Source organism: Sphingomonas sp. PP-CE-1A-559 (assembly GCF_004340965.1).
Classification (GTDB): domain Bacteria; phylum Pseudomonadota; class Alphaproteobacteria; order Sphingomonadales; family Sphingomonadaceae; genus Sphingomonas.
Map to the genome: position 1 here is coordinate 56010 of NZ_SLYA01000007.1, position 50086 is coordinate 106095.

General features: G+C 66.1%; 43 protein-coding genes and 1 other RNA gene (1 of these 44 running past the window's edge). 31 read left to right on the plus strand and 13 right to left on the minus strand.

Annotated features, from left to right (window positions below; genetic code table 11):
• The 8 genes from C8J42_RS16580 to C8J42_RS16615 form a co-directional block, all read left to right on the plus strand.
• Positions 1 to 232: the 3' portion of an AbrB/MazE/SpoVT family DNA-binding domain-containing protein gene (locus C8J42_RS16580; protein WP_133020950.1), read on the plus strand. Its footprint begins 38 nt before the window's first position; the window shows 232 of its 270 coding nt (coding positions 39-270); its start codon lies beyond the left edge, outside the window; the stop codon is at positions 230 to 232.
• Complete coding sequence (locus C8J42_RS16585) at positions 229 to 618, plus strand: type II toxin-antitoxin system VapC family toxin (RefSeq protein ID WP_165895523.1); 390 nt, start codon at positions 229 to 231, stop codon at positions 616 to 618. The genes C8J42_RS16580 and C8J42_RS16585 overlap by 4 nt, the downstream gene beginning before the upstream one ends.
• Positions 618 to 1193, plus strand: coding sequence for a thymidine kinase (locus C8J42_RS16590; protein WP_133020952.1), 576 nt, complete (start codon positions 618 to 620; stop codon positions 1191 to 1193). The genes C8J42_RS16585 and C8J42_RS16590 overlap by 1 nt, the downstream gene beginning before the upstream one ends.
• Positions 1194 to 1256: 63 nt before the next feature.
• The gene (gene truB / locus C8J42_RS16595; RefSeq protein ID WP_133020953.1) at positions 1257 to 2282 is read left to right on the plus strand and encodes a tRNA pseudouridine(55) synthase TruB; all 1026 of its coding nucleotides are present in this window, start codon (positions 1257 to 1259) and stop codon (positions 2280 to 2282) included.
• Between the two features lie 18 nt (positions 2283 to 2300).
• The gene (gene rpsO, locus C8J42_RS16600; protein ID WP_055881152.1) at positions 2301 to 2570 is read left to right on the plus strand and encodes a 30S ribosomal protein S15; all 270 of its coding nucleotides are present in this window, start codon (positions 2301 to 2303) and stop codon (positions 2568 to 2570) included.
• Between the two features lie 260 nt (positions 2571 to 2830).
• A complete protein-coding gene (gene pnp, locus C8J42_RS16605; RefSeq protein ID WP_133020954.1) occupies positions 2831 to 5248 on the plus strand; it encodes a polyribonucleotide nucleotidyltransferase in 2418 nt (805 codons plus the stop codon).
• 118 nt (positions 5249 to 5366) lie between these two features.
• The gene (locus C8J42_RS16610; protein ID WP_207897157.1) at positions 5367 to 5747 is read left to right on the plus strand and encodes a response regulator; all 381 of its coding nucleotides are present in this window, start codon (positions 5367 to 5369) and stop codon (positions 5745 to 5747) included.
• A gap of 137 nt (positions 5748 to 5884) precedes the next feature.
• Positions 5885 to 6616 (plus strand): hypothetical protein, encoded by a 732-nt coding sequence (locus tag C8J42_RS16615; protein WP_133020955.1) that lies wholly within the window; start codon positions 5885 to 5887, stop codon positions 6614 to 6616.
• Between the two features lie 60 nt (positions 6617 to 6676).
• Here the strand turns inward: C8J42_RS16615 and ssrA are convergent.
• Positions 6677 to 7032, minus strand: a transfer-messenger RNA (tmRNA) gene (ssrA, locus tag C8J42_RS16620).
• A gap of 121 nt (positions 7033 to 7153) precedes the next feature.
• Between ssrA and C8J42_RS16625 the strand changes: the two genes are divergently transcribed.
• The gene (locus C8J42_RS16625; RefSeq protein WP_133020956.1) at positions 7154 to 7585 is read left to right on the plus strand and encodes an Rrf2 family transcriptional regulator; all 432 of its coding nucleotides are present in this window, start codon (positions 7154 to 7156) and stop codon (positions 7583 to 7585) included.
• Positions 7586 to 7734: 149 nt separating this feature from the next.
• On the opposite strand, the gene mscL is transcribed toward C8J42_RS16625, so the two are convergent.
• On the minus strand, positions 7735 to 8205 hold the full coding sequence (gene mscL, locus C8J42_RS16630; protein ID WP_056065888.1) for a large conductance mechanosensitive channel protein MscL: 471 nt from the start codon (positions 8203 to 8205) through the stop codon (positions 7735 to 7737).
• A 103-nt stretch (positions 8206 to 8308) separates the two neighbouring features.
• On the opposite strand from mscL, the gene C8J42_RS16635 reads away from it, so the two are divergent.
• From C8J42_RS16635 to C8J42_RS16650, 4 genes are read left to right on the plus strand one after another with little or no spacing between them, the layout of a single operon-like run.
• Positions 8309 to 8905: a LemA family protein gene (locus C8J42_RS16635; protein WP_056065884.1), complete on the plus strand. Its 597-nt coding sequence runs from the start codon at positions 8309 to 8311 to the stop codon at positions 8903 to 8905.
• Between the two features lie 10 nt (positions 8906 to 8915).
• Complete coding sequence (locus C8J42_RS16640) at positions 8916 to 9770, plus strand: TPM domain-containing protein (RefSeq protein WP_133020957.1); 855 nt, start codon at positions 8916 to 8918, stop codon at positions 9768 to 9770.
• 1 nt (position 9771) lies between these two features.
• Positions 9772 to 10431: a hypothetical protein gene (locus tag C8J42_RS16645; protein WP_133020958.1), complete on the plus strand. Its 660-nt coding sequence runs from the start codon at positions 9772 to 9774 to the stop codon at positions 10429 to 10431.
• Positions 10425 to 10931 (plus strand): NUDIX hydrolase, encoded by a 507-nt coding sequence (locus tag C8J42_RS16650; protein WP_133020986.1) that lies wholly within the window; start codon positions 10425 to 10427, stop codon positions 10929 to 10931. The genes C8J42_RS16645 and C8J42_RS16650 overlap by 7 nt, the downstream gene beginning before the upstream one ends.
• Before the next feature lie 100 nt (positions 10932 to 11031).
• Here C8J42_RS16650 and C8J42_RS16655 read toward each other — a convergent pair whose 3' ends face one another.
• Together C8J42_RS16655 and hrpB are read right to left on the minus strand one after the other, a co-directional pair.
• Complete coding sequence (locus C8J42_RS16655; RefSeq protein ID WP_055881180.1) at positions 11032 to 11313, minus strand: ETC complex I subunit; 282 nt, start codon at positions 11311 to 11313, stop codon at positions 11032 to 11034.
• Between the two features lie 10 nt (positions 11314 to 11323).
• Positions 11324 to 13852 carry an ATP-dependent helicase HrpB gene (gene hrpB / locus C8J42_RS16660; protein WP_133020959.1) on the minus strand — a complete coding sequence of 843 codons (2529 nt, stop codon included), beginning with the start codon at positions 13850 to 13852 and terminating at the stop codon, positions 11324 to 11326.
• Between the two features lie 496 nt (positions 13853 to 14348).
• Here hrpB and C8J42_RS16665 point away from each other — a divergent pair, with 496 nt between their 5' ends.
• From C8J42_RS16665 to C8J42_RS16675, 3 genes are all read left to right on the plus strand, one after another.
• Positions 14349 to 16868 carry a transglycosylase domain-containing protein gene (locus tag C8J42_RS16665; RefSeq protein ID WP_133020960.1) on the plus strand — a complete coding sequence of 840 codons (2520 nt, stop codon included), beginning with the start codon at positions 14349 to 14351 and terminating at the stop codon, positions 16866 to 16868.
• A gap of 105 nt (positions 16869 to 16973) precedes the next feature.
• Complete coding sequence (gene prfB / locus C8J42_RS16670; protein ID WP_056051599.1) at positions 16974 to 18101, plus strand: peptide chain release factor 2; 1128 nt, start codon at positions 16974 to 16976, stop codon at positions 18099 to 18101.
• A 23-nt stretch (positions 18102 to 18124) separates the two neighbouring features.
• Entirely contained in the window at positions 18125 to 18820 is a 696-nt protein-coding gene (locus C8J42_RS16675) for a class I SAM-dependent methyltransferase (RefSeq protein ID WP_133020987.1), read from the plus strand.
• Positions 18821 to 19183: 363 nt separating this feature from the next.
• Here the strand turns inward: C8J42_RS16675 and C8J42_RS16680 are convergent, their stop codons facing one another.
• A complete protein-coding gene (locus C8J42_RS16680; RefSeq protein WP_243644537.1) occupies positions 19184 to 19561 on the minus strand; it encodes a JAB domain-containing protein in 378 nt (125 codons plus the stop codon).
• Between the two features lie 100 nt (positions 19562 to 19661).
• Between C8J42_RS16680 and C8J42_RS16685 the strand changes: the two genes are divergently transcribed.
• From C8J42_RS16685 to C8J42_RS16715, 7 genes are all read left to right on the plus strand, one after another.
• The gene (locus C8J42_RS16685; protein WP_133020962.1) at positions 19662 to 20456 is read left to right on the plus strand and encodes a thymidylate synthase; all 795 of its coding nucleotides are present in this window, start codon (positions 19662 to 19664) and stop codon (positions 20454 to 20456) included.
• A 54-nt stretch (positions 20457 to 20510) separates the two neighbouring features.
• Positions 20511 to 21029, plus strand: a complete 519-nt coding sequence (locus C8J42_RS16690; protein ID WP_133020963.1) for a hemerythrin domain-containing protein — start codon at positions 20511 to 20513, stop codon at positions 21027 to 21029.
• 194 nt (positions 21030 to 21223) lie between these two features.
• Positions 21224 to 21688 (plus strand): dihydrofolate reductase, encoded by a 465-nt coding sequence (locus C8J42_RS16695; RefSeq protein ID WP_120301352.1) that lies wholly within the window; start codon positions 21224 to 21226, stop codon positions 21686 to 21688.
• Positions 21689 to 21810: 122 nt separating this feature from the next.
• Positions 21811 to 22746, plus strand: coding sequence for a bifunctional riboflavin kinase/FAD synthetase (locus C8J42_RS16700; protein ID WP_133020964.1), 936 nt, complete (start codon positions 21811 to 21813; stop codon positions 22744 to 22746).
• A 150-nt stretch (positions 22747 to 22896) separates the two neighbouring features.
• Positions 22897 to 25869: an isoleucine--tRNA ligase gene (locus tag C8J42_RS16705; protein WP_133020965.1), complete on the plus strand. Its 2973-nt coding sequence runs from the start codon at positions 22897 to 22899 to the stop codon at positions 25867 to 25869.
• Entirely contained in the window at positions 25862 to 26365 is a 504-nt protein-coding gene (gene lspA, locus C8J42_RS16710) for a signal peptidase II (protein WP_133020966.1), read from the plus strand. Before C8J42_RS16705 ends, lspA begins: the two co-directional genes overlap by 8 nt.
• On the plus strand, positions 26358 to 26771 hold the full coding sequence (locus tag C8J42_RS16715) for a DUF3035 domain-containing protein (RefSeq protein ID WP_133020967.1): 414 nt from the start codon (positions 26358 to 26360) through the stop codon (positions 26769 to 26771). The genes lspA and C8J42_RS16715 overlap by 8 nt, the downstream gene beginning before the upstream one ends.
• Before the next feature lie 222 nt (positions 26772 to 26993).
• Here the strand turns inward: C8J42_RS16715 and C8J42_RS16720 are convergent, their stop codons facing one another.
• The 5 genes from C8J42_RS16720 to C8J42_RS16740 all read right to left on the minus strand — a co-directional run bounded on the left by C8J42_RS16720 (position 26994) and on the right by C8J42_RS16740 (position 32337).
• Complete coding sequence (locus tag C8J42_RS16720; protein WP_133020968.1) at positions 26994 to 27854, minus strand: TorF family putative porin; 861 nt, start codon at positions 27852 to 27854, stop codon at positions 26994 to 26996.
• A 209-nt stretch (positions 27855 to 28063) separates the two neighbouring features.
• Entirely contained in the window at positions 28064 to 28708 is a 645-nt protein-coding gene (bluB, locus tag C8J42_RS16725) for a 5,6-dimethylbenzimidazole synthase (RefSeq protein WP_133020969.1), read from the minus strand.
• 24 nt (positions 28709 to 28732) lie between these two features.
• Positions 28733 to 29929 carry a cystathionine beta-lyase gene (gene metC, locus C8J42_RS16730; protein ID WP_133020970.1) on the minus strand — a complete coding sequence of 399 codons (1197 nt, stop codon included), beginning with the start codon at positions 29927 to 29929 and terminating at the stop codon, positions 28733 to 28735.
• Positions 29926 to 30756 carry a sulfurtransferase gene (locus tag C8J42_RS16735; protein ID WP_133020971.1) on the minus strand — a complete coding sequence of 277 codons (831 nt, stop codon included), beginning with the start codon at positions 30754 to 30756 and terminating at the stop codon, positions 29926 to 29928. The genes metC and C8J42_RS16735 overlap by 4 nt, the downstream gene beginning before the upstream one ends.
• Positions 30757 to 30780: 24 nt before the next feature.
• Positions 30781 to 32337, minus strand: a complete 1557-nt coding sequence (locus C8J42_RS16740) for a cryptochrome/photolyase family protein (RefSeq protein WP_133020972.1) — start codon at positions 32335 to 32337, stop codon at positions 30781 to 30783.
• A 20-nt stretch (positions 32338 to 32357) separates the two neighbouring features.
• On the opposite strand from C8J42_RS16740, the gene queF reads away from it, so the two are divergent.
• From queF to C8J42_RS16755, 3 genes are all read left to right on the plus strand, one after another.
• The gene (queF, locus tag C8J42_RS16745; RefSeq protein ID WP_056411723.1) at positions 32358 to 32816 is read left to right on the plus strand and encodes a preQ(1) synthase; all 459 of its coding nucleotides are present in this window, start codon (positions 32358 to 32360) and stop codon (positions 32814 to 32816) included.
• Between the two features lie 158 nt (positions 32817 to 32974).
• Positions 32975 to 35245 (plus strand): glycosyltransferase family 4 protein, encoded by a 2271-nt coding sequence (locus C8J42_RS16750; protein ID WP_133020973.1) that lies wholly within the window; start codon positions 32975 to 32977, stop codon positions 35243 to 35245.
• A 64-nt stretch (positions 35246 to 35309) separates the two neighbouring features.
• On the plus strand, positions 35310 to 36593 hold the full coding sequence (locus C8J42_RS16755) for a glycoside hydrolase family 130 protein (RefSeq protein ID WP_056065833.1): 1284 nt from the start codon (positions 35310 to 35312) through the stop codon (positions 36591 to 36593).
• Between the two features lie 335 nt (positions 36594 to 36928).
• Here C8J42_RS16755 and C8J42_RS16760 read toward each other — a convergent pair whose 3' ends face one another.
• Complete coding sequence (locus C8J42_RS16760; protein ID WP_243644538.1) at positions 36929 to 38902, minus strand: oligopeptide transporter, OPT family; 1974 nt, start codon at positions 38900 to 38902, stop codon at positions 36929 to 36931.
• Between the two features lie 225 nt (positions 38903 to 39127).
• Entirely contained in the window at positions 39128 to 40369 is a 1242-nt protein-coding gene (locus C8J42_RS16765) for an N-acetylmuramoyl-L-alanine amidase (RefSeq protein WP_133020974.1), read from the minus strand.
• A 539-nt stretch (positions 40370 to 40908) separates the two neighbouring features.
• Here C8J42_RS16765 and C8J42_RS16770 point away from each other — a divergent pair.
• The 5 genes from C8J42_RS16770 to C8J42_RS16790 all read left to right on the plus strand — a co-directional run bounded on the left by C8J42_RS16770 (position 40909) and on the right by C8J42_RS16790 (position 48368).
• Positions 40909 to 43890: a ribonuclease E/G gene (locus C8J42_RS16770; RefSeq protein ID WP_243644541.1), complete on the plus strand. Its 2982-nt coding sequence runs from the start codon at positions 40909 to 40911 to the stop codon at positions 43888 to 43890.
• Positions 43891 to 44483: 593 nt separating this feature from the next.
• Positions 44484 to 45839, plus strand: a complete 1356-nt coding sequence (locus C8J42_RS16775) for a M48 family metalloprotease (protein ID WP_133020975.1) — start codon at positions 44484 to 44486, stop codon at positions 45837 to 45839.
• Entirely contained in the window at positions 45836 to 46546 is a 711-nt protein-coding gene (locus C8J42_RS16780; protein ID WP_133020976.1) for a DsbA family protein, read from the plus strand. The genes C8J42_RS16775 and C8J42_RS16780 overlap by 4 nt, the downstream gene beginning before the upstream one ends.
• Before the next feature lie 134 nt (positions 46547 to 46680).
• Positions 46681 to 47610 (plus strand): ABC transporter ATP-binding protein, encoded by a 930-nt coding sequence (locus C8J42_RS16785; protein ID WP_133020977.1) that lies wholly within the window; start codon positions 46681 to 46683, stop codon positions 47608 to 47610.
• Positions 47607 to 48368 (plus strand): ABC transporter permease, encoded by a 762-nt coding sequence (locus C8J42_RS16790; RefSeq protein WP_133020978.1) that lies wholly within the window; start codon positions 47607 to 47609, stop codon positions 48366 to 48368. The genes C8J42_RS16785 and C8J42_RS16790 overlap by 4 nt, the downstream gene beginning before the upstream one ends.
• A 139-nt stretch (positions 48369 to 48507) precedes the next feature.
• Here the strand turns inward: C8J42_RS16790 and C8J42_RS16795 are convergent.
• On the minus strand, positions 48508 to 50086 hold a 1579-nt coding region (locus tag C8J42_RS16795), incomplete at its 5' end, for a CocE/NonD family hydrolase (protein ID WP_133020979.1).

Consider the following 50086-nt stretch of genomic DNA (forward strand, 5'->3'; position numbering starts at 1 on the left):
CGTCATCCCAAAGGATGTGCGTGACTCGCTCGGCTTGAACCCAGGCCAGCAATTTAACGTCCTGCAAGCGGGTGGGGACATCGTGTTGCGACCAACGGGTAGGACGACCGGAAAGAGTGTCGCCGAGGTAATGGCCGATCTGCGTGCCCGCGTTCGGTACGAGGGGCCAGCCATTCCTATCGAGCAACTGAGTTGGTCGCCCGATTTCGACGAGGACGGTCTTTCCGCGTGAAGGCCGTCGATACCAACATTCTCGCGCGTTTCATCTTGGCAGATGACGAGCATCAGTCGGCAATGGCATCTGAAATACTTGGCGCACCGGTCTGGGTGAGCCTGACCGTCTGGCTCGAACTCGGATGGGTGCTATCGAAGCGCGCCGCACTTGGTCGCGCGATGGTGGCCGATGCGATTGAAACGCTGCTTGAGTTGGGGACTATCCATACCGCGGATCGCGATGGTTTGGCCTGGGCAGTCGCGCGATACCGATCAGGGGCGGATTGGGCCGATATGATCCACCTTGTTTCAGCACGCTCTGTTGCTGATGGCTTCGTGACGTTCGATCGGGGAATCGCGACCTATGCAGGGCAATCGCTGGTACCTGTCGAGACACTGATCTGATGGCCAAGCTGTATTTCTACTACGCCTCCATGAACGCGGGGAAGTCGACGAACCTGTTGCAGGCGGACTTCAACTACCGCGAGCGGGGGATGCGGACGATGCTGTTTACCGCGGGCGTAGACGATCGGTTCGCGGCGGGGACGATCACGTCGCGGATCGGGCTGGAGGCGCCGGCGATCGCGTTCGATGCGGGGACGGATATCGGGGCCTGCGTGGCTCGGCAGCACGGCGAGGACGCGATCTCGTGCGTGCTGGTGGATGAGGCGCAGTTTCTAACTTCGGCACAGGTGGATCAGCTCGCGCATATCTGCGACGTGGTTGGGATACCGGTGCTGGCCTACGGGTTGCGGACCGATTTCCAGGGCGCGCTGTTTCCCGGGTCGGCGCGGTTGCTCGCGCTGGCGGACTCGCTGGTGGAGATCAAATCGGTTTGCATGTGCGGACGCAAGGCGACGATGAACCTGCGGGTCGATGGGAGCGGGCGGGCGATTGCCGAAGGGCAGCAGACGGAGATCGGCGGGAACGACCGGTATGTTGCGCTGTGTCGGCGACATTTCTGTGAGGCTTTGGGGTAGGCTTTATCCCTCCCCGTAGATGGGCGGCCGCTCCCGCCTGAATTGAATTCTAGGACTCAACGCATGCATGGCTGGATCATTCTCGACAAGCCGCTGGGGCTTGGCTCGACGCAGGGGGTATCGGCGGTGAAGCGTGCCTTGCGTAGCGGCGGATATGGGAAGTTCAAGGTGGGGCATGGGGGGACGCTCGATCCGCTCGCCACCGGGGTTCTGCCGATTGCCGTTGGGGAGGCGACCAAGCTTGCCGGGCGGATGCTCGATAGCGACAAGACCTATGATTTTACGGTGATGTTCGGGGTTCAGACGGATACGCTTGATGCGGAGGGCGTGAGCATTGCGACTTCCGATGTGCGGCCAACTCTGGCGGCGGTCGAGGCGGTGTTGGCGCAGTTTACCGGGCCGATTTCTCAGGTGCCGCCGGCGTACTCCGCGCTGAAGGTGGATGGGGAGCGGGCTTATGACTTGGCTCGGGCCGGGCATGAGGTTGTGCTGGCCAGCCGGGACGTGACGATTTATTCGCTATCCTCGCCGTTACGGGGAGGGGGACCAGCGCAGCTGGTGGAGGGGGGCTTCCGCGAGCGTTCCCTTGGTAGCGAGCCCCCCTCCACCCCCGTCCAAGCGGACGGGGGTCCCCCTCCCCGTGCCGGGGAGGAATTGCAGGATGCACCCCTGCCCCACATGCCGCTCGATGAGATCACGCTTACCGCGCATGTGTCCAAGGGCACCTACATCCGCTCCCTCGCGCGCGACATCGCGCTCGCACTCGGCACCGTCGGCCACGTCACCATGCTGCGCCGCACCAAGGCTGGTCCGTTCGACCTCACGTCCGCGATATCGCTGGACAAACTGGACGAACTCGCTAAGGCCTCCGCGCTTGAAGATGTACTTCTGCCCTTGAGGGTGGCGCTGGACGACATCCCGGCTCTCTCCCTCACCCCCGACCAGGCAGGGGCGCTCCGACAGGGGCGTATCTTGGCCGGGATCGCCGCAGACGATGGCCAATACTTCGCCGAACTGGACGCTGTCCCGGTCGCGCTGGTCGAGGTCGAGGACGGAGACGTCCGGGTCGTTCGCGGTTTCAATCTGTGATGTCGAGGACATGAATTCATGACGATTACCGCTGAACGCAAGACCGAGCTCGTCAAGGAGCATTCGCGCGCCGAGGGTGACACCGGTTCGCCGGAAGTCCAGGTCGCGATCCTGACCGAGCGCATCAAGAACCTGACCGAGCATTTCAAGGGCCACAAGAAGGACAACCACTCGCGTCGTGGTCTTCTCATGATGGTCAACAAGCGCCGGACGCTGCTGGATTATCTCCGTCACAAGGACGGCCAGCGCTATCTGGATCTGATCGCGAAGCTCGGTCTCCGCAAGTAACTTAGACGGCTCCCCTCGGGGGGCCGTTTTCGTATATAGGGTTGTTCTCCCGCGAAGGCGGGAGTCCAAACTGGACCCCCGCCTTCGGACACCCATCAAAGTAATACTTTGATGGGGCCCTGCCGCGGGGGAACAGCAAATGGAGGGACGGCAATTCGGCCACCCCTTCTGGGATGACAATTCATCCCACACCGCCGCGGGCCGGCTAAGCCCGCACATAGGCCCCAAACGCATCTGGCGTTTGGAGTGAAGGAAAAAGAATGTTCGATACCAAGACCGTAAGCGCCCAGTGGGGCGGCAAGACGCTGACGCTCGAGACCGGCCGCGTTGCGCGCCAGGCCAACGGCGCAGTCCTCGCCACCCTCGGCGAGACCGTCGTTCTGTGCGCCGTGACGGCGGCTCGGACCGTCAAGGAAGGGCAGGATTTCTTCCCGCTCACCGTCCATTACCAGGAGAAGTTCTCCGCGAGCGGCCGCATTCCCGGCGGCTTCTTCAAGCGTGAGCGCGGCGCGACCGAAAAGGAGACGCTGACCAGCCGTCTCATCGATCGCCCGATCCGTCCCCTCTTCCCAGAGGGTTTCTACAACGAGATCAACGTGATCTGCCAGGTTCTGTCGTATGACGGCGAGAACGAGCCGGACGTCCTCGCGATGGTCGCGGCCTCCGCTGCGCTGACGATCTCGGGCGTGCCGTTCATGGGCCCGATCGGCGCAGCGCGCGTCGGTTACGTCGATGGCGCGTACATCCTCAACCCGACGCTGGAAGAAGCCAAGGCTGGCGATCTCGACCTCGTCGTCGCCGCCACCGGCCAGGCCGTGATGATGGTCGAATCGGAAGCCAAGGAGCTTTCGGAAGAGATCATGCTCGGCGCCGTGCAGTTCGCCCACAAGGCCTGCCGTGAAGCCGCGAACCTGATCATCGATCTGGCCGAAATGGCTGCCAAGGATCCTTGGGAAATGGCCGAGCAGGCCGACCTGTCGACCGCCAAGGACAAGCTGAAGAAGCTGATCGGCAAGGACATCGCGGCCGCCTACAAGGTGACCGACAAGTCCAAGCGTTCGGACCTGCTGAATGCCGCTCGTGCGAAGGGCAAGACCGCCTTTGCGGACGCGTCGCCGCAGGACCAGATGGCAGCCGGCAAGCTGATGAAGAAGCTGGAGGCGGAGATCGTCCGCGGCGCCATCCTCAAGGACGGCACGCGCATCGACGGCCGCACCACCACGCAGATCCGTCCGATCGAGGCGATGGTCCACTTCCTCCCGCGCACGCACGGCTCGGCGCTGTTCACGCGCGGCGAGACGCAGTCGATCTGCACCACCACGCTCGGTACGCGCGATGCAGAGCAGATGATCGACGGCCTCAACGGGCTGTCGTACGAAAACTTCATGCTGCACTACAACTTCCCTCCCTATTCGGTTGGTGAAGTCGGTCGCTTCGGTGCGCCGGGTCGTCGCGAAGTCGGTCACGGCAAGCTCGCATGGCGCGCGCTGCACCCGGTGCTGCCGACCAAGGAAGAGTTCCCGTATACGATCCGCGTCCTGTCGGACATCACGGAGAGCAACGGTTCGTCGTCGATGGCGACGGTCTGCGGCGGTTCGCTGAGCATGATGGATGCCGGCGTTCCGCTGAAGCGTCCGGTGTCGGGCATCGCGATGGGCCTGATCCTCGAGGGCAAGAACTTCGCGGTTCTCTCGGACATCCTCGGCGACGAGGATCACCTCGGCGACATGGACTTCAAGGTCGCGGGCACGTCCGAGGGCATCACCACGATGCAGATGGACATCAAGATCGCCGGCATCACCGAGGAGATCATGGGCAAGGCGCTGGCGCAGGCCAAGGAAGGCCGCGCGCACATCCTGGGCGAGATGGCCAAGGCGCTCGACCACACCCGTGAGGAACTGTCGGCGCACGCACCGCGCATCGAGAGCTTCCAGATCGACAAGTCGAAGATCCGTGAAGTCATCGGCACCGGCGGCAAGGTGATCCGCGAGATCGTCGCGCAGACCGGCGCCAAGGTCGACATCGACGACGAGGGCGTGATCAAGGTGTCGTCGTCCGACCCCGCGCAGATCGAAGCCGCGATCAAGTGGATCAAGGGCCTCGTCGAGGAAGCCGAAGTCGGCAAGGTCTATGACGGCAAGGTCGTCAACCTGGTCGATTTCGGGGCGTTCGTGAACTTCATGGGTGGCAAGGACGGTCTCGTCCACGTGTCCGAAATCAAGAACGAGCGCGTCGAGAAGGTCTCGGACGCCCTGACCGAAGGCCAGGAGGTCAAGGTCAAGGTTCTCGAGATCGATCCGCGCGGCAAGGTTCGCCTGTCGATGCGCGTCGTCGACCAGACGACCGGCGAAGAGCTGGAGGACACGCGTCCTGCACGTGAGCCCCGTGAGGGTGGTGATCGTGGTCCGCGCGGTCCGCGTCGTGACGGCGATGGCGGCCGTGATGCCGGCAACGGCGGCGGCGGTCGTGGTCCGCGCGGCGAAGGCGGCGGCGGCGATCGCGGCTCGCGTGGTCCGCGTCGTGACGGCGATGGTGGCCGTGACGCTGGCGGCAACGGCGGTGGCCGTGGTCCGCGTCGTGACGGCGGCGGCAACGGTGGCGGCGAGCGTGCTGCACGCACCGACGGCGACAAGGCTCCCGAGTTCGCGCCGGCGTTCCTGACCGGCGATCGCGACTAAGCCTTTACGGCCTGACGGCAGTGATGGAGGGGCTCGGGAAACCGGGCCCCTTTCTCATGTCAGGCTCGCTTTGCCCCGTTATGCCTTGAGAACATGACTTATATTGGAACGGAGCGGCATGCCGGATGTTCGAACCGGTATGAATGCCATTGCGAAGTCCGTTATTCTCGTCGTCGATGACGATGCCCTCGTCCGGGTCCATTCCAACCTCGCGCTGGAGGATGCCGGCTATGAAGTCGTCGAAGCCAGCAACGCGGCCGACGCCTTGGCGAAGCTCGAAGAGCGGCCCGATATCGCCGCGCTGTTCACCGACGTCCGCATGCCGGGAGACCTGAACGGCATCGACCTCGCCAATGCCGTGCACGCTCAACGCCCCGATATCGCGATCCTGGTCACGTCGGGTGCCGACAACGGCACCACCGAGGCGCTGCCCAAGGCCGCGCGGTTCGTGCAGAAGCCCTATACCGGCGCACAACTCAGCAAGCTCCTGCAACTCTGAGCAGTTAACGGACTGGAAGAGTATTCAGGATCTTACATCTACTAGTCGAGGCAGTCCTCATTCGTCATGAGTATTGCCCGTTATCAGTATTAGGGCCATCGTCCATCGCTTGAGCATCGACTCGCGGGGGCGGTCCAATGGCATCGTTAAATAGTGTACGGCCTGCGCAACGGAATGTCGTCGCGAGCGAGCGTCGCTTCTTCCTCGGCATGGCGATAGCGATCGCCGTCACGGTGATCTTCGGCTTCACGCTGAATGCCGCGCGAATGAATTGGACGTTTCTCGAACTGCCCTTGCAAGTTCATCTGCACGCCGCCGCATTTCTGGCGTGGATCATTCTCTACGTCGTGCAGAACTGGCTGGTCGTTCGGGGATCGATCACTTGGCATCGACAACTCGGCGTACTCGGCGCCGTTATCGCAGCGTCGATGGTCGTACTGGGCATCGTCACCACAGTCGCAGCGATCCAGCAGCACCGCGTACCGCCGTTCTTTCCACCGGGCATTTTCCTCGTGCTCGACGTCCTGGGGGTGATCGGGTTCGGCATCCTGACCGCTTGGGCTATCGCGCTGCGGAAACAGGCTGCTTGGCACAAGCGACTGATGCTATGCGGCACGATCCTGGTCATGTCGCCGGCGCTCGGGCGGATCCTGCCGATGCCGCTGCTTGGCCAGTTCGCGCCGCTCGCGGTGTTCGCGTCGATGGCGGTGTTCGTCATCGCAGGGATGATCTCCGACTTGCGCCTGCGCGGGAAGATACATCCGGCCTATTACTGGGGCGGCGGCGTGCTGGTGGTGACCAACGTGCTGGTCGGCCCGCTCGGCTTCAGCCCGCCGGTACTGCGACTGGTCGAGCGCCTTGCTGCCTGATCGGGGCCAAAATGTAAGGTTAGTGGGGAGCTTCTGTTGCTCGGTGCCCCCCGTACCGCCGGTGTCCACTTCTGTTGCCCGGTGTGGCCCGAACCGCGCTTTCGTCCGTATAACCTAGGTCGTTAGACCGTCAGTTATGCGGCAATTGCGAGTGCTTCGTTATCGTTGGCACTTGTGTATGGGCCGTTGCGGTGGTCCCATTCCGAGCGAAACATAGCGTCGTTGAACACACGTCGATCCTAGTTCGACCCCGTCATCGCCCCCCTCTTGCGAAGAGGGCGGTGGTGGAGTCGCCGGGTACTGCCCCCGGGTCCGCTGTGTCTATGACACGCCACGGTTTATCGCCATAGCCGCCAAGAGAAGATTCCCCCGATGGCATGACCGATATAGGGGGGCCGCATCGATCTGAAAAGCCCGGCCAAATGAAAAGACTGGCGCGGTGGGCGCCCTCCCCTGGATAAATCGCCGATGGGTTAGCACACAGCGTGCCAAACCGCCTTTCGCTCGCCACAAAGCGCGTGCATAGCAACCTGCATTATGTTGACGCAGCGCTCCCGCTACGCGCTCCGCGCGATGATCTTCCTTGGCGGCGCCCCCGTCGGTGGCCCTCCCATCCCGATGACCCGCATCGCCGCCGAGGCGAACGTGCCGCGCAAATTCCTCGAGCTGATTCTCGCCGACCTGCGCGAGTCCGGCTTGCTCCACAGCCATCGCGGCAAGATGGGCGGCTACCGCCTGTCGCGGCCGAGCCATCTGATTTCGCTCGGCGAGATTATCCGGATCATCGAGGGCCCGCTGGCGCTGGTGCCGTGCGTGAGCCGGACCGCGTACCGGCCGTGCCTCGACTGCAAGAGCGAAGCCGACTGCGCGATCCGCTTTGCGATGATGCGCGTGCGCGACGAGACTGCGCGGATCCTCGATGGTACCAGCCTGGCGGATGCCAACGCCGAGGATCTGGTCGCGGCGTAACTCTGTCCTTCTCCCCTCGGGGAGAAGGTGGCGCGGCAGCGCCGGATGAGGGGGAGTTAAGATGTAACGTCCCAAGCCTCACGCCCCTCACCCTTCCGTCGCCCAAGGCTCCTCCTTCCCTCTCCCCGCAGGGGCGAGGGACAGGTACGTCACCCCCGCGCCTTCAACTCGTCGCGGATCTCGCGGAGCAGCGCGATCTCGACCGGCTCCGGCGCAGGCGCGACGACCACCGCCTCTTCCTCACGCTTCAACCGCGCCGTCTCGCGCTCGATCAGCGCCGCCGTCCGGTTCACCACGCGCAGGATCATGAAGATGATCCCCGCGACGATCACGAAATTGACCAGCTGCGTCGCGAACGCGCCATAGCCGAGCAGCGGCACACCGGCCTTCTTGAGCGCCGCGTAATCGCTCAGCGAGCCCGCATAGTTTGCCGGCACCGGCCCCATCCGCCAGAAATAGCTCGAGAAATCGAGCCCGCCGAAGATCTTGCCGATCACCGGCATCAGCACGTCGTCGGTCAGCGACGTGACGATCTTGCCGAACGCCGCCCCGATGATCACCGCGATGGCGAGATCGAGCACGTTGCCGCGCATGATGAACGCCTTGAATTCCTTGAGCATCTACGCCCCCTCTGTTGCCCCACCGACGCTAACCATCGATTTCGGTTTCGCCAACCCTGCGGACTGTCCTATGAGGGTGACACAGGTATTCAGGAGAGCCCCGATGTCACGTGCCCCAATCGCCCGCGGTACCGCCGCGATCCTCCTCGCATCGGCGCTGGCCGGGTGCGGGATCAACAGCATCCCGACCGCGGAAGAGACCGCCAAGGCACGCTGGGCCGACGTCCAGAACAATTATCAACGCCGCGCCGACCTGATCCCCAACCTCGTCGCGACCGTGAAGGCGGCAGGCGCGCAGGAAAAGGACATCCTCGTCCAGGTGACTCAGGCGCGCTCGGCTGCGAACTCGGTCCAGGTTTCGGCAGCCGATCTCTCCGATCCGGCGAAAATGGAGCAGTATCAGCGCGTCCAGGGTGCCGTCGGCGTGTCGCTCCAGCGCTTGCAGGAGGCGTATCCCGAGCTGAAGAGCCAGGGCAACTACACCACGCTGATGAGCCAGCTCGAGGGCACCGAGAACCGCATCACGATCGCGCGGCGCGATTACAACGGCGCGGTGCAGGCGTATAATACCAAGATCCGCACCTTCCCCGACGCGGTCGGCGCGAAGATCTTCTATGGCGCCAAGCCGATGGTGCCGTTCGCGGCGACCACGCCGGGTGCCGAGACCGCACCGACGGTGAACTTCGGCAACGCGAGCTGATCGGGGCATCATGCTCCGCCATCTCCTGACGCTCGCGTTCGCGGTGTTGCTGGGAAGCAATGCTGCGACCGCGCAGACCTTTCCCAAGTTCACCGGCTTCGTCGTCGATAGCGCGAACGTCATCCCGCCCGATCAGGAAGCGGCGCTGACCAAGCGGCTCGACGACCTGCAAAAGACGACCGGCAACCAGCTGGTGGTCGCGACGGTGCCGGATCTCGAAGGCTATCCGATCGAGGATTACGGCAATCGGTTGATCCGAAGCTGGGGCGTCGGGTTGAAGGACGCGAACAACGGCGCGATCCTGCTGGTCGCGCCGAACGACCGGAAGGTGCGGATCGAGGTCGGCTACGGGCTTGAGCCGGTGCTGACCGACGCGTTCTCCAGCGTCGTCATCAACCAGGACATCCTGCCGCGTTTCAAGGCGGGGGACATCCCGGGCGGGATCGTCGCGGGGACCAACGCGGTGGCAGACCAGCTTGCGCTGCCCGATGCGGAGGCGCGCGCGAAGGTTACGGCGGCGGCGGCGGAGTATGACAAGACGCATCGTCGCTCCAATTCGGGTGGCGGCGGCGTGCCGATCGGGCTGATCTTTTTCGGAATCGTGCTGGCGGCGATCGTCATTCCGATGATTTCGCGGCGCGCGGGCGGACAACGCTACACCGATGGAGGGCGCGGCGGTGGCAGCGGTGCCTTGCCAATCGTGTTGTGGAGCATCGCCGACGCGATGACTCGTGGCGGCGGTAATGGCGGCGGCGGAAGCTGGGGTGGCGGTGGCGACAGCGGCGGCGGCGGCTGGGGCGGCGGTGGTTTTGGCGGCGGCGGCGGTGGATCCGGCGGCGGCGGCGGCGCATCGGGGGGATGGTGACATGCGGTTGAGCGACACCGACCACGACCGCGTCACGGCGGCGGTCACCCAGGCGGAGACCGCGACGACCGGCGAGATCGTCACGATCGTCGCGCGGCAGTCCGATGCCTATCACGACGTATCGATGCACTGGGGCGTGCTGGCGATGCTGCTGACGCTGGCGCTGGTCGCGTACCACCCGGTCGCAGCGGACCATATCTACGCGCGGGTCGATCCCTGGCAGGCGGCTCCGCAGGGTGCACTGTACGTACTGGTGCTGGTGACCCTGGTGTTCCTGGCGGTGCGGCTGGTGCTAGCGTGGACGCCGGCGCGGCTCGCGCTGACGCCGGGCGCGACCAAGGCGCGGCGCGTGCGGCGGCGGGCTCTACTCCTGTTCCGTGCGGGGGCCGAGAAGCGCACCAAGGGCTCGACCGGCGTACTGCTATACCTGTCGCTGGCCGAGCACCGCGCGGAGATCATCGCCGACGATGCGATCCATTCGCGCGTGCCGAACGAAACCTGGGGCGCGGCGATGGCGGCGGTGCTGGCCGGCGTCCGCGACGATCGCCCCGCCGACGGGATGGCGGATGCGGTCGCGCAGATCGGGGCGGTGCTCGCCGAACATTTCCCCCGCACCGGTGCGCCGGTGAACGAACTTCCGGACAGGCTGATCGAATTATGAGCAAGACCGTATGGGCTGGGAAATTCCTGACCGTGCAGACCGAAGGCACGTGGGAATTCGCGGCGCGCCAGGGCGAGATCGCGGCGGCGGTGATCGTCGCGATCGACGACGGCGACGTGATCCTGGTGGAGCAGTTCCGCGTGCCGCTGGGCCGCGCGTGTCTCGAACTGCCGGCCGGGCTGGTCGGTGACGAAACCGCGGGCGAGAGCGTCGCGGTGGCCGCTGGCCGCGAACTGGAGGAAGAGACCGGCTACCGCGCGGACGCGATCGAGGACCTTGGTGTGTTCTATTCGTCGCCTGGGATGACGTCGGAATGCTTCACGCTGGTCCGCGCCACCGGGCTCACGAAGGTCGCTGACGGCGGCGGGGATGGCGACGAGAACATCACCGTGCACCGGGTGCCGCTGGCGGACGTGCCGGCATTCGTGGCCGAGAAGCGGGTCGCTGGCGTGGCGATCGATACCAAGATGCTGCTGATCCTGGCGGGATCGATTTTCTAACCGAGACCTGTTTCCCCGCGAAGGCGGGGACCCAGACTGGGCTCCCGCCTTCGCGGGAGAACAAGGAGGTGCGGGAGGGCCTAGCGCCGCTCCCGCGGGCTTACTTGAAATTATCCGCGTAGCTCTGCAGCTTCAACGTCTTCTGCGGCGCCGGCACGACCGTATACCCGAAGCCCTCGCGCTCGCAGTGCGCGATCGCCGCTTCGGCGGTCGGGAACAGCAGACGGAGCTGGTCGCGGGTGTCGCCGCTGCCGGCCCAGCCGGTGAGCGGGTCGGGGCGCTTGGCCTCCGAGGGTTCGAATTCGAGCTGCCAGGCGTCGGTCCGGTGCTTGCCGGACTGCATGGCGTTCTTGGGGCGCTGGAAGATACGGGCGGTTGGCATGGATGCTCCCTTATCGCGAACCGGCGGCCCTTGCATCCGCCTTTTTCGTGCGCAGCGTCGCCGACGCCGCGGCGGGGTCGTCGGGCCAGGGATGCTTGGGGTAGTGCCCGCGCATTTCCTTCGCCACCGCGGTCCAGCTGCCCGCCCAGAATCCGGGCAGGTCGCGCGTCGTCTGGATCGGGCGGCCGGCGGGGGATGTGAGGCTCAGCACTAGCGGTACGCGGCGCTCGCCGATCACCGGGTGGACCGCGAGCCCGAACAGGGCCTGGACGCGGAGTTCGACGCGCGGGCCGCCTTCTGCTGCGTAGTCGATCGCGTGCGTGCTGCCGGCGGGGCTGGTGAAATCGGGCGGGGCGAGCCGGTTGATCGTCTGCATTGCGTCCCAGCCGAGCAGGTTGCGTAGCGCCTCGGCGAGCGCGCCGGGGGCGATCGCGTCGAGTCGGCGTTTGCCGGCCAGGAGCGGAGCGAGCCATTCGTCGGCGCGGTCGAGCAGGATCGCGTCGTCGAGTTGAACGCCTGCATAGGCAGCGCGGTCGCGCAGCGCTTGGGCGCCGTCGCTCCAGGGTAGCAGCGCGAGGCCGTGCTCGCGGACGCCATCGATGAGCGCGGAAAGGATCGCGTCTGGGTCGGCGCCGCTGTCGGGGCCGCTCGACATGCGGATCGCGCCGAGGCGGCGTTCGCGGAGCGCCTGGATGCCGCCGGTCGTGGGGTCGAACGTCACGGTGCGGCGGGATTCGATGCGGTCGGCGAAGAGAGTTTCGACGGTGGCCTGGTCGATCGCTACCGCGGAGAGAATGCGCGCGCCGGCGGCCGAGCCTTGCGTGTCGGCGACGGCGAGCCATTCGGAGCGGGCGAGCGGCGAGGTCGGGTCGAGCTTGAACCCGCGTCCGCCGACCGAGGCCCAGGTTTCGCCGGACGCGTCTCGGCGGCGCGCGACGCGGTCGGGGAAGCCCAGTGCGACGCAAACCTCTGCCCCCCCTCCCGCAAGCGGGAGGGGGTTGGGGGGTGGGCTCGCGCCATCCGCGTTATTTGACGTTGAGGCCGGGCGCCCACCCCCAAGCCCCCTCCCGCTTGCGGGAGGGGGGGCAAGTTTCGCCCACCTATCGGCCATGGCGCGTGCCGCATTAGCCTTCGGACCGCGTTCGGTTTTCCAGCGGCGGAGGCGGGTTTCCAGATCGACGTCCTGTCCGCCAATGCCGCGTTCGCCTAGCAGCACCGCGATTTGCGCCGCTACATTTGCCAACCCCCGCTCCCCCGCTCGAAGGAGCATGTGCGCTAGTCTCGGCGGCATCGGGAGTTTCGCGATCGCGCGGCCGTGCGACGTCGGGCGGCCCTCTTCGATCGCCTCCAGCGTCGTCAGCCGCGCCATTGCCTCGTCAATAGCGGCGGCGGGGGGTGGGTCGATCCAGCGCAGGTCTCGGGGATCGCCAACGCCCCATAGTGCGCAGGCCAACACGAGCGCCGACAGGTCTGCCTCCAGGATTTCGGGCGGGTCGTAGCGCGGAAGACCGGCGGTCGCAGCTTCCTCCCACAAGCGATACGCTATCCCCGGCCCGAGACGGGCGGCGCGGCCGGCGCGTTGGGTTACCGCGGCCTGGCTCGCACGTTCGGTGACCAGCCGCGTCATGCCGGCGGCCCGGTCGTAGCGGGGGCGTCTCGCGAGCCCGGAGTCGACGACGATGCGTATGCCGTCGAGCGTCAGGCTTGTCTCGGCGATGCTGGTGGCGAGGACTACTTTCCGTCGCCCGTCAGGTTCGGGGAGGATCGCAGCGCGCTGAACTGCGGGGTCGAGGCTGCCGTGGAGTTCGTGGAGGACGATGTCGTCGGGGAGGTTGGCGAGGCGGTCGGCGGTCCGTTCGATCTCCGCGACGCCGGGTAGGAACGCGAGCACGCCGCCCTCCGCTTCGCCGAGCGCGCGGCGGATCGCGGCGGCGACCGAGTCCTCGATGCGGAGTTCGGCTTGGCGACCGACGTGGCGGAGGGTGAGTGGGTAGCTGCGACCTTCGCTTTCGATCACGGGCGCGCCGTCCATTAATGCCGCGAACCGCGCACCGTCGAGCGTCGCAGACATCGCGACGATGCGCAGGTCTGGGCGGAAGCCGGCTTGCACGTCGAGCGCTAGCGCGAGGCCGAAATCGCCGTCGAGGCTGCGCTCGTGGACTTCGTCGAACAGGACCGCGGAGACGCCGACGAGTTCGGGATCGGCCTGGATGCGCGCGACGAAGATGCCTTCGGTGATGACCGTGACGCGGGTCGCGGCGGAGCGCTTGCTGTCCATCCGGGTGGCGTAGCCGAAGGTCTGGCCGACGGGCTCGCCGGCTGTCGAGGCCATGCGTTCGGCGGCGGCGCGGGCGGCGAGGCGACGGGGGGAGAGGAGCAGGATCTCGCCGGTGCACCAGGGTTCGGTGAGGAGGGCCGGCGCTACTGCGGTGGTTTTGCCGGCGCCTGGGGGGGCGACGAGGACCGCGGAGGTCCGGTCGCGGAGGGTGGCGAGGAGCTCGGGGAGTACGGCTAGGATCGGGAGCGGCGGCGGGGTCATGCGCGCCTGCTGCCACAGTAGCGGGGTTGGTGACAGGTTTTGCTTGGGGGGGCCTGGGAAGGTGCGGGTTCAAACCGATGATCGTAAGTTTTAATCCTCCCCGCCAGGGGGAGGTGTCAGACACTTGACTGACGGAGGGGGAGGTAAGGGAGAACCTCTGCTCCGTGTCCTCCCCCTCCGTCACCTTCGGTGCCCCCCCCCCTGGCGGGGGAGGATCGTTCGAGCTCACGGACGTCGATGGCTTACCTACCCGCCAACAGCACCGCCCCGGCGAAGGCCGGGGTCCAATTGGGAAACGGTGGTGAAGGCCGTTGCGCTCCGTTACTGCCACCTCTCCAATTGGGCCCCGGCCTCCGCCGGGGTGGTGCGCATATCCGGACGGGCCGGGCATCAGACGAGTTGATCGCTGCCGAACGCGTTGCGACAGCCCACCCCGCCCTATCCCACCGAAGGCTGGCAAGCGCCCGCGAACCTGCTAGACGCTGCGGCAGTAATCATGGCGTCCGATCCCTCCCCCACCTCGACGACGGCGACAGGCCGCACTTCCGACCGGCTGCGCGGCAGGGTCGCGCGTGCGTTGGCGAGTCGGTGGACCAAGGCGGCGTTGGTGCTGGTGGTGCTCGGCGTCGTCGCGGTCTTTGCGTTCTGGTTCGCGGTCATGCGCGACCTGCCCTCGGTCGACACGTTGCGCACGTACGAGCCGCCGCTGCCGACCAACGTCCGCGGCATCGATGGCGCGCCGATCCATTCCTACGCGCGCGAGCGCCGCGTCGAGCTGAGCTACGCCGAATATCCGCCGCTGCTCGTGAAGGCGTTCCTCGCCGCCGAGGACAAGTCGTTCTTCGAGCATCACGGCGTCGATTATCCCGGCCTCGCCGGCGCGGTGTACGATTATGCGACCAAGCTCGGCACCGGCAAGCGCGCCAAGGGCGGCTCGACGATCACGCAGCAGGTTGCGAAGAACCTGTTGATCGGCAACGCCTATTCGCCATCGCGCAAACTGCGCGAGGCGGTACTGGCGTACAAGATCGAGGATACGCTGACCAAGGAGCAGATCCTCGAGCTGTACCTCAACCAGATCGCGCTCGGGCGTAACGCGTTCGGCGTCGAGGCGGCGTCACACGCGTATTTCGACAAGGAACTCGACCAGCTCGATCTCGCGCAGATGGCGTACCTCGCGATCCTGCCCAAGGGTCCGTCGAACTACGATCCGGTGCGCAACACCGAGCGCGCGATGATTCGGCGCAACTATGTGCTGAACCGGATGCTCGACAACGGCTTTATCACGCGTGCGCAGCATGACCAGGCCAATGCCGAACCGCTCGGTGCGGTGATGCGCCGCACGCCGAAATTCGAGAGCGTCGGCGGGTATTTCGTCGAGGAAGTCCGTCGCCAGCTGATGGCGAAGTTCGGCGAGAATGCGAAGGATGGCCCCTACAGCGTCTATTCGGGCGGCCTGTGGGTGCGCACCTCGTTCGACGCGAAGTTGCAGGATTTGGCGCAGCAAGCCTTGCGCGATGGTCTGGTGCGGTTCGACAGCGGACGCGGCTGGAACGGGCCGATCCGTCATGTCGAGATCGAGGACGACAACTGGCTCCAGCCTCTGCTCAACAGCAACATCGCGCTCGATTACCGCGATTGGGTCGCGGCGATCGTGACGGGCAAGGACGGCAACGCCTGGAGCCTAGGCTTCCGCACCGGCAAGACCGGCACGCTGCCGCGCTATGCGGCGCAGATGCCGGTGCGCGGCAAGGGCGGCAACGCGTTCGGCGCGATCGAGGTCGGCGACATCATCGCGGTGGCGCCGGACGGTGGTTCGTTCGCGCTGCGGGCGATCCCCAAGGTGTCAGGCGCGTTCGTCGTCGAGGAGCCGGCGTCGGGCCGCGTGCTGGCGATGCAGGGCGGCTTCGACGACCGGTTGCAGGCGTTCAACCGCGCCACGCAGGCGATGCGGCAGCCGGGCTCGACGATCAAGCCGATCGTCTATTCCGCCGCGCTCGACAACGGCATGACGCCAGCCTCGATCATCGTCGACGGGCCGTTCTGCGTCTATCAGGGCGCGCGGCTCGGGCAGAAATGCTTCCGCAACTTCGGCAATTCGCGCGGGTCCGGCCCGCACACGATGCGCTGGGGTATCGAGCAGTCGCGCAACCTGATGACGGTGCGCGCCGCCGCGCAGACCGGCATGCCCAAGGTCGTCGCGACGATCAAGAAGATGGGCGTCGGCGATTATGCGCCGTATCTCTCCTACGCGCTCGGCGCCGGCGAAACGACCGTCGGACGGATGGTCAATGCGTATTCGATCCTCGCCAACAACGGCAAGGGCGGCCCGCCGTCGCTGATCGACTTCGTCCAGGATCGTCACGGCAAGGTTATCTGGCCCGAGAACTGGCGGCCCTGCGATCGCTGCAACGCGCCCGACTGGGACGGCAAGCCGATGCCACGGCCGATCACGCGCCAGCGCCAGGTGCTCGACGCGATGACCGCCTACCAGATGGTCCACATCACCGAAGGCGTCGTCCAGCGCGGTACCGCGGTGACCCTGCGTGATCTCGACCGGCCGATGTTCGGCAAGACCGGCACCAACAACGGCCCGACCGACGTGTGGTTCGTCGGGGGGACGCCGCAGTTCGTCGGCGGACTGTATATCGGGTTCGACACGCCAAAGAATCTCGGTGGCGCGGCGCAGGGCGGCACGCTCGCCGCGCCGATCTTCAAGCAGTTTGCGGTCAAGGCGTATGAGGACCTGCCCAAGCTGCCGTTCCGTGCGCCCGCAGGCATCCGCATGGTCCGGATCGATCGCGGTAGCGGCCGGCCGGTCTATGGCACGTGGCCCGATACGAGCGATCCGAAGCCTGCGGTCATCTGGGAAGCGTTCAAGCCCGAGAGCGAACCGCGGCGTGCGGCGCGACGCTCGGATGCCGCTCCCACTGCTGCCACGACGACGACCGCGGTGAAGAAGGCCGAAGCCCCGCGCGACAGCGATTTCTTGCAAAGACAAGGCGGAATCTACTAGCGCGCTTATATAGACGTCATCCCGGCGCCCGCCGGAGACCCGCCCCGCTCGCTTGGGACGGCGATCCCGGCCTCCGCTGGGAAGACGGAATTTTTGGAGAATATCATGCGCGCCGAAGCGCAGGCTCACGTAGACACCATCAACGACGCGCTGGCGCTGCTGCGCCGCTTCCTCGACTGGGACCGCGCGCTGCGTCGTCTCGACGAGCTGAATGCGCGCGTCGAGGATCAGGCGCTCTGGTCCGATCCCAAGGCCGCGCAGGAGGTGATGCGCGAGCGTCGTCGTCTCGACGAGGCGATCAGCGCGACGCGCGCGATCCAGAGCGAGCTTAGCGACACCGCCGAGTTGATCGAGATGGCCGAGGCCGAGGGCGACACCGAGATGGAGGCGGACGGCGTTGCGTCGCTCGCCGAGCTCGCCGCGCGTGCCGACAAGGACAAGATCAAGGCGCTGCTGGCGGGCGAGGCCGACGCGAACGACACCTATATCGAGGTCAATGCCGGCGCCGGCGGGACCGAGAGCCAGGACTGGGCCGGCATGCTCAGCCGGATGTATTCGCGCTGGGGCGAGCGCCACGGGCTGAAGGTCGAACTGGTCGACCAGCATTCGGGCGAGCAGGCCGGGATCAAGTCCGCCACGCTGCTGCTCAAGGGCGAGAACGCGTACGGCTATGCCAAGACCGAAAGCGGCGTGCACCGGCTGGTCCGGATCAGTCCGTACGATTCGGCGGCGCGGCGGCACACCTCGTTTGCCAGCGTCTGGGTGTACCCGGTCGTCGACGACAATATCGAGGTCGAATATAACGAGAGCGACCTGCGCATCGACACGTACCGTGCGTCGGGCGCCGGCGGCCAGCACATCAACACGACCGACTCGGCGGTGCGCATCACGCACATCCCGACCGGCATCGTCGTGCAGTGTCAGAACCAGCGCTCGCAGCACAAGAACAAGGCCGAGGCCTACAACCAGCTCCGCGCGCGTCTGTACGAGCGCGAACTGGCGATCCGCGAGACTGCGGCGAATGCCGAGAATGCCGGCAAGACCGACATCGGCTGGGGTCATCAGATTCGCAGCTACGTGCTTCAGCCGTACCAGATGGTGAAGGACCTGCGCACCGGCGTGGTGTCGACCAGCCCGTCGGACGTGCTCGACGGCGACCTCGAGATGTTCATGGCCGCGGCGCTGTCGCAGCGCGTGACCGGCGAGGCCGTCGAGGTGGAGGACGTCGATTGAGCTTGCGGGGTGCCCTTGCCCTGATGGTCCTGCCGATGCTTGCGCTATGCGCGTGTGACGGCAGCAAGCCGCTGATCAAGCGCGAGCCCAAGGAGCCGGTGTTCCCCGCCGCCGACCGTCCGGTCGCGTCGATAGTCTCGACGCGCTGGTCCAACGAGGAAGCGCGCGATCGGCTCAACGAGGCCGGCGAGGTCATGAACAAGGGCGAGATCCGCAAGGGCATGACGGTCGCGGATATCGGCGCGGGTGAGGGATACTACACGATCCGCCTCGCGGCGCGCGTCGGCAAGGACGGGCGCGTGCTCGCCGAGGACATCATCCCGGCGGTGCGCGACCAGCTCGCGGAACGCGTCGCGCGCGAGGATCTGGCGAACGTCAGCGTAAAGCTGGGCGAGGCGAACGATCCGAAGCTACCCGAGGCGAGCTTCGACCGGGTGTTGATGGTGCACATGTATCACGAGATCGAGCAGCCCTACGAGTTCCTGTGGCGGCTGCGGCCGTCGCTGAAGCCCGACGGGCTGGTGGTGGTGGTCGATGCGAACCGCCCGACGCAGAATCATGGCACGCCCCCCGCGCTGTTGAAGTGCGAGTTCGCGGCGGTGGGGTATACGCAGGTGGATACCGACGACATGCCCTCCGCCGGGGGCTACATCGCGACGTTCCGCGCGACCGGGCCGCGGCCGGCGCCGGAAGCGATCCGGGGGTGTCGGCTGGGGTAAAGTTGGGTTTCTAATCCTTACCGATCCAGATGCACCACCCCGGCGGAGGCCGGGGCCCAATTGGAAAGGTCGCAGTAACCGCGAACTGCGCGTCGTTGGCGACGTCCCCCAATTGGGCCCCGGCCTTCGCCGGGGTGGTGTGTTTGGGGAAGGCGCTCCTCACACCACCACCTTCGCGTGGGGACTTGTGAACCGGTCGCCTGCAGTCCGACGACAGCGCACGCATCCTTGTTCTCCCGCGAAGGCGGGGAGCCCAGTCTGGCTCCCCGCCTTCGCGGGGAAACAAGCTTTTGTGTCGTCATGTGGGAGACGCCCCATCTCGCTGATGCCAGCCGCGGGTTCGGTCGGGATCGATGCGACAAGTCAGACGATCCCCATCGCTCGCAAACTCGTCACCTCGTCCCCCGCGATCACCAAGTGATCGAGCAACACCACCTCCAACGTCCGCAACCCAGCCGCCAGTGCCCGCGTGAACGCCACGTCCCGCTCGCTCGGCGTCGCATCCCCGCTCGGATGGTTGTGCGCGATGATCACCCCGTGAGCACCGAACGCCAGTGCATCCACCGCGACCGTCCGGATCGAGATCACCACCTGATCCCGCCCCCCGACGACGTGCCGCATCCCGAGAAGCCTCCGATTCGGATCAAGATACGCCACCGCGACCGTCTCGACCGTGGCATTACGTAGCCCAGCGAACAGCGCGCGCGCCGCATCGAGGTCGGCAATACGAGGGGAAGGCACGGGCGACGGCGGCACATACCTGCCTGCCCCACGTCACCGGCGACCGCACGCGCAACTACATCCGCTTGAGCCCCCGCCCCGGCACCGCTACGCAAACCCGATGCGCCAATATCTAGATCTCATGGACCGCGTGCTCTCGACCGGCGTCGAGACGATGGACCGCACCGGCACCGGCACGCTCAGCGTGTTCGGCGCGCAGATGCGGTTCGATCTCGCGCAGGGCTTCCCTGTGCTCACCACCAAGAAGCTCCACCTCCGCTCGATCATCGTCGAGCTACTGTGGTTCCTGCGCGGCGACACCAACGTGCGCTGGCTACAGGACCGGAAAGTCGCGATCTGGGACGAATGGGCGGACGAGAATGGCGATCTCGGCCCGGTCTACGGCAAGCAATGGCGCGACTGGGTCGCCGCGGACGGTCGCCACATCGACCAGATCGCCGAACTCATAACGCAGATCAAAACCAACCCCGCCTCGCGCCGCCAGATCGTCAGCGCGTGGAATCCGGGCGACCTCCATGCGATGGCGCTCGCGCCGTGCCATTGCCTGTTCCAGACGCACGTCGCCAACGGCAAGCTCTCGCTCCAGCTCTACCAGCGCTCGGGCGACATCTTCCTCGGCGTGCCGTTCAACATCGCCAGCTACGCGCTCCTCACGCACATCCTGGCGCAGCAATGCGGGCTCGAGGTCGGCGAGTTCATCTGGACCGGCGGCGATTGCCACCTATATTCGAACCATCTCGACCAGGCTCGACTGCAACTGACGCGCTCGCCGGGGCCGTTGCCGCGGCTTGAGATTTTGCGGAAGCCGGACTCGATCGACGCGTACGAGTATGAGGATTTCGTCCTGCACGATTACGTCGCGCAGGCGCATATCAAGGCGCCTGTCGCGGTCTGACACGATAGCGAATCGCAATAGGAACCGCCCGTGCGCTGTGCGGTTCAGATGCGCATGGATATCACACAGCTCATTCTTGACGAACACGCGCAGCAGCGCGCATTGTTCGCGCAGATCGATTCGATCGACGCCAAGGACACCGAGGCGCTGTCGGCGCTTTGGACCCGCCTCAAGAACCTGCTCGACGCGCATGCCGAGGCGGAGGAGCGCTTCTTCTATCCGCGGTTGATGAAGATCGGCACCGGCGGCAACGACGCCGACTCGGCCGCCGAAGAGACCGAGGACGCGATCGAGGATCACAACGACATTCGCGAGACGGGCGAGGCGGTCGACAAGCACCCGGTCGGCTCGGACGCGTGGTTCGAGGCAGTCGGCGAATGCAACAAGGCGAACAGCGATCACCTGGCCGAGGAAGAACGCCAGGGTCTGACCGATTTCCGCAAGCATGCGACGCTGGAAGAGCGGCATGAACTGGGCGTGCGGTTCGCGGCGTTCGAGGCGAATCACCTGAACGGGGTGACGGTCGTCGAGAAGGATCCCGAGGCGTATGTGAAGCAGCATGCGCCGGGGTGAGCCACACCGCTTATCTACCACCCCGGCGAAGGCCGGGGCCCAATTGGAAAGGTCGGAGTAACAGGGCGCGGCGTCCATCAGCAGCGTTTCCCAATTGGGCCCCGGCCTCCGCCGGGGTGGTTGTTCGTTAGGTAGAGTATGCCGACTTAAACGGAAGTGTAGCCCCCCTTCCCTCATTCCGGCATGACCGGAACATGATCACCTTCTACCTCGCCCGCGCCACCAACGGCGTCATCGGCCGCGATGGCCAGCTCCCCTGGCGCATCCCCGCGGACCTGAAGCGCTTCAAGGCGCTGACGATGGGCAAGCCGATGGTGATGGGGCGCAAAACCTTCGAGAGTTTCCCGAGCCCCCTTCCCGGCCGCCGGCATATTGTCCTGACGCGGGGCGACTGGAGCGCGGAAGGCGCCGAGGTCGCGCATTCGGTCGAGCAAGCGCTGGCGATCGCGGGTGACGACGTCGCGGTGATCGGCGGCGCACAGATCTATGCGCAGTTGCTCCCCCATGCGGACCGGATCGAACTGACCGAAGTCCATGACGAACCCGAAGGCGACGCCGTCGTCCCCGCGTTCGAGGGCTGGCGCGAGATCGCTCGCGAGGACCACCCAGGCGAAAAGCAACGGCCCGCTTATAGCTTCGTCACCCTCACCCGCCCCTGAGTTGTTTCAGCGAAGGCGGGAGCCCAGGCTGGACTCCCACCTTCGCGGTAGAACAAGGAGTTGCGGGAGACGACCGCACGGAAGGACTATCGCCTTTCGCGGCGGCTGGTTACTGACCCCGCATGCAGCGGCTCGACGGCGGCGCGTCCATTCCTTCGCATCTCGCGAATGGGATCGTCGCGCTGGGCAATTTCGATGGATTCCACCTCGGTCACCAGGCGGTGGTCGCGCGCGCGATCGCCTGGGCCAAAGCCGAGGGCCGCCCCGCGCTGGTGGCGACGTTCGATCCCCATCCGGTCCGGCATTTCCGCCCCGACACCGCGCCGTTCCGCCTCACCACACTCGACCAGCGCGAGCGGCTGTTCGCGGAAGCCGGCGCCGATGCGATGGTGGTGTTCCATTTCGACGGCGATCTCGCCGCGCTGACCGCCGAGCAGTTCATCGCCCAGCGGCTCGAGAACAATCTCCGCATCGGCGGCGTCGTCACCGGCGAGGACTTCACCTTCGGCAAGGGCAAGGCCGGCACCGTCCACACGCTCGCCTCGCGGGGCCCGGTCCACGGGTTCCGCGCGGAAACCGTCGGCGCGGTCGCGTTGAACGGCGAGACCGTCTCGTCCACGCGCATCCGCGATGCCTTGCGCAGCGGCGACATGGCGACCGCGACGCGCCTGCTCACGCGACCGTTCGCGATCGAGGGCGTGGTGCAGCACGGCGACAAGCTGGGCCGCACGATCGGCTATCCGACCGCCAATCTCGACATGGGCAATTATCTTCGCCCGGCATACGGGATCTATGCGGTGACCGGGCGGCTGGAGGACGGCCGCGTACTGAAGGGCGCGGCGAACCTCGGCATCCGCCCGAGCTTCGATCCGCCGAAGGAATTGCTGGAACCGTATTTCTTCGACTTCTCGGAGGATCTGTACGGCCGTCGCGTCGAGGTTTCGCTGGTCGAGTATCTCCGGCCGGAAGCGAAGTTCGACAGTCTTGACGCGCTCACGACGCAGATGGATGCCGACTGCGATCGCGCGCGCGCAATCCTGGGTTCCTCCCCTCCCTGAAAGGGAGGGGTTGGGGGTGGGTCGGCCGCTTGGCGAACGTGACGGCAATTCCGAACCAACCCACCCCCAGCCCCTCCCTTCCAGGGAGGGGAGCAAGAGCGGGACAGGGATGGCAACGTGAGCCGCTACCGGCTACAGCCCGGCCCACTTATGACCGATACTCCTGCGCCCGCCCGCGATTACCGCGACACCGTCTTCCTGCCGAAGACCGACTTCCCGATGAAGGCGGGCCTCGCCGCCAAGGAGCCGGCGATCCTGGAGCGCTGGGCCAAGCTCGGCATCTACGACCGGTTGCGCGAACAGCGGCTCGGGCGCGAGCGGTTCATCCTGCATGACGGCCCGCCCTACGCGAACGGCGACATCCACATGGGCCACGCGATGAACAAGGTCCTGAAGGACATCATCGTCCGCTCGCAGTCGCTGATGGGCAAGGACGCGCCGTACGTCCCCGGCTGGGACTGCCACGGCCTGCCGATCGAGTGGAAGGTCGAGGAAGCGTATCGCGCGAAGAAGCTCAACAAGGACGACGTCCCCGTCGACCAGTTCCGCGCCGAATGCCGCGCCTATGCCGAGAAATGGGTCGCCGTGCAGAAGGCCGAGTTCGAACGGCTCGGCGTGATGGGCGACTGGGCCGATCCGTACCTGACGATGAAGTACGAGGCCGAGGCCGCGATAGTCGGCGAACTGCTGAAGTTCGCCGAAAGCGGCCAGCTGTACCGCGGCGCCAAGCCGGTGATGTGGTCGCCGGTCGAGAAGACCGCGCTCGCCGAGGCCGAGGTCGAGTATGAGGACATCGTCTCCACGCAGATCGACGTCGCGTTCGAGATCGACTCTGCGCCGAATGCGCCCGAACTGGTCGGTGCCTATGCGGTGATCTGGACGACGACGCCGTGGACGATCCCGGTGAACCAGGCACTGAGCTATGGGCCTGAGATCGAGTATGTTCTGCTGGCAGACGGCGATCGCCGATACTTGGTCGCCGACGCGCTGATCGACAGCTTTTTTGCCCGTACCCTCCCCTCCCGTCATCCCGGCGGAGGCCGGGACCCACTTACCAACGGGGAAGACCTCGGTGACGTGGGCCCCGGCCTCCGCCGGAGTGACGGAGGGGAGGGTGGCGCTGCGATACTTTGGCGCGGGAAGGGTTCTGCCCTCGCCGACGCCACTGCACGCCACCCGATGCACGCGCTCGGCGGGTTCTTCGCGAAACCGCGGCCGTTCCTCCCCGGCGAGTTCGTCACGACCGACGCCGGCACCGGGCTCGTCCACATGGCGCCGGATCACGGCGAGGACGATTTCGAACTCTGCAAGCAATACGGCATCGACCCGGTCTTCGCGATCGACGGCGCGGGCATGTACCGCGCCGACTGGGCGTGGCTCGGTGGCCAGGGCAGCGTCATCAACAAGAAGTTCGTGAGCGCGGACGGCCCGATCTGCACCGACCTGCGCGAGGCCGGCGCGTTGCTCGCGGCGAGCGACGACTTCAAGCACAGCTACCCGCATTCGTGGCGTTCGAAGGCCAAGGTGATCTTCCGCGCGACCCCGCAATGGTTCATCCCGATGGACTCTTCGTCTGCTCCCTCTTCCCTGCGGGGAGAGGGTCGGGGTGAGGGGCAGCCCAGCAATGCTGCGCCCGGAACAGCCCCTCACCCCAGCCCTCTCCCCGCAGGGGAGAGGGAGTCGGAAGCTGGCAACGGCGCCACTCTCCGCGAAATCGCGCTCGACGCGATCGCGGCCACCACCTGGATCCCCGCGCGCTCCGAAAACCGGATCACGTCGATGGTGCAGGGCCGTCCCGACTGGGTCATCTCGCGCCAGCGTGCCTGGGGCGTCCCGATCGCGCTGTTCGTGAACCGCCTCACCGGCCAGTATCTCAACGATCCCGCCGTCAACGCGCGCATCGTCGCAGCCTTCCGCGAGAACGGCGCGGACGCGTGGTATGCCGACGGCCATCAGGCGCTGCTCGGCCCCGACTACGACCTCGCCAACTATGAGGTAGTGAAGGACATCCTCGACGTCTGGTTCGACTCCGGCTGCACGCACGTCTTCACCGTCGAAGCACGCTACGGCGAGGGAACGCGCGCGAACCTGTATCTCGAAGGCTCGGACCAGCATCGCGGCTGGTTCCAGTCGTCGCTGCTCGAAAGCTGCGGCACGCGCGGTCGCGCACCCTATGACGCGGTCCTGACGCACGGCTTCGCGCTCGACGGCCAGGGCCGGAAGATGTCGAAGTCGCTCGGCAACGTCGTCGATCCGCTCAAGATCATCGGCGAGTCCGGCGCGGACATCCTCCGCATGTGGGTCGCCTCGACCGATTATTTCGACGACGTGAAGATCGGCAAGGAAGTGCTCGCCACCGCCTCCGACGCGTACCGGAAGCTGCGCAACACGTTCCGCTACATGCTCGGCGCACTCGAAGACTTCGATGAATCGGAGCGCGTCGCGGTGTCCGACATGCCCGAGCTGGAACGCTACGTGCTCCACCGCCTCGGCATGATCGACACCGAACTGCGCCAGGCGGCCGAAGCGTACGAGTTCAACCGCTACACACGCCTGCTGACCGACTTCGCGAACGAGGACCTGTCCGCGTTCTTCTTCGATATCCGCAAGGATTCGCTCTATTGCGACGCGACCGACGACATCAAGCGCCGGTCGTACCGCACCGTCCTCGACGTGCTGTTCCACGCGCTGGTCCGCTACGCCGCGCCGGTGCTCTGCTTCACCGCGGAAGAAGTGTGGCAGTCGCGGTTCCCGAGCGACGACAGCTCGGTCCACTACCTCGAATGGCCGACGCTACCGTCGCTCGACGTCGACGACGTGGTCGGCAGCAAATGGCATGAGATTCGCCAGCTACGCGTTCAGGTCACCGAAGCGATCGAGCCACTCCGCCGCGAAAAGACCGTGCGCTCCAGCCTGGAGGCCGAAATCACTGTGCCGTCGATGCTGCTAGATGCGGACGCGCTCGCCGAGGCCTTCATCGTCGCCAAGGTCACGCCCGGCGACGCGGTCACCGTAACCCGCACCGACTTCCACAAATGCGGCCGCTGCTGGCGCCACCTCCCCGAGGTGACCGTCGATGGCGAGCTCTGCAACCGATGCGACGAGGTGGTGGCCGATGCGTAACCTGCCAAAAGCCGGGTTCGGCGCGGCAATCGCGCTGTTCCTAGCCGACCAGATAAGCAAATGGGCGGTGACCAAGCCGCTCGGGATCGATTCGCTCGGCGATGCGCAGACGATCACGTCGTTCTTCGACCTGCGCTTCGTGCCGAACATCGGCATCTCGCTGGGGCTGCTCCCCGCCGACGGTCACCTCACCCGCTGGGCGCTGGTGCTGCTGACCGGCGCGATCGCGGTCGGTGTCGCCGTGTGGATGACGCGCGAGAAGAACCCCGCCGACCAGGTCGCGCTCGGCTTCGTGCTTGGCGGGGCGATCGGGAATATCCTCGACCGGATCCGTCTCGGCTATGTCGTCGATTTCTGCGACCTGCATATCGGCGAGTGGCGTCCGTTTTTGGTCTTCAATGTCGCCGATGCAGCGATTACTGTCGGCGTGCTCGTCCTGCTTGTTCGGGCGCTCCTCGTGCGCGAGAAGCCCCCTGTGGAGAATTCCCATGCGTAAGTTCGTACCCCTGGCCGCCGGCCTCACCTGCGTCGCGCTGCTCTCGGGTTGCGGGGCAGGCCGAAGCCTCGATCGCGCACGCCCGGACGAGTTCGCGGTCGCGCGCCAGGCGCCACTGGTGATCCCGCCCGACTTCGCGCTGGTCCCACCGCAGCCCGGCGCCGCCCGCCCGCAGGATACAGCCGCCAACGCCCAGACGCTCGACGCGCTGTTCGGTGGGGCCGCACCGCGTAGTGCCGCCGAGACCGGTGTCGTCAACGATGCCGGCGCCGACAACGACGATCCCGGCATCCGCTCGAGCGCAGGCGATCCCGGCACGACGGTCGTCGACAAGGGTTCGACCACGCGCGACATCGTCGCAGCACCAGAGGGTGACGGCCAGGACGCGAAGACCACCGCGAACTGATCAATCCTAGCGGCTGACGAAAAAGGGCGGCTCCTCGCGGGGCCGCCCTTTTTCGTGTCTGACGATGTGGTTCGAAGAGCAGGAGATGCCAGTGGAAGCCTTAGCTTCCCTTTCTTGTTCTCCCGCGAAGGCGGGAGCCCAGTCTGGGTCCCCGCCTTCGCGGGGAAACAAGCTTTCAGGTTGAGGGGCGCGGAAAGCTCGCCGCGCCCTCTCCTCAGGCGTTCAGAACGCCGCGGTCAGCGACACCAGCACCTTGCCGCCAGCAATCGAGCCGGTGCCGTCCTGGCCACGGCTGAAGCTCGGCTGGAGATACGCCGCCTCGCGCTTCGAGATGTCGGTGTCGACATACGCCACGCCCAGCGTCAGCGGGGTCGTCGGGATCACGTAGTCCGCACCGAACAGCCAGTCCCAATACTCGCCGGTCGGCGACACGCTGGTCGCGAACGGCCCGAGGCCCTTGTTGCCGTTCGAATGGCCGACATGCGCCTTCACGGTCAGCCCGGTGTTGGGGATACCGCTGCTGATATCGCCCCAGAGGTACAGATTGTCGTCCTTGGCGTTGACGCGGTCGTACACCCCGTTCGCAGCCGACGTGCCGTTGACATACCAAGGCCCGAGCGCCTGCTGCTTGGGCGCATAGGCGACGCCCGCGAGCAACGCGACCGGGCCGACGGTGCCCGACAGCTTGGCATAGGGCTCGATGAAGTCAGTGTTGTCGAAGCCGCCCGGATACATGTACCAGGTCGCGCCGACGTCGATCGCGCCGCCGCCACCGATCGGCGTCTTGTAGCCGGCGATCAGATCGAGCTCCATGTTGGAACCGCCGAACGTACCCCAGCCCGCGAGGTTGGAACCCCAGGTGCCGATATAGATGCCGCTCTTGTGCGCGATCGTGATGCCGCCCTGGACGGCGAGGTTCTCGTCCGACTGTGACACGCCGCGAAAGCGATAGTCGTTGGTCAGCCCGACCGAACCCGAGACGGTGACCTCCTTGGGGGGCGCCGTGGCCGCATCCTGTGCGAATGCTGGCGTAGCGACGGCAGCCAAAGCAATGCCGCCGAGAAGAAGTGTGGTGAAGCGCATCGTTTCCCTTTCGATACCGGAAGTCGATGTCCGCCCTGCATCCGTGGACGCCGCATCTTTCGGGGCCGAACCCCAGTGCGGTCTTTCCAACGGTGACACCGCGATGACAGCCCATGGTGCGCCGCACAAGCGAATCTTGCGTACAATCGGGCTTTGACAGCGCGCATGTTGCGCAACCGCCACACTCATTTCAAAGGCAGCCGTCGCGTTCAGCGCGCTATGACGTTGATCGGGCTTCGGTTTTCCCAACCCTCGCGCTCGAGTTCAGGGATGACGGCGTCGGTCTCGGCATAGCCGATGCAGAGATATGCGACGAGCTGCCAGGTCTCCGGCACGTCGAGGATCGCACGGATCCGCGACGGGTCGAGGATCGAGACCCAGCCGAGGCCGATCCCCTGTGCGCGAGCGGCGAGCCACAGCGTGTGGACCGCGATGACGGCGGAATAGGCGACGGCTTCGGGCATGGTCCGGCGGCCGAGACCGTGGCCCTGCTCCGGGTCGGGTTCGACGAACACAGCGACATGACACGGCGCCCGTTCGAGCCCGGCAAGCTTGAGCCGTGCGTAGGAGGCTACCCTCACACCCTCCTGCGTCGTCAACGCCGCCGCATTGCACGCCTCGAAGTCCGCGCGGACCGCAGCGCGGCGGGCGGGGTCGTCGACCGTAACGAACCGCCAGGGCTGGCTCAGCCCGACCGACGGCGAGGCGTTGGCGATCTCCAGCAACCGGTCGAGCAACCCGGTCGGCAGCGGGTCGCGCCGAAAATGCCGGACATCGCGACGCCAGCGGAACAGTGTTTCCAGTTCGGCTTGAAACGCGGGTGCAAAGATCGGTGCTTCGGTGGCCTCCCCCACGCGCGCCTCTTGGCCGGAAATCGTCTAGGTCCGCGCTGCAGAGAAGGCAGTGAGCCCGGCTTTGAGATCGGCGATCAGGTCGGCGGGGTCTTCGAGGCCGATCTGGAGCCGGACCATCGGGCCTGCGGCGTCGCGCTTGGTGATGCTGCGGTGGCGATGCGGGTCGGCAGGGATGGCGAGGCTTTCGAAACCGCCCCAGCTATAGCCGATGCCGAACAGTTGCAGGGTGTCGATCAGCGCGGCGCGGGACGCTTCGTCACCGCCGTTCAGGACGAACGAAAACAGGCCGCTGGAACCCTTGAAGTCGCGGACGAACAGGTCGTGGCCGGGGCAATCGGGGAGTGCGGGGTGGAGCACCTGTGCGACTTCGGGGCGCGATTTGAGCCAGTTCGCGATGGTCAGCGCGCTCGACTGATGCTGTGCGAGGCGGACCGCCATCGTGCGCAGGCCGCGGCTGCCGAGCCAGCAATCATCGGGGCTGGCGACCTGGCCGAGCTGGAAGCTAGTCTCGCGCAGTTTCTTGAAATGGCCGGGCGCGGCGGTGACCGAGCCGAGCATGACGTCCGAATGGCCGACGACGTACTTCGTGCCGGCGAGGATCGTCAGGTCGATGCCGCGCTCGATCGCGGGGAAGAACAGCGGAGTGGCCCAGGTGTTGTCGAGCAACGTCGTCACCCCCCTCGCCTTCGCCGCGGCAACGATCGCGGGGACGTCCTGCACCTCGAAGCTCAGCGATCCGGGGCTTTCCATGAAGATCGCCCGCGTGTTGTCGCCGATCAGGTCGGCGATGCCCGCGCCGATCATCGGGTCGTAATAGCGCGTGGTGATCCCGAACCGCTTGAGCAGCCCGCCCGCCATCCCGCGCGTCGGGTCATAGGCGCTGTCGACCAGCAACAGTTCGTCGCCGGGCGACAGCACCGACAGCAACGCCGCCGCGATCGCCGCGACGCCGGAGCAATAGAGAAACGTGCCTTCCGCGCCGGGCTCGAGCGAGGTCAGCGCGTCGGCGAGGCTCCACTGCGTCGGCGTGCCCTTGCGCCCGTAAAACAGCCGGTGATGCGTATCGCGCGTGGCGCTATCGCGGAGGTGGCCGACCGAATCATAGAGTATCGTCGAGGCGCGCCAGACCGGCGGGCTGACGATACCTTGAGTCCATTCCGGGCGACGGCCCGCGAGGACGACCTTGGTCGCGTCGCCGACCGGCTTGTTCGTGTCGCTCATGCTATGCCTGTCGCCTTTGGTGTCTCGGGATCGCCGCCCCATTCGGACCAACTGCCGTCGTACAGCGCCGCGTCGTTACCGAGCAGGTGCGCGCCGTACGCGAGCACCGACGCGGTGATGCCCGAGCCGCAGGTCATCACGATCGGCTTCGCCAGGTCGATGCCCGCCTTGTCGAACTCGGCCTTCAACGCGTCGCCGGTCTTCCACGTCCCGTCCGCGTTGAACACCGCGCCTTGCGGCAGGTTCTTCGAGCCCGGAATATGCCCCGGCGCGGTGCCCGGGCGCGGGTCTTCCTCCACGCCGGTGAAGCGCGTCGCCGAACGCGCGTCGAGCACCTGCTCCGCCCCGCTTGCGACGTTCGCCTTCATCTGGTCGAGATCGCGCACGCCCTTCAGGTCCGCCCAGGTCGTGAAGTGACGATGCCGCGGCGTCTCTTTCCCCGTCGCGATCTCGCGCCCCTCGGCCCGCCACTTGGCGAGCCCGCCATCGAGGATCGCGACGTTGTGCGCACCAAACAGCCGCAGCAACCACCACGCGCGCGCCGCCGTATGCCAGGGCGAGCTGTCGTACAGCACGATCCGGCTGCCATCGCCCAAGCCCAGCGTCTGCATCCGGCTCGCGAATTTCTCCGCCGACGGCAGCGTGTTGGGCAGGTCGCTGTCGGTATCGCGCAACTCGCTCAGGTTCATGAACACCGCGCCGGGGATATGCGCCGCATCATACTCCGCCGCCGCATCGCGACCCTCGGCATAGGTCGCATCGACGATCCTAAGATCGTTCGCGCCCAGTTCGTTCGCCAGCCATTCGGTGCTTACCAACGCGTCCATATGCCGCTCCTTGTGCTCGTGCGGTCAGTAGCCAGCCGGGCCGCTCGCGTCGAGGGAGGCGAGGAACCCCGCCGCCTGCGCACGCGTCGCCTCGCGGTCCGCCTCGGACTGTTTCGCCCAGTTGCGATACGGCATCGCCAGCCGGTTATTGCGCCCGAGCTTGTCCTCGTGCCGCGCGAGGAAATCCCAATAGAGCGCGTTGAACGGGCACGCATCGGGCCCGATCCGCTGCTTCACGTTGTAGCGGCAGGTCCCGCAATAATCGGACATCCGGTCGATATACGCGCCCGACGAAACATACGGCTTCGACCCGAGCAGCCCGCCATCGCCGAACTGGCTCATCCCCAGCGTGTTGGGCAGCTCGACCCACTCGTACGCGTCGACATACACCTCCAGATACCAGAGGTGCACCTTGGCCGGGTCCGCGCCGATCAGCAGCGCGAAATTGCCCGTCACCATCAGCCGCTGGATGTGATGCGCGTGCGCCGTCTCCAGCGTCTGGCCGATCGCCTCGCGCAGGCAGTGCATGTCAGTCTCGCCGGTCCAGTACCAGCCCGGCAGCTCGCGGTGATGGTCGAGGAAGTTGCGCTCGACATAGTCCGGCCCCTCGCGCCAGTAGATCCCGCGCATATATTCGCGCCAGCCGATGATCTGGCGGATATACCCCTCGACCGCGTTCAGCGGCGCCCGACCGGCGCGATATTCCGCCTCCGCGCGCCGGCACAGGTCGAGCGGATCCAGCAGCCCCGAATTGATGTACGGCGACAGGATCGAGTGCCACAGATGCCGCTCGCCGGTGAGCATCGCGTCCTCGTAATCCCCGAACTGCGCTAGCGCGTGCTTGAAGAAATTCGTCGCCTGTCGCTCCGCATCCTTCGCGGTCACGGCGTACTCGAACCCGTCGAGGCTCCCGGGATGATCCGCGAACCGCTCGGCCACCAGCGCCAGCACACCTTGCGTGATCGCGTCCGGCACGAACACCAGCGGGCGCGGCATCAGCAGGTCGTTCTTGGCGGGCTTGCGGTTCTCCTTGTCGAAGTTCCAGCGATCGCCCTCCGGCTTGCCGGCGGTCATCAACAGCCCGGTGCGCGTCCGCATTTGGCGGTAGAACCATTCCATCGTCAGCGACTTGCGTTCCGCCGCCCACGTTTCGAAATCGGCATGACTGGCAAGGAAGCGGTCGTCGCTGCGGATCTCGACGGGGATGCCGAACAGCGTCTCCCAGCTTTCGAGCATCGCCATCACGCGCCATTCGCCGCCCTCGGTCACGACGATCCGCTCCGGGTCATGCCGCTCGACCGCGCGCGCGATCTCGCCGGTGAAGCTACCGGCATTATCGGGGTCGTCGATCTGCGTGTATTCGACCGTCCACCCCGCTTCGCGCAGCGCCTCGGCATGATGCCGCATCGCCGACAGGATATACGCGATCTTGCGCTTGTGGTGACGGACATAAGTCGTCTCCTCTTCAACCTCCATCATCAGCACGATCGTGGTTTCAGGATCACAGTCCCGCAACGAGGCAAGGTCGATCGTGAGCTGGTCGCCGAGGATCGGTACGAGTGTGGTTTTCTTGCGCGTCATCGCATCCTACATGGCGGCACATGACCGCTCCCCAGAACCCATTGCATCTCGGCCAGAACAGTGCCCTCCCCGCCTCTCCAGAAGAGGCCGTGCTCGATTATGTTCCGAACCCGCGACCGGGTCGCACGTATCTGGTGCGGTTCGCGGCACCCGAGTTCACGTCGCTGTGCCCCGTCACCGGCCAGCCCGACTTCGCGCACCTCGTCATCGATTACGTTCCCGGCGAGACGATCGTCGAATCCAAGTCGCTGAAACTCTTTCTGAGCAGCTTCCGCAACCATGCCGGGTTCCACGAGGATTGCACCGTCGGCATCGGCGAGCGGCTGTTCGACGAGATGAAGCCGGTGTGGCTGCGCATCGGCGGCTATTGGTATCCGCGCGGCGGAATCCCGATCGACGTGTTCTGGCAATCGAGTGCACCGCCGCAAGATCTGTGGCTGCCGGACCAGGGGGTCGCCTCGTATCGCGGCCGCGGTTGAGGGCCCAGGACGACGACGCGAAATATGGGTTTGATTTCGATTGATATTATTCCCGTGCTGCACTGCAGTATGTGATGAAACTTTATGCTACCTGAACCGTTCAAATGGATGCGCGACCGGGTTTTCCCAGAAGTGCGCGCTCAAACGAGGGACAGGGTATGGTGAAACCGGCGGACGGTGGGAATATCGCGCGACTGGCGCTGATCGGTAATTTTCTGCCGAGGCAGTGCGGGATCGCCACCTTCACGACCGACGTTTTCACGGCCATGCGCGCGCGCTTTCCCGAGATCGCGGTCGACGTTTACGCGATGGACGATCACCCCGGCAAATACGACTATCCGCCCGAAGTCACCGGCACGATCCCCGAGCCCGAGCTGTCGGCCTATATCGACACCGCGCGCAAGATCGAGGCCAGCGGCGCACAGGCGATCTGGCTCCAGCATGAATATGGCATCTTCGGCGGCCCGGCAGGCGAGCACATCCTCGCACTGCTCGATCGCACGACGCTGCCGGTCATCGTCACGCTACACACAATCCTCGAAAAGCCCAACGCCGATGAGCGCCGCGTGCTCGAAGGACTGTTGCGTCGCGCTGCCCGCGTGGTCGTCATGGCCGAGCGTGGCCGCGATATCCTTCAACGCGTCTACGGCGCCAATTCGCGCCAGATCGTCATGATTCCGCACGGCGTGCCCGATCGCGACCTGCTCGATCCCGCCGCGCTGAAGGACAAGTTCGGCTGGGAAGGCCGGAAGGTCATGCTGACGTTCGGCCTGCTCGCCCCCAACAAGGGGATCGAGACGGTCATCAACGCACTGCCCACGGTAATCGCGAAGCATCCCGACCTGCTGTACGTCGTGCTCGGCGCGACCCACCCGAACCTCGTCGCGTACGAAGGCGAGAAGTACCGCGACAAGCTGAAGGCGCTCGCTGCCGAGAAGGGCGTCGCCGACAACGTCTCGTTCGTCGATGCCTTCCTCGAGCATGGCGAACTGCTCGATTATCTACAGGCGGCGGACGTCTATGTGACGCCGTACACCAACCCCGCGCAGATCACGTCGGGCACGCTCAGCTACGCGATCGGCGTCGGCAAGCCCGTCATCTCGACGCCGTACGTGCATGCGACCGAGATTCTTGCGGATGGTCACGGCGTGCTCGTCCCATTCGGCGATGTCGACGCGTTCGCGCGCGAGATCGACGCGCTGATGTCGAACGACCGCGATCGCAACCGTCTCGCCGAGCGTGCCTATGCGCGTGGCCGCACGATGATCTGGCCGAAGCTCGCCGAGGCGATGATGACGGAGATCCGTGCGATCGTGGCGGCGCGCCCTTTTCGCCTCGCCAAGGTGCCAGCCCCGCTGAAGCAGCTGACGCCTGATTTCGCCGCGGTCGAGCGGATGAGCGATTCGACCGGCATGCTCCAACATTCGATCTATTCGATCCCCGATCGTCGTCACGGCTATTGCATCGACGACAATTGCCGCGCGCTGATGCTGATGAGCGCGCTGCCCGATCTCGACGACGTCACCCGCGACAAGTGGATGACGATCTACGCGTCGTTCGTGCAGTATGCCTGGAACCCGGACACGCGCCGCTTCCGCAACTTCATGAACTTCGATCGCACCTGGTGCGAGGATTCGGGCTCGGAAGATTCGAACGGCCGCACGCTCTGGTCGCTCGGCGTTACCGCGCGCGATGCGCAGGCCGCCAAGCACCGCGACTGGGCGACCGCGATGTTCGATTCCACCGCGTCGATGGCGCTCGAACTCGGCTCCTTGCGTGCCCAGGCGTTCGCGATGCTCGGCGCGGCGGCGATGCTGGAGGCCAAGCCCGGTCACCAGCTGTCGCTGTCGATCCTCGAAGCCTTCCCCAAGGTCCATCTCGACCTGCTCGCCAAGGCCCGCCGTCCCGAGTGGCAGTGGTTCGAGATCGTCCTTGCCTACGACAATACGCGCCTTCCGCAGGCGCTGATCCGGGCAGGCCAGGCGCTCGGGCGTCAGGACCTGATCGACTGTGGCCTCGCCACGCTCGACTGGATCGTCGCCAAGCAGACCTCGCCTGAGGGTCGCTTCCGCGCGGTCGGGTCGGAGAGCTTCAACCGGCCCTATGCCGAGCCGTTGCAGTTCGACCAGCAGCCGCTCGAGGCGCAGGCCACGGTCGATGCGTGCGCCGCGGCCTATGACGCGACCGGCGACGTGCGCTGGCGTGACGAGGCGTTGCGCGCGTACGGCTGGTTCCTCGGCGTCAACGACCTCGACCTGCCGCTGGCCAGTGTCGCGGACGGCGGCTGCTATGACGGTTTGATGCCGACCGGGCTCAACCGAAACCAGGGTGCCGAGTCGATTTTGGCGCTCCAACTCGCAAGTTGTGCGATTTCAGGGGTATCAAAGGCAGCGCAAAGCGTGGCAGGAGCGGCGCGCGTCGTCGCCTAGCCACGCTAGAGACAGCCTGACAGGCGACGGTGCGCTGAGTGGAACGACGCGGGGCACTGCTACGATGGATCTGTTCAACCACCAGCTGCGGCTGCACGCGGACCCTTCGCGTGTCGTCGTGCGGCCGTTCCATATCGCCTGGGGCGGTCATGGCGGCGCACCAAGCCGCACGGAGCGGCTCGTCGGCGAAGTGCTGGAGATGTCGCCCGCACAGGCGCGCGCGCAGCTCGAGGTCGTGCTGAAGGATTTCGAGGCACGCCACTGGCAGACGCGCCGCGTGTTCATGACGCGCTACGATCAGATCGAGGACATGCTCGGGCTGAACGGCGCGGAGATCGGCGACGAGAAGCGCCAGCTGATCGGCGCGTATTTCTGCCACGAATACAGCTATGCCGCCGCCGCGCTGATGAACCCCAGCGCGGTGCCGCATTTCGACCAGTCGGGCATGCCGCCGGGCTCGATGCGTATCCTGATGTCGCTGCGCGCGGTCGGCGAGGGTCACATCTCGTCGGTGGCGTTCCGCGAGGGCATCATCACCTGCGAAAACCAGATGAAGCTTGCGCCGGAACCCCCGTTCGCGACCGCGACCGATGCGGTCGGCAGCGGCGAGGACGAGATGCCGATCGGCCCCGTCACCGTCTATCGCCACCGCGACAGCACGCTAAGCGGCACGGTGATCTTCCCGATCACGCAGGCGCAGTCGAAGGGCCTCGAGGATCTCCGCATCGTCCGCTTCCAGCATGACGACGGCGACTATGAGTGGATCGGCACCTACACCGCGTATAATGGCTCGGTGATCCAGTCCGAACTGATGCGCACCCGCGATTTCCGCGCGTTCGACCTCGTGCCGATGACCGGCCCCGCTGCGCGCAACAAGGGCATGGCCTTGTTCCCGCGGAAGGTGAACGGCCAGTACATGATGATCGGCCGGCAGGACGGCGAGAATCTGTTCCTGCTCAAGTCGGACACGCTGACCGACTGGGACGACGGCGAGAAGATCCTGACGCCGGAATATCCGTGGGAGCTGGTGCAGATCGGCAATTGCGGTCCGCCGATCGAACTCGACGAGGGCTGGCTGCTGCTGACGCACGGCGTCGGCGCGATGCGCAAATATTCGATCGGCGCGGTGCTGCTCGACAAGGACGATCCGTCGAAGGTGATCGGGCGCACGAGCCAGCCGATTTTGGCGGCGAAGGACCAGGACCGCGAGGGGTATGTGCCCAACGTCGTCTACAGCTGCGGCGCGTTGAAGCATGGCGATACGATCTTCATGCCGTACGGGATCGCGGATAGCTCGGTGGGCTTCGCGTTCGTGCCGATCAAGGACATGCTTGCTGCGATGAAGTGAGGGGGGCGTCGCTCAATCGAGCAGGCGCTCTCCTTCTTCCGTTCGTCCTGAGTAGCCATCGAGTAGCTGCTCTTGCAGCGTATCGAGAGGGCGTATCGAAGGACAGGTTGGCGCGCGGAACCCATGCTTCGATACGAGCCCTCGATACGCCGCAAGAGCGGCTACTCGGTCTCTACTCAGCACGAACGGGAGCGGGCCTTGTTCTCCCGCGAAGGCGGGAGCCCAGTCTGGATCCCCGCCTTCGCGGGGAAACAAACTTTCTCCCCCTCTCCCCTCGGGGGAGAGGGAAGGGGCCCGCCCGGCGCTTGCCGGGTGGGAAGGGTGAGGGCACGCGCCTAGCGCGCAGCCGCCATAGTCCGCCGGTACATCACCCAGGTCAGCACTGCGAACAACACCGTCCCGCCAACCAGCGCCACGCTCGCGAACCCATCCCCAACCAGCGCCAACGGCGTCTCCTTGTTGGTCAGATACACGATCCCCGCAAAGCCAACGCCCCACAGCGACTCCCCGACGATCATCCCCGTCGCGGTCAGCACGCCCATCCGCTTGGCCAACTCAGGATCCCGAGCCCGATCCGCCCAGCGATCATACGCAAACCCCACGACCGCCCCGATCGTCACCGGCAACGTCACCGACATCGGCAGATACACGCCGAGCCCAACGCCCAGCGGCGGCAACCGCAGCTTCCCCGCCTTGCCGAGCAGCTCGTCGACCGCGATCACGACTACGCCGGTAATCGCGCCATAGCCGATCATCGCCCAGTTGAGATTGCCCCCCAGCACGCCCTTCGCGAGCGCCGAGATCAACGCCGCCTGAGGCGCCGCCAGCGCATTCGCCCCCGCCCCCGGCGCACCGGCAAACCCGAGCGTGCTTCCCAGCAGATTGAGTACCGGCGGCACGACGATCGAGCCGAACACCACGCCGATCAGCAACGCGACCTGCTGCTTCCACGGCGTCGCACCGACCAGCTGCCCCGTCTTCAGATCCTGCAGATTGTCGTTCGAGATCGTCGCGATGCCGAACACGATGCCCGTCACGATCAGGCCGTAAGCAACCAGCGCCTGCGTCGTCCCCGGCTCGACCGCGCGGCCGAACCACGACACGAGCAGGATCGACGCCGCGAGGATGGCGAGGATGCCGATCCCCGACACCGGCGAGTTCGACGCACCGATCAGCCCCGCCATGTACCCGCACACTGCCGCGATCACGAGGCCGATGACGAGGATGAATACGAGGCTCCCCGCGATCAGCCCGACCGCCGACGCCTCCAGCGGACCGCCCTGCAACACGGTCCAGAGCAGGATGCCGATCGGCACCAGCATTGCCAGCGAGCCGATCCCGACGATCCCGATCGGAATGTCGCGCTCCTCGATTGCAAGGATCTCCCCGCCGCGCTTGGCTGCCGATGCCGCGAGTGCCGAACGGACGCCGCCAACCACCGGCCCGGCGATCTTCAACAACGTCCAGATCGCCGCGACGCCGATCACGCCTGCGCCAAAGAAGCGGACGTCCGAGCGGAACACGGTGTTGGCGATCACTTCCGCGGTACCGGTGACGCCGCCACCCGAGGTCAGGATCGGCAGCAGGATCCACCAGCCGATCACCACGCCCGCGAACATCGCCATGCCGACCGAGATACCGACCAGATGCCCGGCCCCCAGCAACGCGAACGACAGTCCGCCCGAGATCCCGGTCGCACCCGCGCCGACGCGGAACCACGTCGCGGCCTCCGCAGCGGCGAGCTTGGTCTGCGTCAGGATCGCGAACCCGGCCGAGACGACCGCGTTGGCGACGATGATGCCGAGCCCGCGCGCACTCTCCTCGCCGCCTTCGCGACTACCCGCGCCGACTTTCAGCACCTCGGCGGCCGCGCGGCCCTCAGGGTACGGCAACACCGTGTCGACGACGAGCGCACGGCGCAGCGGCACCGAGAACAGCACGCCGAGCACGCCGCCGAACATCGTGATCGCCGCGGTGGTGAAGAACGGAAAGCCCTGCCACCAGCCGATCATCACAAGGCCCGGCAGCACGAAGATGATCGCCGCCAGCGTCCCCGCGGCGGACGCGATCGTCTGGACGATGTTGTTCTCGAGGATCGTCGAATCCTTGAACAATCGCAGCACCGCCATCGAGATCACCGCGGCCGGGATCGACGTCGCGAACGTCAGCCCGATCTTGAGCCCGAGATAGACGTTGGCCGCGGTGAACAGCAGCGTGATGATCCCGCCGAGCACGATCCCGCGAAACGTCAGCTCGCGCATGCTGGTCTCGGGGCCCGTCTCGGTTACGCCCCGCGTCGCGTCGGTCATCTGGTCAGCCTCAAAGCAATTCTGGCGACTTGTGGCATGATGTGGGGCGTGAGGAAACCGTATCGACCGTGACGAGCGAGTCTCTCAAACCCGATCGTTCTCCTGCGAAAGCAGGAGCCCAGGAGTCTCGCATGCCGGACGGCGTCGTTCTGCTTGATCCTGGATTCCTGCGTGCGCAGGAAAACAGAGAATAAAGGCGGGCTGACTCGACCCGCCAACCCAAATCTACCGCGCCGCCATCCGCCGCGCGAAATGCACCTCCACCGCCCGCGTGACGCTCTCCGCGATCCGGTGCCGCCCCTCTTCGCTATCCAGGAACGCCGCGTCCTGTGGGTTCGAGATATACCCCGTCTCGAACAGGATCGACGGCATGTCGGGCGCCTTCAGCACCATCAGCGACGCCATCCGGTGGAAGTTCGCCTTCAACGGCATCAACGGTTTCGCCTCGCGCCCGAGCAGTCGTGCAAACGTCGCCGAGGCGTTCATCGTCTCGCGCTGCGTCAGGTCGATCAGGATCGACGACACGTCCGCGGGCGCCTCGCCGAGGTTCACGCCGGAGATCACGTCCGCCTTGTTCTCGCGCGCCGCCAGCCGAGCGGCTTCCTTGTCCGACGCCACCTCGGACAGTGTGTACGCCGTCGCCCCGGTCGCGTTCTCCGACCCAGTGCTGTCGCAGTGGATCGAGATGAACAGGTCACCCTTCAGCCGCCGCGCAACCCCATACCGCTCGCGTAAAATCAGGTAGCGGTCGTCGTTCCGCGTCAGCGCCACGCGCACGCGCCCCGATGCGAGCAACTCGTCGCGGATCGCCTTCGCGACCTTCAGCGTCACGTCCTTCTCGCGCAGCCCGTTCGGCCCGATCGCACCCGGATCGACGCCGCCATGCCCCGCGTCGATCACCACCAGCGGCCTTGTATCGTCGCCCTGCACGCGTGGCAGTTTCATGCCCCGCGCCTTGGGCGGCACCGGCACCGACACCTTGTACTTGGGCCGCGACGCCGCGCCGAAATTGAACGGGAAGAAGTTCAACGGCCCGGCGATCCCGGCTTCCGCGAACTGGTCGTAATCGACCGTACGCAACGCGAGCGTCAGCTCGCGGCCGTCGGAGTCGAACCCGCCATCGGTGACGATCGCCGGCTCGGCCAGATCGAACACCATCCGCATCCCTGACCGCCCGCTGCGCATCTGCGTCACGCCAGTCACCAGACCGCGCCCCATGACCTCCCGCCCCGGCGTAGCGCCCGACACGTCGACCGCGATCTGGCGCGGGCCGGTCAGCACGCGGCTGGCGGCATCGCCGACCGCCTCGTCGAAGCGGATGACGATCCGCCCGTCCCTGATCGCGACGCTCTGCACGGTCGCCGCCCAGGCGGGGACGCTCGCCAGCCAGCCGGCGATGAGGGCGATGACCGTCAACACCCCGCGTCCTTGCCGTGCGGCCCTGCCGCCGGTCCAGCGAAAACCCATGCTACACCCCTTTGATCGATACATCCGATCTCTGTGAGCGAGCGATAGCGCCTCGCATCACAAGACGCGGTTGCGCAGTGCGGTTAATTTGCCGTTTGCCATGTATTTGCCGGCAAGGCTCTGCCGCCCCGGCAAGTCTGCGCCTCGCTGCCCCTAATTCGAGCCGAAACGCCCACGAAAGCGCGGTTCCGGGGCTAGTTGCGAGATCGGGTATGCAGTGCTAGTCCTGTCGTACAGCCGTGTGTCGCCTGGATTTTACCAGCGACGCGCCGGTCTCGACGCCCGCCAGCGGATTCTCGCCGGCGCGGCAATTCAGGTTGACGCTCGAATGACGCATTCCCCCCGCCCCGCACTCCGACCGGCCTTCGCCGACGGACTCGCGGTCGTGCGGGCGCCGCAGGGAGAGTTCCCGCGGCATGCACTTCGCGCAGAGGCAGTTTCGCATACCATCCGCGAGTCCGGGCGTCCGTGCCCGACCGCACCACCATCAAGCGCGCGACGGCTGCCGACAGGCCCGGCGCGCGCGCGGAGAATCTATAATGACAACGCGCATGCTGATCGACGCACGCCACCGGGAAGAGACCCGGATCGCAGTCGTCAAGGGTAACCGGATCGAGGAATTCGATTTCGAGAGTGCCGAACGCAAGCAGCTCAAGGGCAATATCTACCTCGCCAAGGTCACGCGGGTCGAGCCGTCGCTCCAGGCGGCGTTCATCGATTACGGCGGCAATCGCCACGGCTTCCTCGCGTTCAGCGAAATCCACCCCGATTACTACCAGATCCCCAAGGAAGATCGCGACGCGCTGCTCCGTGAGGAAGCCGAGCACGCCGCCGAGGAAGCCGCCCTGCGCGCCGACTACGATTCGGACGAGGACGAGGGTGACGACGAGGACGACATCGAGCGCTTCGAGGACGATGGCGGTGTAGACCCCGACGTCGCCGAAGAACTCGAGGGCGGCGAATCCGGCGAAGCCCCGCGACGGAAACGCAAGCCGAGCGCCGACGATGCCGCGGTCGAGGATCTGCGCGAGCGTCGCATGAACCTGCGCCGTCGTTACAAGATCCAGGACGTGATCCATCGCCGTCAGGTGCTGCTCGTCCAGGTCGTCAAGGAGGAGCGCGGCAACAAGGGCGCGGCGCTGACCACGTATCTGAGCCTCGCCGGCCGCTACTGCGTGCTCATGCCGAACACGTCGCACGGCGGCGGCATCTCGCGGAAGATCTCGAACGCGGGCGATCGCAAGCGCCTCAAGACGATCATGGCCGACATGCAGTTGCCGCCGTCGATGGGCTGCATCGTCCGCACCGCGGGTCTCCAGCGCTCGAAGGTCGAGATCAAGCGCGACTTCGATTACCTCGCCCGCCTGTGGGATGGGATCCGCGAGGCCACGCTCAAGGCATCGGCCCCCGCGCTCGTCTACGGCGACAGCGACCTGATCAAGCGCGCGATCCGCGACATCTACAACAAGGAAATCGAAGAGGTCATCGTCGAGGGCGAGGACGGCTATCGCCAGGCGCGCGAGTTCATGCGCCTGCTGATGCCGACGCACGCGCGGCGCATCAAGCATTACGCCGACCCCGTGCCGCTGTTCCAGCGCGCCGGCGTCGAGGATCAGCTTGCCGCGATGTACCATCCCGTCGTCCAGCTGAAGTCGGGCGGCTACCTCGTCATCAACCCGACCGAGGCGCTCGTCTCGATCGACATCAACTCCGGCCGTTCGACCCGCGAGCACAGCATCGAGCAGACCGCGACCGCGACCAACCTCGAGGCCGCCCAGGAAATCGGCCGCCAGCTTCGCCTGCGCGACATGGCCGGGCTCGTCGTCATCGACTTCATCGACATGGATAACAATTCCAACGTCCGTAAGGTCGAGAAGGCGATGAAGGAGGCGCTCAAGAACGATCGCGCGCGCATCCAGATCGGCCGCATCTCGTCGTTCGGCCTGATGGAAATGAGCCGCCAGCGCCTGCGCACCGGCGTGCTCGAAGCATCGACGCGCGCCTGCCCGCATTGCGAGGGCACGGGCCTCGTTCGCACCGCATCGTCGTCGGGCATCTCCGCGCTTCGCCTCATCGAGGACGAGGCCGCCCGCGGTCGCGGTTCGCTGCTCACCCTGCGCGCGAGCCAGGAAGCGGCGGTCTACATCCTCAACCGCAAGCGCGCCGACATCGCCGAGATCGAGGATCGCTACGGCGTGATCGTCGAGATCATCCCCGGCCAGGACGAGGAAGGCGCGCACATGACGGTCGAGGCCAGTGGCCCGCCGCCGGCGCACGCCCCGAAGTTCGTCCAGATCATCGAGGAAGACGAGGACGACCTCCCCGAGGAGATCGAGGACGAGATCGAGGAAGAAGAGGTCGAGGAGGCCGAGGCCGAGCAGCCGCGCCGTCGTGAAGCTCGCGAGGGCAATGGCGAGCAGCGTGCGCCGCGTGAAAACGGTCGCGATGCAGACGGTGAAGCCGGCAAGAAGCGCCGCCGTCGTCGCGGTCGTCGCGGTCGTGCACGTCCCGGTGAGGAAGGTGCAGCAGAGGGCGTCAACGAGGACGGCACGTTCGAGGACGCCGACACCAACGTCGAGGAGATCGACGAGGTCGAGGGCGACATCGTCGAAGTCGGCGGTGGCGAAATGGTCTCGGCTGGTGCGCCATCCGAGCAGGGTGTCGAGCATTCGGGCGGCGCAGAGGGCGAAGGCCGCCGTCGTCGCGGTCGTCGGGGACGTCGTGGCGGTCGCCGCAACGAGCAGGGCGCCGAGAACGGCCAGTCGGTCGCCGTCAGCAGTGTCGACGACGCCCAGCTGATCGCCGAGGCTCCAGAGCCGGAAGCGTACGAGCCGGTCGAGTCGACCTATGCCGAGCCGCCTTACGAGCCCGCGTTCGAGGCCGCCGTCGAGGAAACTCCGGTGGCGGAAGTCGCCGAGGGTCCGAAGATGCGCCGTCGTCCACGTGCCCGTGCGGCAGCCGCAGCGGCGAACATCGCCGAGGCGGTGGCCGATGCAGCCCCCAAGGCTCGCCGTGGCCGCAAGCCACGCGCGGTCGAAGCGGACGCCGAGACGGTTGCACCGGAGCCAGTGGTTCCGGCGCCGATCGCTCCGGAGCCCGTCGCGGCCGAGCCGGCTGCACCAAAGCCCGGTCGTCGCCGCCGCGAAGCCGTTGCAGAGGCGACGATGGACGAGGTGAGCGCAACGCCCGCCGAGACCATCGAAGCGTCGGCGCCGAAGCCCAAGCGTGCGCGTCGCAAGGCGTCGGATGCGGTGGCCGAAGCGCCAGCGGTTGAAGAGGCGGTCGTCGAGGAAGCACCCGTCAAGGTCGCCAAGCCCCGCGGTCGTCCGCGGAAGACGCCGATCGTCGAAGCCGGCGACGCCGCCCCGACCAGCGAACCGCTCGTCGAGCCGATCGCAACCACCCCGCCTAAGGCCGAAGTCCAGCCCCAGGACGTCGCGACCCCCCGTACCGATGACGGCGCCAACGACGACCCCGACGGCGCCCCCCGCCGCGGCTGGTGGCAGCGCACCTTCGGCTAACCCCGGACGCTGAGACCAAAGAACGGGCGCGACCGAAAGGCCGCGCCCGTTTTCGTTTGTGGGAAAGCGCCGAAGCTACCGGTGAAACGCTCCATCCGACAAAAGTATGTTTCCCCGCGAAGGCGGGGACCCAGACTGGGCTCCCGCCTTCGCGGGAGAACAAGACAGAAGAGCGACGCGAGGTTTGTGTTCTAACGCCGTAGTGACGCACGCCGAACTCCCCCCGACCCAACACCACCCCGGCGAAGGCCGGGGCCCAATTGGAAAGGTGTCAATAACGAAGCGCCACCCTCAGTTAGCCCGGTCCCCCAATTGGACCCCGGCCTCCGCCGGGGTGGTGCCCTGATAGCCAGGGAGGAAACCGATAGCCGGGGAAGTGGCCGACAGCCGGCGTAGCAACCCGTAATGCCCCCCTCAAACCCCTGTCCTACACACCCAAACCCTGCTCCCCTCCCCCAATGCCACCCACACCCCCAACCAACCGCAAAACCGCCCCCAGCGTCTGCACTTCCTATACTTCGCTCCACCGCACGCCCGACCGCACGACCGCACGACCATTGCCCCCCCGCCCCCAATCGACGATACCCCGTAATATGAAGCGTCTAGTAGCCGCCGCAGCCACCGCCCTCCTCCTCTGGACGACGCCCCTCCAGGCCCAGTCGATTCTCCGCGACGCCGAGACCGAAACCATGTTTGCGGAGATGTCCAACCCGCTGATCAAGGCGGCCGGGCTCTCGACGCGCGACGTGAAGGTCGTCCTCATCAACGACGACTCGATCAACGCGTTCGTCGCCGGCGGCCAGACCGTCTACGTCCACTCTGGCCTCATCCAGGCGGCCGACAACGCCAACGAAGTCCAGGGCGTCATCGCGCACGAGCTCGGCCACATCGCCGACGGCCACGTCGTCCTCGCTGATCGCGGCACCAAGCCCGCAATGGGCATGTACCTGCTCTCGATGGTCCTCGGCCTCGCCGCGATGGCGGCCGGCAGCGGCGAAGCAGGCGCCGGCATCATGGCGGCGGGCCAGCAGGCGGCGATGGGCAGCTACCTCTCGTTCAGCCGCGTCCAGGAATCGACCGCAGACGCCACCGGCGCCAAGTTCCTGCGCGAGGCGAACGTCTCCGGCCGCGGCATGCTCAGCTTCTTCAAGAAACTGCAGCAGCAGGAATACCGCTTCGGCACCGCCAACATCGATCCGTTCATGCAGTCGCATCCGCTCTCCGGCGAGCGCGTCGCGACGCTCACCGCGGACCTGCAAGCCTCGCCCGCCTGGGCCAACAAACCCGACGCCGCGCTCGAGGAACGCTTCCGCCGCGTGAAGGCCAAGCTCGCCGGCTACGTCATGCCCGCTGACCAGACGCTCCAAGCCTACCCGCCCAGCAACCAGTCGATCTACGCCCACTACGCCCGCGCCTACGCGTATCACAAAGCCGGCTACCCCGAGAAAGCCGACGCCGAAGCCAACGCACTGGTAAAGGCCGAGCCGACCGATCCTTATTTCCTCGAGATCAAGGGCCAGATCCTGCTCGAAGCGGGCAAGCCGACCGAGTCGCTCATCCCCCTGCGCGAAGCCACGGAGGGTTCGCGCAATAACCCGCTGATCGCCACCACCTTCGGCCACGCGCTGATCGCTACCGAGAACAAGGCGAACTACCCCGAGGCGACCAGGGTCCTGCGCACCGCGGTCGGCCGCGACGACCAGAACCCGTTCGCCTGGATGCAGCTCGGCACCGTCTACGAACTGACCGGCGATACCGCGCGCGCCGCGCTCGCCACCGCCGAACGTGCGAGCATGGGCGGCGACATGAGGACCGCGTCGGCGAGCGCGCAATATGCGCTCGCGAACATACCGGCCAACACCACCGACTGGATCCGCGCACAGGATATCGCGATGGCCGCGCAGAACGAGATGGACGACAATCCCAAGCAGTATAAGCGCCGCAAATGAGCAAACTTACATTCCCGGCGATCGCGGTCGCGGGCGCCGTCATCGGAGGCCTCGCGGTCTGGGGTTTCGACCGCCAGGGCGGCGGCGTCGAGCGCGCGCAGGTCGAATCGATTGTCCACGACTATGTCCTGGCGCATCCCGAGATCCTTCCCGAGGCGATGGAGAAACTGCGCGACCGCGAGTCGGGCAAGACCGTCACCGCCAACCGCGACGCGATCGTCACCCCGTTCGGCAGCGCCTGGGCCGGCAACCCCAAGGGCGACGTCACGCTGGTCGAGTATTTCGATTACAATTGCGGATATTGCCGCGCGAGCCTGCCGATGATCGCCAAGCTGATCGCCGCCGACCCCAAGGTCCGCGTGGTCTTTCGCGAACTCCCGATCCTCAGCGCCGAAAGCCGCATCGCCGCGCGCGCCAGCCTCGCCGCCGCACAACAGGGCAAGTTCGCCACCTTCCACGACGCGCTCTACGCCGGCGGCCCGGTCAGCGACGCTTCGATTGCAGCGGCTGCGGGCAAGGCCGGGGTCGACGTGACGCAGGCCAGCTTCACGAAAACCGCCGACGCCGAAATAGCGAAGAACATGGAAACTGCCGCCAAACTCGGCATGACCGGCACGCCAAGCTGGGTGGTAGGCGACCGAGTCCTGTCGGGCGCGTTGCCGCTCGAAGACCTGCAAAAAGCGGTAGCAGCCGCCCGCGCCGGCTAACGGCCCTCCTTGTTTCCCCGCGAAGGCGGGGACCCAGTCTGGGCTCCCGCCTTCGCGGGAGAACAAGAAGGCGCGGGAAGGCCTATCATTCACCTCCCACCACCCCCATCTTCCCCTCACAAAAAGGGGTGCCAATGACCGAACCGATCCTGTCCATCGCGGGCGTCACCAAGACCTATAAGAGTGGCACCACAGCCCTCCACCCCGTCGATCTGGACATCCAGAAGGGCGAGATCTTCGCCCTCCTCGGCCCCAACGGCGCGGGCAAGACGACGCTCATCAGCATCATCTGCGGCATAGTCACGCCGTCCGCCGGCACGATCAAGGTCGCCGGATACGACGCCATCCGCGACTATAAGCAGGCGCGCAGCCGCATCGGACTCGTGCCCCAGGAACTCAACGTCGACATGTTCGAGACGGTGCTCGCCACCGTCACCTTCAGCCGCCGCCTGTTCGGCCGTTCGGGGCATAGCGCGTACATCGAACAGGTGCTGCGCGACCTCTCGCTCTGGGACAAGCGCGATGCCAAGATCCGCGAACTCTCCGGCGGCATGAAACGGCGCGTCCTGATCGCCAAGGCGCTCGCGCACGAACCCGAAATCCTCTTCTTGGACGAGCCCACCGCGGGCGTCGACGTGGCACTACGCCGCGACATGTGGAAGCTCGTCCACCGCCTGCGTGAAGGCGGCACGACGATCATCCTGACGACGCATTACATCGAGGAAGCCGAGGAAATGGCCGACCGCGTCGGCGTCATAAACAAGGGCAAGCTGCTCCTCGTCGACGACAAGGCGTCGCTGATGAAGAAGCTCGGCAAGCGCGAACTCGACATCGCCCTCCAGGACCCGATGACGGCGATTCCCGCCGAACTGGCGGAGTGGGACCTGTCGCTGGAAGACGACGGCAAGCGCTTGCGCTACGTGTTCGACGCACAGGCCGACCACACCGGAATCCCGTCGCTTCTTCGCAAACTCAGCGAACTCGGCATCGGCTTCAAGGACCTCGAAACCAGCAAATCGAGCCTCGAAGACATCTTCGTCGATCTCGTCGGAGAACGCGCATGAACACTCACGGCATCTGGGCGATCTACCGCTTCGAAATGGCGCGCGCGCTGCGCACCCTGTGGCAGAGCCTCGTCACCCCCGTCCTGACTACTTCGCTATATTTCATCGTCTTCGGCGGTGCGATCGGCAGCCGGATGCAGCAGGTCGGCGGCGTCAGTTACGGCAGCTTCATCGTCCCCGGCCTGATCATGCTGTCGCTGCTCACGCAGAGCATCTCGAACGCGTCGATCGGCATCTACTTCCCCAAATTCACCGGCACGATCTACGAGCTGTTGTCGGCGCCCGTCTCGGCGATGGAGATGGTGATCGGCTATGTCGGCGCTGCGACCACCAAGTCGGTGATCCTCGGGCTGATCATCCTCGCCACCGCCTCGTTCTTCGTGCCACTTCGCATCGAACACCCCTTCGCGATGATCGCCTTCCTGATCCTCACCGCGGTCGCGTTCAGCCTGTTCGGGTTCATCATCGGCGTGTGGGCCAACGGCTTCGAGCAGTTGAACTTCGTCCCCGCGCTGCTGATCACGCCGCTGACCTTCCTCGGCGGCGCATTCTACTCGATCGACATGCTGCCCCAGCCTTGGCGGACTTTCAGCCTGTTCAACCCGGTCGTGTACCTGGTGAGCGGTTTCCGCTGGAGCTTCTTCGGGGTAGGCGACGTCGCGGTCGGGGTGAGCCTCGCGGTGACGGCGGGCTTCCTTGCCGTGTGCCTGATCGCGATCGCCTGGATCTTCAAGACCGGCTGGCGGATGAAGAACTGATCTGGACGCCAGAGAGCACCACCCCGGCGGAGGCCGGGGCCCAGTTGGGGGACGGTAATAACGAAGGACCGCGCTCCGTTACCGCGACCTTTCCAACTGGGCCCCGGCCTCCGCCGGGGTGGGCAGCTGTCCGCAGACCCTAGCGCATGACCGGCAACGTAATCCGCGAGCCTACGCAAACCTTCTGCGTCGCCTTCACGTAATCGCCCGCCTTCGCCCGCCCGATGTTCGGCACGAACGACTGCGGGTTGCGGTCGATCATCGGGAACCAACTCGACTGGATCTGCACCATGATCCGGTGCCCCGCCTTGAACACATGATCGTGGTCACGCAGCGGCACGTCCCACGCGACCACCTTCCCCGGCACCAACGGCTGTGGCGCCGTATCGCTCGCCAGGAACCGCCCTCGCCGCACTTCCATCGCGATCGGCAACTGATACCCGTTGAGCGTCCGGGCATAGTCGCCTGGCTGAAGGCTACGCCCCGTCATCGACTCGGTATCGTCGGGCAGCACATCGATCAGCTTCACCACGAAATCGCTGTCGGTCCCGCTGGTCGATGCCTGCAACGTGGCCGACAGCGCCCCCGTCACCGTCAGGTCGGCAGTCAAAGGCTCCGACACATACCCCAGAACATCGGGCCGGTGATCGACGAAGCGCTGATCGTCCGCCTCCCACCACGCCCAGTCCGGGCTGGCATACGTCGCCGACATCGGTCGCCGACGGAACGGCACCGGGTTCGCCGGATCGGACACGTAGTCGCGACATGCCTCGCCAGCGGCCGGCGCGGTGAACGACAGGCTACCGTCCGCACGCAAATACAGCTCCGTCGCCTTCGCGCCCATCGGAGGCCAGGCGGCATAGGTCTTCCACACGTTCGACCCCGACTGGAACATCTTGGCCGCAAAGTCCGGCCGCGGGCCCTTGCCGTGTAGCCAATATGCGAAGAACGGTGCCTGGATTTGCTCTTGGAACTGCGTGCCGCTCGCCGTCCCGAGTGCGATCGGCCCGAGATGATCCGCCACGCCCTGCCACCCACCATGCCGCCACGGCCCCGCCACCATCTGCGCCAGGTGGTTCGGATCGTTGCGCTTCTGCTTGGCGTAAATCTGCCACGAGCCCCACGGATCCTCCTGATCCCAGAACCCGGCGACGTTCAGCGTCGGCACGGTCGTCTTGCCGAGCGAATCGGTCCAGCGTTGCGCAGTATAGAACGCGTCGTGATTGGGGTGATCGAGCAGCGACGTGAACATCGGCACCCGCCCCTTGAACACGGTCCGATCGATCGCCTCCGCCGAGCCGGCCTTCAGGAAATAGTCGTACGTATCGCTCGGATACGCGAAGTCGGAATTCTTCGTCTTGTCGAGTTGCAGCGACGACACCCAGTCGGTCGCATAGCTCAGCCGCAGCGCGCCGTTGCGGTGCAGGTCGTCCGACTGCCAGTAATCGATCCACGCCGCTTGCGGGGAGACCGCCTTCAGCGCCGGATGCGGGTTCGCCAGCGCCACTGCGGCGGCGAAACCGGGGTATGACACGCCCCACATGCCGACCTTGCCGGTGTTGGCCAGGACGTTCTTCACCAGCCAGCCGACTGTGTCGTAGGCGTCCGTGACCTCGTCGACCGCTTCTCTATCGCGGCCTGAGTCAACAGGCGCAGACCACTCTCCGCCGCCGCGAGTGCGCCGGTTTGAGGAATTGGTAGGCGACGAAAATACAAAT

What these genes read in the sequence shown, in the direction of transcription:
- C8J42_RS16590 (WP_133020952.1), top strand. Translation starts at nt 618, where the DNA reads ATGGCCAAGCTGTATTTCTACTACGCCTCCATGAACGCGGGGAAGTCG.
- truB (WP_133020953.1), top strand. Translation starts at nt 1,257, where the DNA reads ATGCATGGCTGGATCATTCTCGACAAGCCGCTGGGGCTTGGCTCGACG.
- rpsO (WP_055881152.1), top strand. Translation starts at nt 2,301, where the DNA reads ATGACGATTACCGCTGAACGCAAGACCGAGCTCGTCAAGGAGCATTCG.
- pnp (WP_133020954.1), top strand. Translation starts at nt 2,831, where the DNA reads ATGTTCGATACCAAGACCGTAAGCGCCCAGTGGGGCGGCAAGACGCTG.
- C8J42_RS16610 (WP_207897157.1), top strand. Translation starts at nt 5,367, where the DNA reads ATGCCGGATGTTCGAACCGGTATGAATGCCATTGCGAAGTCCGTTATT.
- C8J42_RS16615 (WP_133020955.1), top strand. Translation starts at nt 5,885, where the DNA reads ATGGCATCGTTAAATAGTGTACGGCCTGCGCAACGGAATGTCGTCGCG.
- C8J42_RS16625 (WP_133020956.1), top strand. Translation starts at nt 7,154, where the DNA reads ATGTTGACGCAGCGCTCCCGCTACGCGCTCCGCGCGATGATCTTCCTT.
- mscL (WP_056065888.1), bottom strand. Translation starts at nt 8,205, where the DNA reads ATGCTCAAGGAATTCAAGGCGTTCATCATGCGCGGCAACGTGCTCGAT.
- C8J42_RS16635 (WP_056065884.1), top strand. Translation starts at nt 8,309, where the DNA reads ATGTCACGTGCCCCAATCGCCCGCGGTACCGCCGCGATCCTCCTCGCA.
- C8J42_RS16640 (WP_133020957.1), top strand. Translation starts at nt 8,916, where the DNA reads ATGCTCCGCCATCTCCTGACGCTCGCGTTCGCGGTGTTGCTGGGAAGC.
- C8J42_RS16645 (WP_133020958.1), top strand. Translation starts at nt 9,772, where the DNA reads ATGCGGTTGAGCGACACCGACCACGACCGCGTCACGGCGGCGGTCACC.
- C8J42_RS16655 (WP_055881180.1), bottom strand. Translation starts at nt 11,313, where the DNA reads ATGCCAACCGCCCGTATCTTCCAGCGCCCCAAGAACGCCATGCAGTCC.
- hrpB (WP_133020959.1), bottom strand. Translation starts at nt 13,852, where the DNA reads ATGACCCCGCCGCCGCTCCCGATCCTAGCCGTACTCCCCGAGCTCCTC.
- C8J42_RS16665 (WP_133020960.1), top strand. Translation starts at nt 14,349, where the DNA reads ATGGCGTCCGATCCCTCCCCCACCTCGACGACGGCGACAGGCCGCACT.
- prfB (WP_056051599.1), top strand. Translation starts at nt 16,974, where the DNA reads ATGCGCGCCGAAGCGCAGGCTCACGTAGACACCATCAACGACGCGCTG.
- C8J42_RS16675 (WP_133020987.1), top strand. Translation starts at nt 18,125, where the DNA reads ATGGTCCTGCCGATGCTTGCGCTATGCGCGTGTGACGGCAGCAAGCCG.
- C8J42_RS16685 (WP_133020962.1), top strand. Translation starts at nt 19,662, where the DNA reads ATGCGCCAATATCTAGATCTCATGGACCGCGTGCTCTCGACCGGCGTC.
- C8J42_RS16690 (WP_133020963.1), top strand. Translation starts at nt 20,511, where the DNA reads ATGGATATCACACAGCTCATTCTTGACGAACACGCGCAGCAGCGCGCA.
- C8J42_RS16695 (WP_120301352.1), top strand. Translation starts at nt 21,224, where the DNA reads ATGATCACCTTCTACCTCGCCCGCGCCACCAACGGCGTCATCGGCCGC.
- C8J42_RS16700 (WP_133020964.1), top strand. Translation starts at nt 21,811, where the DNA reads ATGCAGCGGCTCGACGGCGGCGCGTCCATTCCTTCGCATCTCGCGAAT.
- C8J42_RS16705 (WP_133020965.1), top strand. Translation starts at nt 22,897, where the DNA reads ATGACCGATACTCCTGCGCCCGCCCGCGATTACCGCGACACCGTCTTC.
- lspA (WP_133020966.1), top strand. Translation starts at nt 25,862, where the DNA reads ATGCGTAACCTGCCAAAAGCCGGGTTCGGCGCGGCAATCGCGCTGTTC.
- C8J42_RS16715 (WP_133020967.1), top strand. Translation starts at nt 26,358, where the DNA reads ATGCGTAAGTTCGTACCCCTGGCCGCCGGCCTCACCTGCGTCGCGCTG.
- C8J42_RS16720 (WP_133020968.1), bottom strand. Translation starts at nt 27,854, where the DNA reads ATGCGCTTCACCACACTTCTTCTCGGCGGCATTGCTTTGGCTGCCGTC.
- metC (WP_133020970.1), bottom strand. Translation starts at nt 29,929, where the DNA reads ATGAGCGACACGAACAAGCCGGTCGGCGACGCGACCAAGGTCGTCCTC.
- C8J42_RS16735 (WP_133020971.1), bottom strand. Translation starts at nt 30,756, where the DNA reads ATGGACGCGTTGGTAAGCACCGAATGGCTGGCGAACGAACTGGGCGCG.
- C8J42_RS16740 (WP_133020972.1), bottom strand. Translation starts at nt 32,337, where the DNA reads ATGACGCGCAAGAAAACCACACTCGTACCGATCCTCGGCGACCAGCTC.
- queF (WP_056411723.1), top strand. Translation starts at nt 32,358, where the DNA reads ATGACCGCTCCCCAGAACCCATTGCATCTCGGCCAGAACAGTGCCCTC.
- C8J42_RS16750 (WP_133020973.1), top strand. Translation starts at nt 32,975, where the DNA reads ATGGTGAAACCGGCGGACGGTGGGAATATCGCGCGACTGGCGCTGATC.
- C8J42_RS16755 (WP_056065833.1), top strand. Translation starts at nt 35,310, where the DNA reads ATGGATCTGTTCAACCACCAGCTGCGGCTGCACGCGGACCCTTCGCGT.
- C8J42_RS16760 (WP_243644538.1), bottom strand. Translation starts at nt 38,902, where the DNA reads ATGACCGACGCGACGCGGGGCGTAACCGAGACGGGCCCCGAGACCAGC.
- C8J42_RS16765 (WP_133020974.1), bottom strand. Translation starts at nt 40,369, where the DNA reads ATGGGTTTTCGCTGGACCGGCGGCAGGGCCGCACGGCAAGGACGCGGG.
- C8J42_RS16770 (WP_243644541.1), top strand. Translation starts at nt 40,909, where the DNA reads ATGACAACGCGCATGCTGATCGACGCACGCCACCGGGAAGAGACCCGG.
- C8J42_RS16775 (WP_133020975.1), top strand. Translation starts at nt 44,484, where the DNA reads ATGAAGCGTCTAGTAGCCGCCGCAGCCACCGCCCTCCTCCTCTGGACG.
- C8J42_RS16780 (WP_133020976.1), top strand. Translation starts at nt 45,836, where the DNA reads ATGAGCAAACTTACATTCCCGGCGATCGCGGTCGCGGGCGCCGTCATC.
- C8J42_RS16785 (WP_133020977.1), top strand. Translation starts at nt 46,681, where the DNA reads ATGACCGAACCGATCCTGTCCATCGCGGGCGTCACCAAGACCTATAAG.
- C8J42_RS16790 (WP_133020978.1), top strand. Translation starts at nt 47,607, where the DNA reads ATGAACACTCACGGCATCTGGGCGATCTACCGCTTCGAAATGGCGCGC.